The organism is Plantactinospora sp. GCM10030261 (genome assembly GCF_042666615.1).
In the GTDB taxonomy this organism is placed as follows: domain Bacteria; phylum Actinomycetota; class Actinomycetes; order Mycobacteriales; family Micromonosporaceae; genus KBS50.
In genome coordinates, this window is sequence record NZ_JBHTDD010000001.1 from 508576 (window position 1) to 562832 (window position 54257).

At 71.4% G+C, this 54257-nt stretch carries 60 protein-coding genes and 1 pseudogene (2 of these 61 only partly in view); 34 read left to right on the forward strand and 27 right to left on the reverse strand.

What is annotated here, in order from left to right; translation table 11 throughout:
* Both ACFQUZ_RS02505 and ACFQUZ_RS02510 read left to right on the forward strand, forming a co-directional pair.
* Positions 1-132 carry the end of a futalosine hydrolase gene (locus ACFQUZ_RS02505; protein ID WP_377437174.1) on the forward strand. The gene continues 528 nt to the left of window position 1, outside the view, so the window shows 132 of its 660 coding nt (coding positions 529-660); its start codon lies beyond the left edge, outside the window; the stop codon is at positions 130-132.
* Positions 133-391: 259 nt separating this feature from the next.
* Positions 392-1204 (forward strand): 1,4-dihydroxy-6-naphthoate synthase, encoded by an 813-nt coding sequence (locus ACFQUZ_RS02510; RefSeq protein WP_377437176.1) that lies wholly within the window; start codon positions 392-394, stop codon positions 1202-1204.
* Positions 1205-1293: 89 nt separating this feature from the next.
* On the opposite strand, the gene ACFQUZ_RS02515 is transcribed toward ACFQUZ_RS02510, so the two are convergent.
* Complete coding sequence (locus ACFQUZ_RS02515) at positions 1294-1680, reverse strand: cold-shock protein (protein WP_377437178.1); 387 nt, start codon at positions 1678-1680, stop codon at positions 1294-1296.
* Positions 1681-1683: 3 nt separating this feature from the next.
* Positions 1684-2331 (reverse strand): HAD family hydrolase, encoded by a 648-nt coding sequence (locus ACFQUZ_RS02520; protein WP_377437179.1) that lies wholly within the window; start codon positions 2329-2331, stop codon positions 1684-1686.
* Positions 2332-2420: 89 nt separating this feature from the next.
* Here ACFQUZ_RS02520 and ACFQUZ_RS02525 point away from each other — a divergent pair, with 89 nt between their 5' ends.
* Complete coding sequence (locus ACFQUZ_RS02525; RefSeq protein WP_377437181.1) at positions 2421-4889, forward strand: helicase-associated domain-containing protein; 2469 nt, start codon at positions 2421-2423, stop codon at positions 4887-4889.
* On the opposite strand, the gene ACFQUZ_RS02530 is transcribed toward ACFQUZ_RS02525, so the two are convergent.
* A complete protein-coding gene (locus ACFQUZ_RS02530) occupies positions 4864-5790 on the reverse strand; it encodes an NAD(P)-dependent oxidoreductase (protein WP_377437183.1) in 927 nt (308 codons plus the stop codon). The two genes, ACFQUZ_RS02525 and ACFQUZ_RS02530, sit on opposite strands and share 26 nt — an antisense overlap.
* A gap of 59 nt (positions 5791-5849) precedes the next feature.
* Here ACFQUZ_RS02530 and ACFQUZ_RS02535 point away from each other — a divergent pair, with 59 nt between their 5' ends.
* Entirely contained in the window at positions 5850-6242 is a 393-nt protein-coding gene (locus ACFQUZ_RS02535) for a MerR family transcriptional regulator (protein ID WP_377437184.1), read from the forward strand.
* Here the strand turns inward: ACFQUZ_RS02535 and ACFQUZ_RS02540 are convergent.
* Entirely contained in the window at positions 6236-6490 is a 255-nt protein-coding gene (locus tag ACFQUZ_RS02540; protein ID WP_377437186.1) for a hypothetical protein, read from the reverse strand. The genes ACFQUZ_RS02535 and ACFQUZ_RS02540 overlap by 7 nt on opposite strands.
* A gap of 266 nt (positions 6491-6756) precedes the next feature.
* On the opposite strand from ACFQUZ_RS02540, the gene ACFQUZ_RS02545 reads away from it, so the two are divergent.
* Positions 6757-8436 (forward strand): DNA repair helicase XPB, encoded by a 1680-nt coding sequence (locus tag ACFQUZ_RS02545; RefSeq protein WP_377437187.1) that lies wholly within the window; start codon positions 6757-6759, stop codon positions 8434-8436.
* Between the two features lie 106 nt (positions 8437-8542).
* Here the strand turns inward: ACFQUZ_RS02545 and ACFQUZ_RS02550 are convergent, their stop codons facing one another.
* The 7 genes from ACFQUZ_RS02550 to ligD (ACFQUZ_RS02580) form a co-directional block, all read right to left on the reverse strand.
* Entirely contained in the window at positions 8543-8887 is a 345-nt protein-coding gene (locus tag ACFQUZ_RS02550; RefSeq protein ID WP_377437189.1) for a type II toxin-antitoxin system HicB family antitoxin, read from the reverse strand.
* Positions 8887-9132: a toxin HicA gene (locus tag ACFQUZ_RS02555; protein ID WP_377437191.1), complete on the reverse strand. Its 246-nt coding sequence runs from the start codon at positions 9130-9132 to the stop codon at positions 8887-8889. The genes ACFQUZ_RS02550 and ACFQUZ_RS02555 overlap by 1 nt, the downstream gene beginning before the upstream one ends.
* A 426-nt stretch (positions 9133-9558) precedes the next feature.
* Complete coding sequence (locus ACFQUZ_RS02560) at positions 9559-10122, reverse strand: DUF3105 domain-containing protein (RefSeq protein WP_377437192.1); 564 nt, start codon at positions 10120-10122, stop codon at positions 9559-9561.
* Positions 10119-11363 (reverse strand): hypothetical protein, encoded by a 1245-nt coding sequence (locus tag ACFQUZ_RS02565; RefSeq protein ID WP_377437194.1) that lies wholly within the window; start codon positions 11361-11363, stop codon positions 10119-10121. The genes ACFQUZ_RS02560 and ACFQUZ_RS02565 overlap by 4 nt, the downstream gene beginning before the upstream one ends.
* Before the next feature lie 185 nt (positions 11364-11548).
* Entirely contained in the window at positions 11549-12739 is a 1191-nt protein-coding gene (locus ACFQUZ_RS02570) for a HesA/MoeB/ThiF family protein (RefSeq protein ID WP_377437196.1), read from the reverse strand.
* A 213-nt stretch (positions 12740-12952) separates the two neighbouring features.
* Positions 12953-13864, reverse strand: a complete 912-nt coding sequence (gene ligD, locus ACFQUZ_RS02575; protein ID WP_377437198.1) for a non-homologous end-joining DNA ligase — start codon at positions 13862-13864, stop codon at positions 12953-12955.
* Positions 13854-14813: a non-homologous end-joining DNA ligase gene (gene ligD, locus ACFQUZ_RS02580; RefSeq protein WP_377437199.1), complete on the reverse strand. Its 960-nt coding sequence runs from the start codon at positions 14811-14813 to the stop codon at positions 13854-13856. The genes ligD (ACFQUZ_RS02575) and ligD (ACFQUZ_RS02580) overlap by 11 nt, the downstream gene beginning before the upstream one ends.
* Before the next feature lie 226 nt (positions 14814-15039).
* Between ligD (ACFQUZ_RS02580) and ACFQUZ_RS02585 the strand changes: the two genes are divergently transcribed.
* The 3 genes from ACFQUZ_RS02585 to ACFQUZ_RS02595 all read left to right on the forward strand — a co-directional run bounded on the left by ACFQUZ_RS02585 (position 15040) and on the right by ACFQUZ_RS02595 (position 17705).
* Positions 15040-16050, forward strand: a complete 1011-nt coding sequence (locus ACFQUZ_RS02585) for a Ku protein (protein WP_377437201.1) — start codon at positions 15040-15042, stop codon at positions 16048-16050.
* An 83-nt stretch (positions 16051-16133) separates the two neighbouring features.
* Entirely contained in the window at positions 16134-16688 is a 555-nt protein-coding gene (locus ACFQUZ_RS02590; RefSeq protein ID WP_377437202.1) for a GrpB family protein, read from the forward strand.
* A gap of 21 nt (positions 16689-16709) precedes the next feature.
* Entirely contained in the window at positions 16710-17705 is a 996-nt protein-coding gene (locus ACFQUZ_RS02595; protein ID WP_377437203.1) for a GNAT family N-acetyltransferase, read from the forward strand.
* Here ACFQUZ_RS02595 and ACFQUZ_RS02600 read toward each other — a convergent pair.
* Entirely contained in the window at positions 17692-17958 is a 267-nt protein-coding gene (locus tag ACFQUZ_RS02600) for an SCO4848 family membrane protein (protein ID WP_377437205.1), read from the reverse strand. The genes ACFQUZ_RS02595 and ACFQUZ_RS02600 overlap by 14 nt on opposite strands.
* Before the next feature lie 70 nt (positions 17959-18028).
* Here ACFQUZ_RS02600 and ACFQUZ_RS02605 point away from each other — a divergent pair, with 70 nt between their 5' ends.
* The 4 genes from ACFQUZ_RS02605 to ACFQUZ_RS02620 all read left to right on the forward strand — a co-directional run bounded on the left by ACFQUZ_RS02605 (position 18029) and on the right by ACFQUZ_RS02620 (position 20588).
* Complete coding sequence (locus ACFQUZ_RS02605; RefSeq protein WP_377437206.1) at positions 18029-18355, forward strand: ArsR/SmtB family transcription factor; 327 nt, start codon at positions 18029-18031, stop codon at positions 18353-18355.
* A complete protein-coding gene (locus tag ACFQUZ_RS02610) occupies positions 18348-18833 on the forward strand; it encodes an SRPBCC domain-containing protein (RefSeq protein ID WP_377437208.1) in 486 nt (161 codons plus the stop codon). The genes ACFQUZ_RS02605 and ACFQUZ_RS02610 overlap by 8 nt, the downstream gene beginning before the upstream one ends.
* A gap of 27 nt (positions 18834-18860) precedes the next feature.
* Positions 18861-19508, forward strand: coding sequence for an HAD family hydrolase (locus tag ACFQUZ_RS02615; protein WP_377437210.1), 648 nt, complete (start codon positions 18861-18863; stop codon positions 19506-19508).
* A gap of 72 nt (positions 19509-19580) precedes the next feature.
* Entirely contained in the window at positions 19581-20588 is a 1008-nt protein-coding gene (locus ACFQUZ_RS02620) for a hypothetical protein (RefSeq protein ID WP_377437212.1), read from the forward strand.
* 64 nt (positions 20589-20652) lie between these two features.
* On the opposite strand, the gene ACFQUZ_RS02625 is transcribed toward ACFQUZ_RS02620, so the two are convergent.
* Together ACFQUZ_RS02625 and ACFQUZ_RS02630 are read right to left on the reverse strand one after the other, a co-directional pair.
* A complete protein-coding gene (locus ACFQUZ_RS02625) occupies positions 20653-21504 on the reverse strand; it encodes an SRPBCC family protein (protein ID WP_377437214.1) in 852 nt (283 codons plus the stop codon).
* A 5-nt stretch (positions 21505-21509) separates the two neighbouring features.
* Positions 21510-21833, reverse strand: coding sequence for a hypothetical protein (locus tag ACFQUZ_RS02630; protein WP_377437215.1), 324 nt, complete (start codon positions 21831-21833; stop codon positions 21510-21512).
* Positions 21834-22048: 215 nt separating this feature from the next.
* Here ACFQUZ_RS02630 and ACFQUZ_RS02635 point away from each other — a divergent pair, with 215 nt between their 5' ends.
* Together ACFQUZ_RS02635 and ACFQUZ_RS02640 are read left to right on the forward strand one after the other, a co-directional pair.
* On the forward strand, positions 22049-22408 hold the full coding sequence (locus tag ACFQUZ_RS02635; RefSeq protein ID WP_377437216.1) for a hypothetical protein: 360 nt from the start codon (positions 22049-22051) through the stop codon (positions 22406-22408).
* A complete protein-coding gene (locus ACFQUZ_RS02640) occupies positions 22395-23465 on the forward strand; it encodes a hypothetical protein (RefSeq protein WP_377437217.1) in 1071 nt (356 codons plus the stop codon). The genes ACFQUZ_RS02635 and ACFQUZ_RS02640 overlap by 14 nt, the downstream gene beginning before the upstream one ends.
* A gap of 96 nt (positions 23466-23561) precedes the next feature.
* Here ACFQUZ_RS02640 and ACFQUZ_RS02645 read toward each other — a convergent pair whose 3' ends face one another.
* Positions 23562-25001, reverse strand: a complete 1440-nt coding sequence (locus ACFQUZ_RS02645; RefSeq protein WP_377437218.1) for an aldehyde dehydrogenase family protein — start codon at positions 24999-25001, stop codon at positions 23562-23564.
* A gap of 132 nt (positions 25002-25133) precedes the next feature.
* On the opposite strand from ACFQUZ_RS02645, the gene ACFQUZ_RS02650 reads away from it, so the two are divergent.
* Positions 25134-26741: a phytoene desaturase family protein gene (locus tag ACFQUZ_RS02650; RefSeq protein WP_377437220.1), complete on the forward strand. Its 1608-nt coding sequence runs from the start codon at positions 25134-25136 to the stop codon at positions 26739-26741.
* Between the two features lie 50 nt (positions 26742-26791).
* On the opposite strand, the gene ACFQUZ_RS02655 is transcribed toward ACFQUZ_RS02650, so the two are convergent.
* Positions 26792-27559, reverse strand: a complete 768-nt coding sequence (locus tag ACFQUZ_RS02655; protein ID WP_377437221.1) for a polyprenol monophosphomannose synthase — start codon at positions 27557-27559, stop codon at positions 26792-26794.
* A 350-nt stretch (positions 27560-27909) separates the two neighbouring features.
* Here ACFQUZ_RS02655 and ACFQUZ_RS02660 point away from each other — a divergent pair, with 350 nt between their 5' ends.
* The 6 genes from ACFQUZ_RS02660 (at position 27910) to ACFQUZ_RS02685 (ending at position 33909) form a co-directional block, all read left to right on the forward strand.
* Positions 27910-29121: a glycosyltransferase gene (locus ACFQUZ_RS02660; RefSeq protein ID WP_377437223.1), complete on the forward strand. Its 1212-nt coding sequence runs from the start codon at positions 27910-27912 to the stop codon at positions 29119-29121.
* Positions 29121-29834, forward strand: coding sequence for an SIS domain-containing protein (locus tag ACFQUZ_RS02665; RefSeq protein WP_377437225.1), 714 nt, complete (start codon positions 29121-29123; stop codon positions 29832-29834). The genes ACFQUZ_RS02660 and ACFQUZ_RS02665 overlap by 1 nt, the downstream gene beginning before the upstream one ends.
* Entirely contained in the window at positions 29831-31297 is a 1467-nt protein-coding gene (locus tag ACFQUZ_RS02670) for a PfkB family carbohydrate kinase (RefSeq protein ID WP_377437227.1), read from the forward strand. Before ACFQUZ_RS02665 ends, ACFQUZ_RS02670 begins: the two co-directional genes overlap by 4 nt.
* Positions 31294-31995 (forward strand): SDR family oxidoreductase, encoded by a 702-nt coding sequence (locus ACFQUZ_RS02675; protein ID WP_377437229.1) that lies wholly within the window; start codon positions 31294-31296, stop codon positions 31993-31995. The genes ACFQUZ_RS02670 and ACFQUZ_RS02675 overlap by 4 nt, the downstream gene beginning before the upstream one ends.
* Positions 31992-32972 carry a glycosyltransferase family 9 protein gene (locus tag ACFQUZ_RS02680; protein WP_377437231.1) on the forward strand — a complete coding sequence of 327 codons (981 nt, stop codon included), beginning with the start codon at positions 31992-31994 and terminating at the stop codon, positions 32970-32972. Before ACFQUZ_RS02675 ends, ACFQUZ_RS02680 begins: the two co-directional genes overlap by 4 nt.
* 253 nt (positions 32973-33225) lie before the next feature.
* Complete coding sequence (locus ACFQUZ_RS02685; RefSeq protein WP_377437233.1) at positions 33226-33909, forward strand: RICIN domain-containing protein; 684 nt, start codon at positions 33226-33228, stop codon at positions 33907-33909.
* Between the two features lie 245 nt (positions 33910-34154).
* Here the strand turns inward: ACFQUZ_RS02685 and ACFQUZ_RS02690 are convergent, their stop codons facing one another.
* Positions 34155-34934, reverse strand: a complete 780-nt coding sequence (locus ACFQUZ_RS02690; protein WP_377437235.1) for a TetR/AcrR family transcriptional regulator — start codon at positions 34932-34934, stop codon at positions 34155-34157.
* Between the two features lie 91 nt (positions 34935-35025).
* Between ACFQUZ_RS02690 and ACFQUZ_RS02695 the strand changes: the two genes are divergently transcribed.
* The gene (locus ACFQUZ_RS02695) at positions 35026-35991 is read left to right on the forward strand and encodes an ATP-binding cassette domain-containing protein (protein ID WP_377437237.1); all 966 of its coding nucleotides are present in this window, start codon (positions 35026-35028) and stop codon (positions 35989-35991) included.
* Positions 35984-36787, forward strand: a complete 804-nt coding sequence (locus ACFQUZ_RS02700; RefSeq protein ID WP_377437239.1) for an ABC transporter permease — start codon at positions 35984-35986, stop codon at positions 36785-36787. The genes ACFQUZ_RS02695 and ACFQUZ_RS02700 overlap by 8 nt, the downstream gene beginning before the upstream one ends.
* A gap of 40 nt (positions 36788-36827) precedes the next feature.
* Here ACFQUZ_RS02700 and ACFQUZ_RS02705 read toward each other — a convergent pair whose 3' ends face one another.
* From ACFQUZ_RS02705 to ACFQUZ_RS02720, 4 genes are all read right to left on the reverse strand, one after another.
* Positions 36828-37331 carry a hypothetical protein gene (locus ACFQUZ_RS02705; protein WP_377437241.1) on the reverse strand — a complete coding sequence of 168 codons (504 nt, stop codon included), beginning with the start codon at positions 37329-37331 and terminating at the stop codon, positions 36828-36830.
* A 46-nt stretch (positions 37332-37377) separates the two neighbouring features.
* A complete protein-coding gene (locus ACFQUZ_RS02710) occupies positions 37378-39015 on the reverse strand; it encodes a RecQ family ATP-dependent DNA helicase (RefSeq protein ID WP_377437243.1) in 1638 nt (545 codons plus the stop codon).
* 106 nt (positions 39016-39121) lie between these two features.
* On the reverse strand, positions 39122-40075 hold the full coding sequence (locus tag ACFQUZ_RS02715) for a TIGR03557 family F420-dependent LLM class oxidoreductase (protein ID WP_377437245.1): 954 nt from the start codon (positions 40073-40075) through the stop codon (positions 39122-39124).
* A gap of 149 nt (positions 40076-40224) precedes the next feature.
* Positions 40225-41361, reverse strand: a complete 1137-nt coding sequence (locus ACFQUZ_RS02720; RefSeq protein ID WP_377437247.1) for a DICT sensory domain-containing protein — start codon at positions 41359-41361, stop codon at positions 40225-40227.
* Between the two features lie 156 nt (positions 41362-41517).
* Here ACFQUZ_RS02720 and eis point away from each other — a divergent pair, with 156 nt between their 5' ends.
* Positions 41518-42711: an enhanced intracellular survival protein Eis gene (eis, locus tag ACFQUZ_RS02725; protein ID WP_377437249.1), complete on the forward strand. Its 1194-nt coding sequence runs from the start codon at positions 41518-41520 to the stop codon at positions 42709-42711.
* 31 nt (positions 42712-42742) lie between these two features.
* Here eis and ACFQUZ_RS02730 read toward each other — a convergent pair whose 3' ends face one another.
* The 3 genes from ACFQUZ_RS02730 to ACFQUZ_RS02740 are packed head-to-tail and all read right to left on the reverse strand — an operon-like array spanning position 42743 to position 44443.
* Positions 42743-42871, reverse strand: a complete 129-nt coding sequence (locus ACFQUZ_RS02730) for a hypothetical protein (RefSeq protein ID WP_377437251.1) — start codon at positions 42869-42871, stop codon at positions 42743-42745.
* 47 nt (positions 42872-42918) lie between these two features.
* Entirely contained in the window at positions 42919-43206 is a 288-nt protein-coding gene (locus ACFQUZ_RS02735; protein WP_377437253.1) for a GNAT family N-acetyltransferase, read from the reverse strand.
* A gap of 28 nt (positions 43207-43234) precedes the next feature.
* Positions 43235-44443, reverse strand: a complete 1209-nt coding sequence (locus ACFQUZ_RS02740) for a cysteine desulfurase-like protein (protein WP_377437255.1) — start codon at positions 44441-44443, stop codon at positions 43235-43237.
* 110 nt (positions 44444-44553) lie between these two features.
* On the opposite strand from ACFQUZ_RS02740, the gene ACFQUZ_RS02745 reads away from it, so the two are divergent.
* From ACFQUZ_RS02745 to ACFQUZ_RS02775, 7 genes are all read left to right on the forward strand, one after another.
* Positions 44554-44970 (forward strand): hypothetical protein, encoded by a 417-nt coding sequence (locus ACFQUZ_RS02745; RefSeq protein ID WP_377437257.1) that lies wholly within the window; start codon positions 44554-44556, stop codon positions 44968-44970.
* Positions 44971-45023: 53 nt separating this feature from the next.
* On the forward strand, positions 45024-45845 hold the full coding sequence (locus tag ACFQUZ_RS02750; RefSeq protein ID WP_377437259.1) for a DUF1206 domain-containing protein: 822 nt from the start codon (positions 45024-45026) through the stop codon (positions 45843-45845).
* A 110-nt stretch (positions 45846-45955) separates the two neighbouring features.
* Positions 45956-47215, forward strand: coding sequence for a mechanosensitive ion channel family protein (locus ACFQUZ_RS02755; protein WP_377437261.1), 1260 nt, complete (start codon positions 45956-45958; stop codon positions 47213-47215).
* A 164-nt stretch (positions 47216-47379) separates the two neighbouring features.
* On the forward strand, positions 47380-47814 hold the full coding sequence (locus tag ACFQUZ_RS02760) for a phage holin family protein (protein ID WP_377437262.1): 435 nt from the start codon (positions 47380-47382) through the stop codon (positions 47812-47814).
* Complete coding sequence (locus tag ACFQUZ_RS02765; RefSeq protein ID WP_377437264.1) at positions 47811-48158, forward strand: DUF3618 domain-containing protein; 348 nt, start codon at positions 47811-47813, stop codon at positions 48156-48158. The genes ACFQUZ_RS02760 and ACFQUZ_RS02765 overlap by 4 nt, the downstream gene beginning before the upstream one ends.
* Positions 48155-48427 (forward strand): DUF4235 domain-containing protein, encoded by a 273-nt coding sequence (locus ACFQUZ_RS02770; protein ID WP_377437265.1) that lies wholly within the window; start codon positions 48155-48157, stop codon positions 48425-48427. Before ACFQUZ_RS02765 ends, ACFQUZ_RS02770 begins: the two co-directional genes overlap by 4 nt.
* A 319-nt stretch (positions 48428-48746) precedes the next feature.
* A complete protein-coding gene (locus ACFQUZ_RS02775; RefSeq protein WP_013732668.1) occupies positions 48747-48950 on the forward strand; it encodes a cold-shock protein in 204 nt (67 codons plus the stop codon).
* Between the two features lie 239 nt (positions 48951-49189).
* Here ACFQUZ_RS02775 and ACFQUZ_RS02780 read toward each other — a convergent pair.
* A pseudogene (locus tag ACFQUZ_RS02780) lies at positions 49190-49372 on the reverse strand (hypothetical protein); the annotation flags it as partial.
* Positions 49373-49529: 157 nt separating this feature from the next.
* On the opposite strand from ACFQUZ_RS02780, the gene ACFQUZ_RS02785 reads away from it, so the two are divergent.
* Together ACFQUZ_RS02785 and ACFQUZ_RS02790 are read left to right on the forward strand one after the other, a co-directional pair.
* Positions 49530-50366 carry a trans-aconitate 2-methyltransferase gene (locus tag ACFQUZ_RS02785; protein ID WP_377437267.1) on the forward strand — a complete coding sequence of 279 codons (837 nt, stop codon included), beginning with the start codon at positions 49530-49532 and terminating at the stop codon, positions 50364-50366.
* A 19-nt stretch (positions 50367-50385) separates the two neighbouring features.
* Positions 50386-51414, forward strand: coding sequence for an adenosine deaminase (locus ACFQUZ_RS02790; RefSeq protein WP_377437268.1), 1029 nt, complete (start codon positions 50386-50388; stop codon positions 51412-51414).
* A 416-nt stretch (positions 51415-51830) separates the two neighbouring features.
* Here ACFQUZ_RS02790 and ACFQUZ_RS02795 read toward each other — a convergent pair whose 3' ends face one another.
* On the reverse strand, positions 51831-53225 hold the full coding sequence (locus tag ACFQUZ_RS02795; protein ID WP_377437492.1) for an ATP-binding protein: 1395 nt from the start codon (positions 53223-53225) through the stop codon (positions 51831-51833).
* Positions 53226-53254: 29 nt separating this feature from the next.
* Positions 53255-53944: a response regulator transcription factor gene (locus ACFQUZ_RS02800; protein WP_377437270.1), complete on the reverse strand. Its 690-nt coding sequence runs from the start codon at positions 53942-53944 to the stop codon at positions 53255-53257.
* Between the two features lie 176 nt (positions 53945-54120).
* On the opposite strand from ACFQUZ_RS02800, the gene ACFQUZ_RS02805 reads away from it, so the two are divergent.
* On the forward strand, positions 54121-54257 hold the start of the coding sequence (locus tag ACFQUZ_RS02805; RefSeq protein ID WP_377437271.1) for a hypothetical protein. Its footprint extends 598 nt past the window's final position; 137 of the gene's 735 nt are visible here — the first part of the coding sequence; the start codon lies at positions 54121-54123; its stop codon lies beyond the right edge, outside the window.

Genomic DNA, 54257 nt, shown 5'->3' on the forward strand with positions numbered 1-54257 from the left:
TTCGCCGAACTCCGCGCCATCTCCAACCCGGTGGGGCCGCGTGACCGGGCGGCCTGGCGGATCGGTGACGCCCTCGCGGCCCTGCGCGCGGCCGCCCCGGCACTGGCCGACCTCGCGATGGTCACCGGGTGAGCCCAGCCGATCCAGATCGACTCGATATCGGCGAAACAGGGGTGTTCCGACCCGCGTGACCCCGCTACATCGCCGACATTGTGTGACCTTGGTCGGGGCGGACCGGCGGGACCGGGTCGTGGGGGCCGGGGCCGGGTCGTGGGGCCGGGGCCGGGTCGTGGGGGGCGGGGCCGGGTCGTGGGGGGCGGGGCGAGGGATCGAGGGGGGCGGGGGCTGTCGGGCGTGGGCTGTCGACTCCGCCGCCGACTACGGTGGGATCGTGCCGCTGTCTCTCGCGATCTCACCCTGCCCCAACGACACGTTCGTGTTCCACGCGCTGGTGCACGGCCTGGTGCCGGACGCGCCGCCGGTGACGGTGACGTACGCCGACGTGGACGTCACCAACACGGCCGCCGAGCGGGGCGCCTTCGACCTGGTGAAGGTGAGTTATGCCGCACTGCCCTGGCTGCTCGACGACTACCACCTGCTGCCCTGCGGTGGTGCGCTCGGTCGGGGCTGCGGGCCGCTGGTGCTCACCCGGGACGACCGGACCGACCTGAGCGGTGCCACCGTCGCGGTGCCGGGCGACCGGACCACGGCGTACCTGCTGTTCCGGCTCTGGTCGGCGGACCGGCCGCCGGCCTCGGTCGAGATCGTGCCGTTCCACGAGATCATGCCCGCGGTCGCCGCCGGCCGGTACGACGCCGGCCTGGTGATCCACGAGGCGCGCTTCACGTACCACCGGCACGGCCTGAGCGCCCTGGTCGACCTCGGCGAGTGGTGGGAGGGCGACACGGGGCTGCCGATCCCGCTCGGCGCGATCCTGGCCCGGAAGGCGACGGTCGACCCGGTGGCCGCGGCCGACTGGATCCGGACGTCGGTGCGCCGGGCTTGGGCCGACCCGGCGGCCAGCCGGGACTACGTGCTGGCCCACGCGCAGGAGATGGAGCCGGACGTGGTCGACCGGCACATCGCCCTCTACGTCAACGAGTTCACCGCGGACCTGGGCGAAGCCGGCCGGGCCGCGGTGGACGCCCTGCTCACCAGAGCAGCCACCGCCGCCCTGACCCCACCCCTCCCGACCCGCCGCTGATCCCGGCATGGTCGATCATGAAGTTACCCGCCAAGACGATCTTCAAATTGGCGGGTAACTTCATGATCGACTGACGGTGGCGCGGCGGCTCAGGTTTCCAGTTCGCGGGCTACGGCGTGGACGAGCTGAGCGATCTTCTGGGCGGTGCGCTTGTCCGGGAACCGGCCCCGGCGCAGATCCGGCTGCACTTTGGCCTCCAGCACCTTGATCATGTCCTCGACGAGGCCATGCAGTTCCTCGGCCGGCCGGCGCCGCAACTCGGCGACGGACGGCGGCGCGTCCAGCAGCTTCACGCCCAGCGCCTGGGCGCCGCGCCGGCTGTCCACCACGCCGAACTCGATCCGTTGGCCGCCCTTGAGTTCGGTGACACCAGCGGGCAACGCGCCCTTCGGAAGGAAGACGTCGCCCCCTTCATCGCTTGTGACGAAACCGTAGCCCTTGGCCGCGTCGTACCACTTCACTCGACCGGTCGGCACCTGTTAACCCCTGCTTCGCTCGGATTGCTGATCTCTCAAGGCTAGCCGCAACGTGCCGGCGAGCGCCGCCGGGAATCCCGTGAGGTCCGCCAGCACCACCGTCGCCCCGGCCTTACGCAGTTCCTCCGGGGTGCACGGACCCGTGGCGACCCCGAACCCGGGGACGCCGGCGGCCACCGCGGCCACCATGTCGGCAGTGTGGTCGCCGACATAGGCGAGCGCCTGGCGGCTGGTCAACGCCCCCGCCTTGGCCTCGGCGAACAGGTCGCCCACCACGTCGTCCACGGCGAACCCGAGGTGTTCCAGGTGCAGCCGGGCCAGCCGGCCCAGCTTGGAGGTGACGACCACCACCCGGCCACCGAGTCCACGCACGGCCTCGACCGCGGCCAACGCGCCGGGCAGCGGGCGGGACGGCTCGATGGCGTACGCGGGGTAGAGCTCCCGGTAGGCCAGCACGGCGTCCTCGACCTGGTCCGCCGGGAACCACCGCGCGATCTCCTGCCGCAGCGGGGGCCCGAGCCGTGCCACGGCCGCGTCGGCGTCGATCGGCACCCCGGTCCGGGCAGTCAACTCGCGGAAGGCGGCGGCGATGCCGGGGCGGGAGTCGACCAGGGTCATGTCGAGGTCGAACCCGACGGTGAGGGGGGTCATGGCGGCAATGATCACACGGGACCGGACGCCGACCGAAACCCTCGCCTGGGAGGCGGGATGCCGGTCCGGCCGGCTAGCGTGGAACGACGATGGCCACCTCACTCGTCGATCATCTGCGATCGTTGCCGGACGACGCGCTCGCGGGGCTGCTCCAGTCACGTCCCGATCTCGTCGTGCCGGTGCCGGCCGACCTGTCCGCGCTGGCCCTGCGCGCCGCGTCGCGGGTCTCCGTGGCGCGGGCGTTGGACGGGCTGGACCAGTTCGTCCTGCGGGTCCTCGACGGGGCCCGGTTGGCCCGGGACTCCGACGGACTCACCTCGATCGACGCCGTGCTGGCCATGGCGGTTCCGGTGGGCGCAGTCCGGGGCCCGGACCGGACCGCGCTCCGCACCGCCGTCCGGAGCGCAGTGGACCGGCTGCGCGCGCTCTACCTGTTGTACGGCCCGGCCGAGGAACTGCGAGTGGTCGACGCGGTGGACGAGGTCTGCTCGCCGTACCCGGCCGGGCTGGGCCGCCCCGCCGCCGACCTGGACCCACAGGCGGGAGCGCTGTGCGCCGACCCGTCCCGGTTGCGGCGCACCGTGCTGGCCGCCCCACCCGCGGCTCGCAAGATCCTCGACCGGCTGGCCGCCGGGCCGCCGGTGGGCACCCTGCCCGCCGCTGGCGTCGGCCCGGATCCTGCCGCGATCGAATCCGGGGCCGGCGGGTCGCCGGTGCGGTGGCTGATCGACAACGCCCTGCTGGTGCCGATCTCCGATCCCGGCTCCGCACCCGGCGACACGGCGGTGGAACTGCCCCGGGAGGTGGGGTTGCTGCTCCGCCGCGACACCGGACCGCTGGGTCCCCTGCGCCCGACGCCGCCGGTGCCCGCCGCGGCCGTCCGGGAGCCGAAGGCCGTCGACTCGGCCGGCACCGGCCAGGCCATGGAGGCGGTCCGGCACACGGAGGCGTTGCTGGACGCCCTGGCCGCCGAGCCGGCGCCGGTGCTGCGCTCCGGCGGCATCGGAGTGCGCGACCTTCGTCGGCTGGCCCGCGGCACCGGACTCGACGAGCCGGTGGCGGCGTTGCTGCTGGAGGTGGGCTACGCGGCCGGGCTGGCTGGCGAGGCGGATCTCCCCGGGGCCAGCACCGTCCGGGCCGGTGCCGACCAGCAGGTTCTGCCCAGTACCGGGTACGAGGCGTGGCGCGGCGCGCCGCTGGCCCGACGGTGGGAACAGCTCGCCACGGCTTGGCTTTCGTTGACCCGCCAGGTGGGCATGGTGGGGCAGCGGGACGAGCGGGACCGGCCGATCACCGCGCTCTCCGCCGAGGCGGAACGGGCCGGCGCCCCGGCCATCCGCCGGGCCGTCCTCGACCAGCTCGCCGGCCTGGAGCCGGGGTCCGCGCCCGCGGTGGAGGAGGTCCTGGACCTGTTGGCGTGGCACGCGCCGCGCCGCAGTGCGGGTCGCGAGCGGGCACACCGGGAGGTGCTCGCCGAGGCGGCCACGCTCGGGTTCACCGGGCTCGGCGCGCTCACCACGTACGGGCGGCTGCTGCTGGCCACGACGGACCGCGACTCGGACCCGGCGGCCGACGACCCGCTGGGGCTGCGGTCCGAGGCCGACCTGCCGGGCGACCTGTCACCGGCCGCCCGCGCGCTGGACGCGCTACTCCCGTCCCCGGTGGACCATGTGCTGGTGCAGGCCGACCTCACTGTCATCGTGCCGGGCCCCCCGGAACCCACGCTCGCCGCCGAACTCGATGTTGTGGCCGAGCACGAGTCGGCGGGCGGCGCGAGCGTGCACCGGGTCACCGCGGCGAGCCTGCGCCGGGCCCTGGACCTCGGCTACGCGGCCGAGGATCTGCACGCGCTGTTCGCCCGCCGATCCCGCACCCCCGTGCCGCAGTCCCTCACCTACCTGGTGGACGACGTGGCCCGAAGGCACGGCGGGCTGCGGGTCGGTTCCGCTGGGGCGTACGTGCGCAGCGACGACGAGGCGCTGCTGGCCGAGGTGCTGACCGACCGCCGGTTGACCATGCTGTCGCTGCGCCGGCTCGCCCCGACGGTGCTGGCCACCCCGTACCAGGTGAACCGGATGCTCACCGCGCTGCGGGAGGCGGGCTACGCCCCGGTGCCCGAGGACGCGACCGGAGCGACCGTGCTGGCCCGCCCCAAGCCACCGCGGGCACCGGCCCGGATGTCAACGCCCAGGATCACGGCGCTGACCACCCCGAAGCTGAGCCGGCCCCGGGTGCTCGGCATCGTCGAGCAGATCCGGCGGGGCGAGGCTGCCGCGCGGGCTGCCCGGCGGGCACCGGCCACCGTGCGGACCGGTGCCGGTGCGGGCCGACCGGCGCCGGCGCACACCCACACCGACGCGCTGGCCGTGTTGCAGCAGGCCGTCCGGGACAAGGCGCTGGTCTGGGTCGGGTACGTCGACGCGCACGGCAGCACGATGTCGCGGCTGGTCCGGCCGGTGTCCATCGGGGCGGGCTACCTGCGGGCCGAGGACGAACGCACCGACATGCTGCACACGTTCGCCCTGCACCGGATCACGGCCGCCGTTCTGGATGGCTGACGACCGATGCGAGGACCTCGACGATGCTGGCGAAGCTGTCCGTCGGGTGACCGTCGGCGATGCGTCGTTCCAGCAGGTCGAGTAGCGGTCCGTGTACCCGGGCGTCGACACCGCGTTCGGTGCTGATCCGGATCAGGTTGTCCACGGCGGCGCGGTTCATGTCGACAGGTGAGACGGGAGTCGAGTAGTCGCTCTTCTCGATCTCGTCGGCGAGTTCGGGCATGAAGTGCGCCATCCCGTCGAGCCATTGAACGGCGAGGGGCAGGAACCGGGTGGGCGGCACGTCCAGGGTGCGCAGCAGCGCGACGCCGTGCAGGAAGCCGGTAAGCGCGGCGTAGCCGGTACTGAGCAGTGCCATGTCCCACAACTCGGCGGCGGCCGGGTCCCGCCCGACGTAGTGGCTGGTCGCGAGGCGATCCAGGGTCCGTCGGTGCGTCTGGAAGGCGGACTCGGATCCGCTGTACAGGAAGAACGCGCCGGGTGTACCGACGGTCTGCGGCACCGCCATCATGGCGCCGTCGAGGTAGTCGATTCCGGCGGCGGTGGCCCAGTCAGCGACGGCGGCGGCGTCGTCGGGTGTGCCGGTGGTGAGGTTGACGAGGGTACGGCCAGCCAGGGCATCGGAGTTCGGCTCGAGTACCGCGCGGACGTTGTCGTAGCTGAGAAGGCAGGTGATGATCAATGGGGCCGACTGGACGGCGTCGCCGACCGTGCCGGCCGGAACAGCGCCGCGGGCGGCGAGAGCGCTGCCCTTCGCCGCGGTGCGGTTCCACACGGTCGTCTGGTGTCCGGCGTCCAGCAGTGCGGTGGCCAGCGCGGTGCCCATCCTGCCCAGGCCCAGCACGCTGACCGCGCCGCTGATCATGTCGGGCTGCGCTGGTGTCGTGGCGTTCGATGTCATGGCGGCTAAGGTAAACGTTGACGTTGACGTCAGAGTCAATACGCGGTGATGGAGGCGACATGCGGATCGGTGAGCTCGCCCGACGAACCGACACCACCGAACGTTCGTTGCGGTACTACGAGGAGCAGGACCTTCTCCGACCGGCACGCCGCGCCAGCGGATACCGGGAGTACGCGGAGGACGACGTGCGAGTGGTACGCGCGATCCGGATGCTCCTCGCCGCCGGATTGAACACCGCCACGATCGCCGAGGTGCTGACGTGCATGACCGACGATGGCGAGGTACTGGTGCCGGCCTGCGTCGGGCTGGCACCGGTCCTGGTGAGGGAACGTCGCCGCATCGACGCCACAATCGACGAGCTACTCGCGGCACGCCGGCTGCTCGACGACATCATCGAGGTCGCCGCGCAGGCCCCGCCAACTCCCCCGGCGTGTGACGAGCGCGTTCAGTGACGGCGGCTCTGCCGGACGGTGCCGACGATCGAGACGAGCAGCAGCAGCGCGAAGGCGGTGCCGGCGGATTCCCCCACCGAGTCGACGAACCCCTGCCCGGTGACCAGCCAACCCCACAGGAACCAGCCGAACAGGATCGTCGCGAACACCAGGTACCAGAAGACGGTGGTCCGGGAGACAGGGACCGGTACGGGCGCGTCGCAGCCGGATCTGGTGTCGCCGCCTCGAATGTCCCGGTCGACCGTCATGCGCGCCTCCCCACCGCGGTGCCTACCGTCAAGAGTTGCATCTCGACAGCCCAGGTGACAGGCGCCGCACCCCCGGTGATGCCCTGAATTCGGGTAGGGGGTGTCCCCGTCAGGTGCCGGCCCGCGTGGCGAACGGAGACGCGTGGGTCGCCGGTGCCGGTGCGGTCGACGGGAACGTGTCCGGTCGTTATCGCCGTGCAACACTTGTAGGTCTGCCCGGAGCACTTCTGGGCTGCTCGGACGATTTCGGCGAAAGGAACGGCGGCGTGACCGGTGGCCCGTTGATCGTGCAGTCGGACAAGACCCTGCTGCTCGAAGTCGATCACCCCGACGCCGTCGGCTGCCGGATGGCCATCGCACCCTTCGCCGAGCTGGAACGCTCACCAGAGCACGTGCACACCTACCGGCTCACGCCACTGGGGCTGTGGAACGCCCGGGCCGCCGGTCACGATGCCGAGGGCGTTGTCGACGCCCTGATCAAGTACTCCCGTTATCCGGTGCCGCACGCGCTGCTGGTGGACGTCGCCGAGACGATGGACCGGTACGGCCGGCTGCAACTGGCCAACCACCCGACCCACGGCCTGGTGCTGCGCGCGCTGGACCGGATGGTGCTCATCGAGGTCGCCAAGAGCAAGAAGCTGGCCGGCATGCTGGGCGCGAAGATCGACGACGACACCATCGCCGTCCACCCGTCCGAGCGTGGGCGACTCAAGCAGGGGCTGCTCAAGCTGGGCTGGCCGGCGGAGGACCTCGCCGGTTACGTCGACGGCGAGGCGCACCAGATCGACCTGGCCGAGGACGGTGGCGACGGCGGCCGGCCCTGGACGCTGCGGTCGTACCAGCGGGAGGCCGTGGAACAGTTCTGGGCCGGCGGCTCCGGGGTGGTGGTGCTGCCCTGCGGTGCCGGGAAGACCCTTGTCGGTGCGGCTGCCATGGCGCAGGCGAAGGCCACCACGTTGATCCTGGTCACCAACACCGTGGCCGGCCGGCAGTGGAAGCGGGAACTGGTCGCGCGGACCTCGCTGACCGAGGACGAGATCGGCGAGTACTCGGGCGAGCGCAAGGAGATCCGGCCGGTCACCATCGCCACGTACCAGGTGCTGACGTCGCGGCGCGGTGGCGCCTTCACCCACCTCGACCTGTTCGGCGCCCGGGACTGGGGTCTGGTCATCTACGACGAGGTGCATCTGCTGCCGGCACCGATCTTCCGGTTCACCGCGGACCTCCAGGCCCGTCGCCGACTCGGCCTGACCGCCACCCTGGTACGCGAGGACGGCCGGGAGGGCGACGTCTTCTCGCTGATCGGCCCCAAGCGGTACGACGCGCCGTGGAAGGACATCGAGTCGCAGGGCTGGATCGCCCCGGCCAACTGCACCGAGGTACGGGTGACGCTGACCGACGCGGAGCGGATGGCGTACGCGACAGCGGAGTCCGAGGAGCGCTACCGGATGGCGGCGACGGCCCGGACCAAGCTGCCGGTGGTGCGCGCGCTCGTGGAACGGCACGCCGACGACCAGGTGTTGGTCATCGGCGGCTACATCGACCAGTTGCACCAGTTGGGCGAGTTCCTGGACGCGCCGATCGTGCAGGGGTCCACCACCAACAAGGAGCGGGAACGGCTGTTCGACGCGTTCCGCTCGGGCGAGGTCCGGACGCTTGTGATTTCCAAGGTGGGCAACTTCTCGATCGACCTGCCGGAGGCGGCGGTGGCGATCCAGGTGTCCGGCACCTTCGGCTCCCGGCAGGAGGAGGCGCAACGACTGGGTCGGGTGCTGCGACCGAAGGCCGACGGCCGGCAGGCGCACTTCTACACGGTGGTGTCCCGGGACACCATCGACACCGAGTACGCCGCCCACCGGCAGCGCTTCCTGGCCGAGCAGGGGTACGCGTACACCATCGTGGACGCCGACGACGTGCTCGGCCCGCCGCTGCCGTCGGTCGACTGAGGCAGGGGGTCGCGATGACATACCCGGCGACATGCGTACGCTCGGGCGGTTGGTGGGCGATTCCGTGCCGGAGATCAGCGAGCTCGGTCCGGTGTGAATGCCTCCGTCAGGCCGCCCGAAGCTTACTCAGGACGTACTGATTGAGGCTCAGTCCGTCCTCGGCCGCCTGGATCGCCAGTTCGCGGTGCAGGCTCTCCCCGACCCGCAGGTTGAACTTGCCGGAGTAGCTGCGATCGGCGAACGGTTGCGGGATCCACTCGCCCTGCTCCGCCATGTCTGCGATCACGTCCTGCACCAGGCCCTCCAGACCTAGCAGGGCTTCGACCTGGGAAGGAGCCAGCCAGGAGAGCGAGGGAAACTCGGCACAGGTAGCGACGAACTCCTGATCATCGGCGGACCAGGTGACGCGGTAGGTGTAGTGCGTGATTTCTGGACGGGCGTCGGGCTGCATCACATGGCCTCCTTCTTGTCGATCGCCTTGAGCACCTGCCGTACCTGGTATGCCTTGGCCTTGCCCTTGTCGTTCTGGATGGTGACGCGCGGATCGCCGGCCCACGGCATCTTGAATACCGCGTGCGATGTGCCGGCTTGCCGCGGCTTCCCAAAGTAGTGCTCGCACACTCGGTAAAGATCGTTGTAGGCAATGTTCTGTTGATGCTCTCGCATCGCTTCGAGAATCTTGGCGACGGACGGCACGAGAACCATGGTACTACTAGCAGTACCATGATGCACAGAGTCGGCCCGTCCCTCTGACGAGCGATCTGACCGTGGCAGCGCGGTCAGCACCGGGCCACTGGCCGCCGCCGCGGACCAGCCCGAACACCACCCCGAACAGGCCGGCCGTGACGAGCAGGACGCCAACCGGGTCGAGCGTCCGGCGCCACCCCGGATCTTCCGCAGGGTGTACGCGAGCGGCACGAGCAGCAGTCCGAGCGGTACGTCGATCCAGAAGATCCACTGCCAGGACGGGTACTCGACGACGGCACCGCCGATGACCGGCCGAGCGCGATGCCGAGTCCTTTCACCGCCCCCCGGATGCCGATCGCCGCACCTCGGCGGTGTGCCGGGACGGACTCGGCCATCCGGCTGCGACACGCGCGCCGAGCCGCCAGCTCCGCGTCCTCAGCTCCGCCGCCAACCGTGTTCGTACCGGCCGCTCGTCTGCTCGATGAAGCGCAGCACCTCCGGCTCGTCCAACGTCTCGAGAACCTGTTTACAGCCCCACGATGTCAGCGCGATCCCGTTGGGCAGTTGGGCGTACGGAGTGAGCACCACACTGTCGGAGTGGCTGATGGCCAGCCGCTCCAGCTCTTTCACGACAGCCGGTGGAGTGTTCGGGGCATACCCGACCACTACATTGCCATGCTCCAGGGCGTGCAACGCGAGACCATCCGGTACCTGGTCGGCGTAGATTCCCGGGGCGAGGACGAAGGCGAAGTGCGGACCGGACGTGGGCGGCAGGGAGTTGTAACGGACCTTCTCCGCCTCCGCTGACGAGATGTGCGGGCTGTCCATGATCGGGATGGTTTCGCCCTGCGGACAGGCGGGCTGGTCGCCCGCGGCGGAGGATCCACTCACCGCGCCGACGAGGAACCGCCATGGGCCGGAGGCGAGAAGGGCGATCACGGTCGCGACCACGACCACCGCACCGATCCGCCACAGCCAGCGCTGTGGATGAAGAGTCATCGGAGCACACCCTCTCGACGCAGGCGTCGCCCCCGCAGAGCGAGGAGAGGTGCGGCCAACCGTCCCGCGACCACGTACGCCAGTAGCAGCAGTGACTCCCAGAAGGCGAGGCCGCGGACGTCGAAGTAGGCGATGTTTCCGGCGGCCCACGTCGCCATGGATACCACGAACGGAATGGCGAAGCGCAGGTAGAACCAGGCGACGACACACAGTCCAACCAGGTAGAGCACGCCGAACCAGTTGGCGACAGCGCGATCTCTGCTGCTCGCACCGGTGAGTTCCGTGTTCTCCGCCTCGGTCAGCCGCCACAGTCGCCGCTTGTTGGTAAGCCAGGTGACCCGGTACAGGTCGTGACACTTCAACGCATTGGCCACCACCGCGTAGACGTCGCTACGCAGGAAGACGGCGCCCACCTGCCAACTGATGCTGAAGATCTCGAACAGCACCACGACACCGAGGAGCCGGTCGAGAACGAACGGCAGGCGGAAAAGGTCCTCTCGGTGCGCGAGGCGCAGGAGCAACGCCACGGCGAGCACGGTGACGTCGAACGCCATGCCAGCCAGGAACGGGCCATAGCGGCGTCGGCGAGGCACGGTAACGATCTGGGTGAGGTCGGTTTCGAAGACCAGGAACGGGCCCCGGTTGCTGAACCGGAAGGTTGCCGGTATGCCGATCGCCCGCCCCGCCAACCAGTGCCACGCCTCATGTGTCGCCAGGAGCAGCGTGGCAACCGGAAGGAACATCAACATGGACAGGACCGGATCAGGGAGGAACCACATCTGGTCGAAGCTCGGTCGCAGATCCGGACGAAGGGCCAGGAGAGCTATCGCGGTGCCCGCCGCGGTCAGATACGCCGACCACGCCAGCCGACCGAAGAGCCTGCGGGCGGTCGCGGGACTCACGCCTTCGATCCATCGGATCTGCCGCCCCCGAGGTTTGGCACCGGGTTCCGCCGCCTCGCTGTCCGACGCGGCACCCGGTTCGTCCAGCAGCCCCGATGCGACGAGCGCGTCGAGGAAATCCGCTCCGTCGACATCCTCGCCGGCTACCGCACTTGCCCGCGCCGTCGCCTCGGTCAGCGAACATCCCTCCTGAAGCGCGGTGATCAGAATAGCGCCGGGCTCAGGTACCGCGATGTAAGCGCCCAGATCACCACGCCCGATGACGAATTCGCCGTCGGCGCTTGTGACGGACAGCAGCCGTACTGTGGCCGGCACGTCCGAGGCCATGCCCGTCGCCATTCGCGTGCCTTTCGATTGGTGTCGAGGGGCCGGATGGCAGAGAGACCGAGCGTCTCTCTGCCATCCGGAATAGCAGCCTCAGCTACCGGAGCAGTCGGAGAACTCGCAGTGCACGGTCAACCGGGCCGACTCGATACGACGGATCTGGATCTTCATCGATATCTCCTTTGCTATCATGGGCGACGTTACGTCGCCAACGCCACAGCCTGTGGCGAGCTTTGCGATACCGATTCGCACGCTGCACAGCCCGGCATCTTCTGCCAGGCGTGGGACTGCATTGAGCAGGCCGCGGCGAAGTCGATATACGTTGGTTTCCCGGCATACACGGGTGGTTCGAGGCCGGTCAGATACCGCAGGATCTCGAACGCCGCGAGCGAGCCGAGCAATCCGACCACCGGTCCGATCGCGCGATTGACCCTGGTGTTCCTGTTGAACAGTTCGAGGCCCGCGATGAACGCGGCGTCATCGCCGGTCACGGAGTCCCGTGCCGAGACCGGCGCCGCCCGATAACAGGTACGACACGCGCTGCGACCCGGATCGACGGACCAGATGATGCCCTGGGTGACCGAGACGCCCGCCCGCACATAGGGAACGCCTCGGGCGAGACACGCGTCGTTCAACCAGTGGTCGATCTCGGCGGGACTGTCCATCCCCGACATGACGATGTCGGGCGCCGTTCGGTCGATCAGCGCCTCAAGGTCCTCCGGCCCGTCCACGCTGGCCTCGATGCCCGTAACGTCCACTCCTGGATCGAAGGCGCGTACCCAGTCCTCGGCCACCTTCACCTTGCTGGCGCCGATGTCGGACCAGCGGTAGAGATACTGTCGAGCGAAGTTGCGTGGTTCCACCAGGTCTCGGTCCACCAGAGTGAGCCGGCCGATGCCGAGTCCACACAGGTGCGGAACCGTGTTCGAGTTCAGCCCTCCGGTGCCGAGGACGAGAACGTGCGCCCGACGAAGGCGGTCCTGGAAGTCGGCGCGACCCTGGGCGAGGGTGGCGAAGGACTCGAAGAACGCCAGATTCGAATCGAACCGTCCACCGTCACCGGACGTACCGAGACGATCACCGTCCTCCACGAGCCGGTACTCGTCGAACAGGGCCACCGCAGCCGCGATGTCATCCGCGGACACCGGTTCCGTTCGTTTCGCGGATAAATCCGCGGCAACTTCCTCTATGGTCCGACCGCCCTGACGCAGGAGTTTCAGCAACGCTTCGACGGACTGGTCCGGATCGGTTATCACCAAGCATTCTCGCCGGTCATAGATAACGCGCAGATCATCACCGTGCCGTTCCCAGGCAAGGTGCTTGAGCTGTGGTCGCAATTCGCACCCCCTCACAGCCGATTCGGGCGCCGGGAGGACGTCCTTACGGTTCATGTGCGACCTCCCCCTCCGAGCCTGAAATGCGGCAGTCAAAATCCGTCACGGCTACCCCCGCGCTCGCAACGGCGAGCAGGGCGCTCGACACAGAATGACCACCGCGTGTCCAGAGATCAAGTATTGACAGCCGAGGCGAGATCAGCTACTACGCCTGTTGTATGGGCGCGTCCCGCTCGGCACGCCAACGAACCATCATGACTTTTGTCACTGTCAGATGGGCACCCGTGGTCCGCCATCGAGAAGCGGTGCCAGCAGGTCCCCCGACTTCTCCACCCGCTTGAGCACCTCGCCCGCCGCGTACGGCTTCGTGGCGGGCCGTTTCCCGGCCGCGCCAGCCTCGACCTCGTCCCAGGTCAGCGGGGTGGACACGGCGGGCATCGACTGGGCCCGCAGCGAGTACGGCGCCACCGTCGTCTTCGCCGCGTTGTTCTGACTCCAGTCGATGAACACCTTTCCGGGCCGCAGGTTTTTGGCCATCTTCGACACGATCAGCTTCGGATGCTCCCGTTCCAACTCCTGCGCGATCCGCCGGGCGTACCCGGAAACGAGGTCGGCGTCCTGGCTGCCGGCGATCGGGCAGCACAGCTGCATGCCCTTCTTGCCGGAGGTCTTCGGATAGCTGGCCAGGCCGTCGTCGGCGAGCCGGTCCCGCATCAGCAGCGCCACCTCGCAGCACTGCTTCAGGGCGGCCGGCGCCCCGGGATCCAGGTCGACCACCAGCATGTCCGGGTGGTGGCCCACCTTCCACTGCGGGGTGTGCAGTTCCAGGGCGGCGAGGTTGGCCAGCCAGACCAGGGTGGGCAGGTCGTCCGCCACGACGTAGTCGAGCATCTCCCGTCCCTTGGTGGAGCCCGGCGCGGGCAGCGTCTCCACCCGTACCCAGTCGGGCGTGGCGGCCGGCTTGTTCTTCTCGAAGAAAAACTTGTCAGCCACCCCGTTCGGATAGCGGATCCGGGTCAGCGGCCGGTCCCGCAGGTGCGGCAGCAGCACCGGCGCGATCCGGGTGTAGTAGTCGATGATCTCGCCCTTGGTGAAGCCCGCCTCGGGATAGAGCACCTTGTCCAGGTTGGACAGCTCCAGCGCACGCCCGGCCACCTGCACCCGGACCTTGTCATCCGGCATCGTCTACTTCCTCCACCGTCTTGTCGGGACGCAACCGAAGCAGGCGCGGGAAGCGCAGCCGACCGTCCGGCGTCCGCTGCCCGTACTTGACCTCCACGACCACCTCAGGTGTTACCCAGATCGCTCCCCGCGCATCCTCGCGCGGCACGCCGCCCGCGACGAACGGCGACGCGCCGGTGCGCAGCGGCTCCAGCGCGGCGAGCAGGTCCCGTTCGGCGGCCATCCCGATGCCGCCGCCGACGCGGCCGCGGAACACCAGCCGGCCGTCCGGTCGCGGCACGCCGACCAGCAGACCCCCGATCTTGCGGGCGCCGGCCCGCCAGCCGCCCACCACGAAGTCCGCGGTCGTCTCCAGCTTGACCTTGACCCAGTCCGGGGACCGTACGCCCGGGTGGTAGGCCGCGTCCCATCGCTTGGCGACGACCCCCTCCAGGCCGTGCTCGCCGGCCGCCTGCCAGGTGGCCGGGCCGTCCGGAAAGACCGGTGGGACCGCCCAGCGCGGCCCGCCGAGGCCGAGGCCCTCCAGCGCCCGCCGCCGGTCGCGGTACGACCACCGGGTCAGGTCCGCGCCCCGCAGTCGCAGGACATCGAAGATCATGTAGGTGATGGGCATGCTCGCCGCGAGTCGAGCCGCCCGGCCCGCCTCCCGGACATGCATCCGCTCGGCCAGCATGGTGAACGACGGCACCCCGTCAGGGCCGAGGACCACCACCTCGCCGTCCAACAGGGTGTCGTCCGCCCGTACCTCGGTCAACTGCCGGGACAGCCCGGCCAGCTCGGGATAGGCCGCGGTGATCTCCACCCCCGACCTGGCCCACACGCTGAATCCGGCGGCGCTGAGGGCGGCGACGGCCCGTACGCCGTCCCACTTGAACTCGTACCCCCAGCCCGGAGTGGTCGGCAGTTCGCCGGTTACCGCGAGCATCGGTCTGACCGGCGCGCCTGGCACATTCCCAGCGTAGGGCCTGCGGGCGGGGCCCATGGCCCGAGTCGGCGACGCACCCCGGCCATGGCCGTCGGGCGCGCCCGGCCCTCCGCCGCGGATGATCTGCGAGGAAATCCTCGCGCCGGGTTGCCCCGGATGGAATCCTGGTCAATGGTCGGATCACCGCCGGGTCGGGCGGCCCGACGGCGGCCGGTGGCCGGCCGGGGACGACGGGGCGAGGAGTGGGGCGATGCGGGCTATCTGGAAGGGCGCCGTCTCGTTCGGCCTCGTCTCGATCGGGGTACGGGTGTTCTCCGCCACGGAGGAAAAGGACATTCGGTTCCACCAGGTCCACCGGGAGGACGGCGGGCGAATCCGGTACAAGCGCACCTGCTCCGTCTGCGGCGAGGAGGTGAGCTACGACGACATCGCCAAGGGATACGACCTCGGCGGCGGCGAGATGGTCATCCTGACCGACGAGGACTTCGCCGAACTGCCGCTGTCCACCTCCCGCGCGATCGACGTGCTGGAGTTCGTCCCGGCCGAGCAGGTCGACCCGATTCTCTACAACAAGGCGTACTTCCTGGAACCCGACGGCAACGCGACCAAGCCGTACGTGCTGCTGCGGGACGCCCTCACCGACTCCGACCGGGTCGCCATTGTCAAGATCGCGCTGCGCCAGCGGGAGCAGTTGGCCACGCTGCGGGTCCGCGAGGGCGTACTGCTGCTGAACACGATGCTGTGGCCGGACGAGATCCGCACCCCGGACTTCGGGTTCCTCGACGAGGACATCAGCGTCCGCCCGCCCGAGTTGGCGATGGCCACCTCGTTGATCGACTCGATGGCGGGCGACTTCGAACCGGACGCCTTCACCGACGACTACCGGGCGGCCCTCCAGGAGGTCATCGACGCGAAGGTGGAGGGCCGCGAGATCGTCGCCCCCGAGGAGGAGGAAGCCGCACCGGCGGCCGCGGTCGATCTGATGGCAGCCCTGCGCGCGTCGGTCGACCGCGCGCGGGCGGCGCGCGGCGAGGAGCCGGCGGATGGCGGGCGGGAACCCACGCCGATCACCTCCGCGCGTTCCGCGAAGAAGGCCGCCGAGAAGAAGGCCCCGGCGAAGAAGGCGCCAGCCAAGAAGGCCGGCGGCAAGGAAGCCGGTGGCGCGAAGAAGACCGCCGCCAAGAAGACCACGAAGAAGGCCGCCGAGAAGAAGGCACCGGCGAAACAGGCCAAGAAGGCCGCTCCCCGCAAGACCGCCTGACCTGCGAGGAAGCCCATCTCATCGTCGTGAAACCCGAAACATGATCTTGTCGGTCGCGGACCGACGATGGCAGGGTAGGCGACATGGCAGCACAGGACGAGCCGATCCACGTGGTCCCCTACGACGACCGGTGGCCGGTTGAGTTCGCCACCGAGGCACAGGCGATCCGAGCTGCCATCGGGCCGTGGATCACCGGTGGCATTCACCATGTGGGAAGTACGGCCATCCCGGGGCTCAGCGCTAAACCGGTGATCGACATTCAGGTGGGCGTAGCGGATCTGGCCTCATCGGAGCCGTGTATCGAGCGTCTGACCCAGCTCGACTATTGCTACGCGCCGCACCGGCGGGACGTGATGCATTGGTTCTGCAAGCCGGACCCGAGTCGTCGGACCCACCACCTACACCTGGTGCCGACCGGATCGGCCCGATTCGCCGACGTACTAACGTTCCGCGACTACCTTCGCGTCCATCCGTCCGCCCGGGACGCGTACGAGAACCGAAAGCGCGAGCTGGCGACCGCCCATCCGCACGACCGACAGGCGTATACCGACGGCAAGGGCGACCTGGTCGCCGAGCTGACGCGCGCGGCGCACGCCTGGCAGACGGCGGAGACCGGGAGCAACTCCGCAGGCACTTAACCACCCAGCATCGGAGTACGCATGACGATCGTCCTCACCCCGATGTCCCAGGACGAGCTGGACCGGCGGCTGCCCGAAATGATCGAAAACTACGCCCAGTTCAACACGACCAGCGACGGTCTGTCCATCGAGGACGCCCGCCGCGCTTCCGTGGAGCAGCACCTGGCGATCCTTCCCGACGGCGTACGGACCGGCGGGATGATGCTGCTCACGGCCCGCGACGACCGGGCCGGGGCGGTCGGCTGGATCTGGCTCGCGCTGCCCGGCAATCCCGCCGGCGGGCCGGGCCTGGCCTGGGTCTATGACGTCGAGGTCGACGCGGCACACCGGGGGCGGGGACACGGCCGGGCCATCATGCTGGCCGCCGAGCGGGAGCTGGCCGAACGCGGGATCGGTGCTGTCGGACTGAACGTGCACGGCTCCAACCCCACCGCCGTCCGGCTGTACGACAGCCTCGGATTCACCGCGTACCGCCGGCAACTGGTCAAGCCACTCACCCGTGCCGAGCGGACCGACACGCCCGAGGGCGGGGCGGATGTCGCGCTTCGCGCGATGAGCCAGGACGACCTGGAAGCCCGGCTGCCGGCCATCGTCGCCGGGTTCACCGAGGAGTACGCCGGGACGCCCCGCGGAGTATCGCTGCCCGATGCCCGCGAGCAGGCGGAGCGGATGGTCGCGAAGCGACTGCCCGACGGCGTACACAGCACGGAAACGCTGCTGCGGACGGCGCACGCGCCGGACGGCACCGAGGTCGGTTGGTGCTGGGTGAGTCTGCCGGGCGGATTCGGCGGTCCTGGGCGGGCCTGGGTGATGAATCTTGTGGTCGGTCCGGCATGCCGGGGGCGGGGGTACGGCCGGGCGATGGTGCTCGCCGTGGAGCGCGAGCTGGCCGAGCGGGGCGTTCCGGTGGTGGGCGCACAGGTGGCCGGTGGGAACGTCGCGGCGAACCGGTTGGCTGACCGCCTCGGTTACGCGCTGGCCAGCCAGCAGATGGCGAAGCGGCTCACCGCTGGCTGACCCGGGCGGCCGGGCGCCGGGCGGCCCGCCAGCCGCGTACGCCGAGCCAGCCGGCGGTCGTCCCGATGGCCAGCGAGGCGGCGATGAGAAGGGCGTGCACCCAGAGGAAGCTGGTCGGGCTCCCCTGCCCGACCGAGCCATCGGCCCATGCTCGCGGATCGTTCCAGATCGCCACCGCGAACCGGGGCCAGATCGCCCAGGTCCACAGGCCGACGCCCACCAGAAACCAGGACCAACCCCGCGACAGCACCATGACCAGCGAGTATGCCAGGATTGACGATCACCGTTGACAGGCAACCTAATGGTTGCCTATTCTCGGCGGCATGGAGGATGACGACGCGGCGTTCCGGGCGCTGGCCGACCGCACGCGTCGCCGTCTCCTCGACAGCCTGCACGCCAACAACGGGCAGACCCTGCGTGAACTCTGCGCCCAAGTGGGAACGACCCGGCAGGCGGTGAGCAAGCACCTGGCCATCCTCGAAGAGGCCCGGCTGGTTGTCACCCTGCGACGCGGTCGGGAGAAGAAGCACTACCTCAACCCGGCACCGATCCTGGACCTCGTGGGGCGGTGGATCGGCAAGTACGAGAGCCGGCGCCTGTTCGCGCTGGCCGAACTCAAACGCGAACTGGAGGAGGAGTCTCATGAGTGAGGCTGCGTTCGTCTACGAGACCGAGATCGCGACCACGCCGCAGCGACTCTGGACCGCTCTCACCACCGGCACTCTGACCCGAATGTACTGGTTTGATCGGAGAATCGAGTCAGACTGGCTTGTCGGTTCGGCGGTCACCTTCTACGACGGGGACAGCGACCGGATCACCGACACCGGCGTCGTCCTGGAGAGCGTTCCGCCGCGCAAGCTGGTCTACAGCTTCCGGTACGAGGACGGCCCGGTCACCGAGTTGGACCGCCCTTACACCCGGGTCACCTTCGAACTGGAACCGACTGACAGTGGCAAGGTCCGGCTGCGGCTGGTGCACGACCAGTTGGCCAGTCCGGATGACGTGGCGGGCTGGCGGGACGGCTGGACCCCGATCCTGGCCAACCTCCAGGCGTTCCTCGAGGGCGACCGGATGCCGGTGGCCGAGCCGCCGCGGCCGTCGGCGAAACCCGCCCCCACCACGGCGTGATGCCACCCGTTCGGGCAGGATGGTGCCGTGGTGGACGCGGTGATATTCGACCTGGACGGCGTGATCGTCGACTCGGAGCCCATCTGGGAGGAGGTGCGCCGCGGCTACGTCGCCCGGCATGGTGGCCACTGGCAACCGGACAGTCAGCGCCGCCTGATGGGCATGAGCACCGGCGAGTGGGCGCGTTACCTCAGTGAGGAACTCGGCGTGGACCGCTCCCCGGAGCAGGTGGCCACCGAGGTCATCGACGAGATGGCCGCCCGATACGCCGAACACGTACCGCTGATCCCCGGATCGATCGACGCGGTCAACCGGATCGCCGAGCGCTGGCCGCTCGGACTTGCCAGTTCCTCGCCGCCGCGCCTGATCGAGGCCGCGCTGGCCGCCGCGGGCCTCGCGGATCGGTTCCGGGTGACCCTCTCCACCGAGCAGGTCGACCGCGGCAAGCCGGCTCCGGACGTCTATCTCGCGGTCGCCGACCGGCTCCGCGTCGAGCCGGCCCGGTGCGCCGCGGTGGAAGACTCCGCCAACGGGGTACGGTCAGCCGCGGCGGCCGGGATGCGCGTGATCGCCGCGCCACACGGCGCGTACCCTCTCGATGACGACGCCGCGGCACAGGCCACGGTCGTGCTGTCCGGGATCGGCGAGCTGGCCGAGGCCCACATACGGCCCTGATCGGCCGTCTCGCCGGCCGCCAGCCCCGGCGAATTCAGGACGCCGGACGGCGCACCCTGCAATCCTGACCAAATGGGGCAAGATACTGCACCGGACCGTGAGTACGGCCGGCACGCCGCCGGCACGCCACCGGCGGAGCCGGAGGACGTCCTACTGGACATCCCGACCCTGCACGTCGACTCGATCGAGTTGGAGGTCGACGATCTGCGGGCCCGGGTGTCGTTGCAGGCCGAGGTGCTCAACCTGCTCCGGTTGAATGTCGGGGTCGACGCGGTGCTCGGCCGGGTCCGGCTGGACATCCGCAACGTCGACGCCCAGGCACTGCTCAAGGTACGGCTGGATCGGGTAGCCGAGATCATCGGCAAGGTGCTGGAAACTGTGGACAATCACCCAGAGATCATCGATCCGCTCGCCCGGGCGGCGACCGCCGCCGTGGAGCAGACAGGGACGTCGGTAAGCCAGGTGGTCGACGAGGCCGCTGCCGGGGTCGGCCAGGCCGTCGGGCGGGTCGGGGGCGGCCTCGGCGAAACCGTCAGTCACGTCGGGGGCGGCGTCGGCGAAACCGTCAGTCACGTCGGAGGCGGCGCCGACAGAACCGTCGGACGAGCGGGGACCGCGGTAGGCGAGACCGTCGGCCAGGTCGGGAACGGCGTCGGCGAAACCGTCAGACAGGCGGGAACCGCGGCGGGCGGGGCCGCGGCGGCGGCGGGCGGGGCTGCCGGGGCGGCGGGCGGGGCTGCCGGGGCGGCGACCACCGGTGCCGGTGGCCGGTCCGGGTCCGGTCCGACCCAGCCGGGGCGGGCCCGGGGTGAGCGGGAAACCCGCACCTGGGCGACCGAGGCCAGCCCGGAGTCGACAAATCCCCCACAGCGAACCGATGTCGGCCCAGGCGGGCAGCCGACCGTCGAGGCCGGCGCCACCGTCGATGCCGAGGGCTGGCCACCCCGAAAGCCCAGCGCCGCGGACCAGGCCGGAAAGCCCAGCGCCGCGGCCCAGGCCGGGGAACCCGGGCAACGGGAGCCGCGGGGGGAACGGCGACGCTACCGGGGGCTGCCGCGACGAACCCAACGACGATGGTGACCGCCGGCCCGCCTTCGGCCCGCCTCCGTAACCGATCGTCCGCGGCCCGGTCGCCTCGCACCCGTCAGCCGGGGTGCCCTTCCTGACGGCGCGCGGTCTCGTCGTCCATGACGACCTCGCCCTCCCGGATCTCGCCGCGCCAGCCCTGCAACTCGTCCGGATCCAGGATGGTCCGGGTCATGACGTGCCGGACGAAGTGCTTGAGTTCCAGGCGCACCCGGCGACCCTGGGCCCGCCACAGGTTGCCGGTCCGCTCGAAGAAGCCCTGCGGGTGATATTCCAGCACGACCAGGATCCGGGTGAGGTCTTCGGCCAGCTCGTGAAAGCTGACCGTGCCGTCCACCGAGCCCTTCTGCCCCTTGGAGCGCCAGACGATCCGCTCGTCCGGCACCTGCTCGATGATTGTGGACTCCCAGGTCCGGTGGGACCAGAGCACCTGCGCCTTCCAGGTCAGCTTCTCGTCGGCGTCCTGCTCGATGTTCTCGACCTTCTTCATGAAGCTCGGAAAGTCGGTGAACTGGGTCCACTGGTCGTACGCGATCCGGACCGGCACCCCGACGTCGATCGACTCGACGATGTTGGTGACCTTGAGATCCGTCTGGTCCTTCCGGCCGCCTCCCTTGCCGACGGGCTGCTTGACCTGTTCCTTACCGCCGGCGGCACCGGCGCTGAGCATCGCGCCGATCGGTGAGCCGCCCTCCCGCAGCTTCTCGGCGCCCTTGGCCGCCGCCACCCGCGTCGGGCTGGCGCCCTGCTGGCCGTACCCGGTCAACCGGTCGGTCAGCTTGTCGATCCGGTCGGTGACCGCACCCACAGCGCGGTCGCCCAGGGCTCCGGCGAGGTTCGCCAGACCGGCAAGCAGCTTGCCGCCGACTCCGCCCTGGCCACCGCCGGAGGACCGTGACTCCTGGCTCATGCCATTCACCTGTCCCCGCCCGATCCGATGCCCCGTCGCAGCGCTTCGGCCTTCTCGTTGAGCCGTTCGGCGAACGCGTCCACCGGTCGGCTCAACGCCGACCGGGCCGCTGTCCGACCCGCACTGCCCAACCTGGCCACGGCGCCACCGGGCGACCCCTCGCCGGCCGGTTCGGTGTGCGCCCCACCCAGTAGCCGGCCGCCCGGGACCCGCCCCAACTGCCCGGTGGCCGCGGCGGCCCCCAGCAACAGCGCGGCTCGCAGCTTCCGCCGTCGCCCCAGTACGTAGCCGACTCCCACCGCCACCGCGATGTGCCCCGCGCGCTTCATGCTGACTTCTTCCGTCCGCCCCCGCTGACGCCCTGAGTATCCGCAACCGGTCGCCGTCGTGGAGGCGGAACGAGGGGATCGACTTGCCGGCCGCGGCTACCGTCCAGACATGTCCCCGCGGTCTCGGCCGAGCCAAGGCATCGTGCCGGTCCTCGTCACCGGGCTGCCCACGGTCAGCGGTTCGGACAGCTGGGCACGATCAGTACAGTAGGGATGTGTCTCTATGGATTGCCGCGATGTGGGGATTGGTCGGCAGCGCCGTCGCCGAGGCGCTCAACCTGTACGGGATGATGCGCCCGACAACAGAGTCCAAGGGACGCTGGCAGTGGCCATGGCGGGACCGGGGCGACGTGCCGATCATGCTCCTCGCGATGGCGCTGCGCGCCGGCGCCGGCATCGGTCTGGCGGCGGCCGCCTCGGCCGGCGACCTGGCCCCCAACGGATTCGCCGCCTTCACCCTCGGCGTCACCGCACCGCTGGTGATCGCCAAGATGTTCGACCAGGTACGGGTGCTGGAGCAACCCTCTATTCAGGGTCAGCCACAGCTAGGGGGCAATGACGATGACGCCGCGTGACGGATTCCTGAGCCGACTGACAAACGCACTCGCCGCGCGCCCGTCGGCCACCACCGCGTCGGCTCCGCTGCCGACCAGCACCCGGTTGGCGGCCGCCCTCGCCGCACGGCCCATCACCCGGTCCGCTCAGTCGACCGGCCGCATCGACTCGGCGATCACCGAGCGGGCCCGGGAGCATGACGACCTCGGCGTCAAGCTCGTGGAGCGGGTCAAGCGGGTGGTGGCCGAGATTCTGGGCACCACCGCCGACCAGTTGCGGGTCGATGCCGACGGTGATCTGGCGATCCGCGCCGGTTCCGCCATGATCTTCGTACGGGCCCAGGAGGACCCGCCGATGATCGACGTCTTCTCGCCGCTGCTCAGCGGTGTGCAGCCCACCGAGAGCCTCTACCAGCGGCTGTGCGACCTCACCAGCGGCATGCCGATCGGCCGGATCTACTGCACGGGCGACACCGTGTGGGCGTCGATCCCGGTGTTCGGGCACGAATTCCAACCGACCCACCTGCTGCTCGCGGTCAAGGCCATGGTGGAGATCGCCGACGATCTGGACGACCAACTGCGGCACGAGTTCGGCGGCAGCCGCTTCTTCGGCCCCGAGGCGTCCGGTCTCGAACCGGTCCCCGATCCCACCGGTTACCTGCGCGATCTGGCCGACTCCGGCGAGGTGCTGGCTGGCAGCGTCCTCGTCGATCTGCTGGCCGACCGGGGCCGCACCGATGAGCTGCGGGCCCGGGCCGATCTGGGTGACCGGCACGCCGCCGCTCGGCTCGCCGCGCTGCTGCGCGACCGGGGAGACGACGCGGAGGCGGAGCGGTTCTGGCGGCTGGCCGCCGATCACGGTGAGCCGGTGGCCCGGACCGAGCTGGCGACCCTGCTTGTCGATCGGGGCCGCATCCACGAGGCGATCGACGTGCTGCGGTCCGGAGCGCTCGACGACTGGCGCCCCGCGGGCCTGCTGGTCACCGTGCTCACCGAGCAAGGCCGGATCGAGGAGGCGACGCAACTGCTCCGCGACTGGGCCACCCGCTCCCGCCCTGGTCGAGACGCCTCGATCTAGGGCAGATGGTCGTGATTGGAGATCAACTCACGACCATCTGCCCTAGATCGGCGGCTGGGAGGGTGGGGGGCGGGGGCGACGGGGTGGGTGGGGGGGTCACCAATGGTGGGCTGATCCGCCGGGCGGTTCCAGGTGCACCACCTTGGTCACCGTCATCTCGTCTAGCAGCTCCGGGCCGTACCCGAAGCCCTGGCCGCTGCCCCGGCGTGGCTGCGCGGCACCGCCCGGCGCTCCGCCGAACACCGCGTTGACCTTGACCGTGCCGACGGGCAGCTCCCGCCACGCCCGCTGGGCGTGCGACATGGATCCGGTGAGCACGGTGGCGGCGAGGCCGTACGGTGACGCGGCCGCCCGGGACAGCGCCTCGTCGAACGAGTCCACCACCATGACCGGTGCCACCGGACCGAAGGTCTCCTCGCGCAGCACGGCCATCTGGTCCGTGCAGTCGGCCAGCACGGTGGCCGGGTAGAAGGCGCCCGGCCCGTCCGGCACCCACCCGCCCAGCAGCAGCCGGGCGCCGTCCGCGACGGCCTCCGTGACCTGCCCGTGTACGTGGTCCCGTTGCCGCCGGTCCACCAACGGTCCCAACTCGGTCATCGGGTCGCGACCCGGGCCCATGCGCAACGCGTCGGCGCGCTCGACAAGCGCGGTGAGGAACTGCGGCGCGACGTCGCGCAGGACGTAGATCCGTTCCACCGCGACGCAGAGTTGGCCCGAGTTGGTGAACGCCCCGAGCGCCGCCTGCTCCGCCGCCCAGCGCGGGTCCACGTCGGCGTCGACGATCAGCGGGTCGCTGCCGCCGTTCTCCAACAGCGGCTTGGCGTACGTGTGTGCGCAGCCCACCGCGATCGACCGCCCGGTCGCGGTCGAACCCACGTGCGCCACCAGATCGACGTCCGCGCCAGCGAGCACGGCGCCCACCGAGCCGTCCCCGGTGAGCAGCGACAACACCCCGGTCGGCAGGTGTTCGTCGAGCAGCCTCGCGAGCAGCCAGCCGGTGGCCGGCGCGCGTTCGCTCGGCTTCCAGACCACCGTGTTGCCGGTTACCAGGGCGGCGCCGAGCAGACCGCAGGACACCGCCACCGGGTCGTTCCAGGGAGTGAGTACGGCCACCACACCGCGCGGCTGCACCGCCATGAGGTCGATGGCGTCCGGGTCCCCGTGCAGCGTCGCGCCGCGGTGCAGCGGCCCCAACTCGGCGTATTGCCGCAGCGTGCCGACGCCGGCCGCCACCCCGCCCCGGGCTACCCCGATAGGCCGGCCCATCTCCGCGGTCTGGGCCATCGCGAGTTCGTCGGCCGCCGCCTCGACGGCGTCCGCGGCCCGATGCAGCGCCGCCGCCCGTTCGGCCGCCGGGGTACGCGCCCAGCCGGCGCCCACCTGGCGGGCGGCCTTGACCGCCGCCGCCACCTCGGCCGTACCGGCTGTAGGGGCCCTCGACACCGGGGTATCGTCGGCCGGATCGTGGACCACGAACTGGCCGGCCTCGCCTCCGGCCCCCCAACTGCCCGCGATCAACTGCCGCACGTCGTACATGCCGGCCTGGGTGCCCCGGTCCGGCCGGAACAAACGCCGGGTGAACGCCCGCGAGCCACGAGGGAGACGCGCCGGTGATCGCGATCGCGGGGGAGACACCTCGGTGACCGGGACGGTGGGGGAGACGCGCCGGTGACCGGAACCGTGGTGGACGCGGTGGTGATCGGGGCGGGGCACAACGGGCTGGTCGCCGCGAACCTGCTCGCCGACGCCGGCTGGGACGTGGCGGTGCTGGAGGCGACCGGGGCCGCCGGTGGGGCGGTCCGCTCCGCTGAGGTGACCGCTCCCGGCTACCTCAGCGACCTGTACAGCTCGTTCTATCCACTCGCGGTCGCCTCGCCGGTCCTGCGCGGCCTGCGTCTCGACCGGTACGGGTTGACCTGGCGGCACGCGCCGGCGGTGCTGGCTCACCTGCTGCCCGACGACCGGGCCGCGATGCTGTACCGGGATCCGGCGGCCACCGCCGCGTCGCTGGCCGAGTTCCACCCGGACGACGGGCCGCGCTGGCTGGCCGCGTACGACGAATGGTGCCGGATCTCCGGCCCGCTGCTGGACGCCCTGTTCACGCCCTTCCCGCCGGTGCGGTCCGGGCTGGCGCTGCTGCGCCGGGCCGGCACCGCGGACGCGCTGCGGTTGGCCCGCCGACTGGTGCTGCCGGTCCGCCGGCTGGGTGCCGAACTCTTCGCCGGGGAGGGCGCCGCCCTGCTGCTGGAGGGTGGCGCCCTGCACACCGACCTGGCACCCGAGGACGCCGGCTCCGGCGTGTACGGCTGGCTGCTCACCATGCTCGGCCAGCAGCTCGGCTGGCCGGTCGCCGCCGGTGGCGCCGGCCGGATCACCGACGCGCTGGTGGCCCGGCTCACCGACCGGGGCGGCCGGGTCTTCACCGGCGAGCCGGTGGACCGGGTGCTGGTGGCCCGCGGGCGGGCGATGGGGGTCCGGTCCGCCGGCGGCACCTGGCGGGCCCGGCGGGCGGTGCTGGCCGACGTGCCGGCCCCCGCGCTGCTGCTCGACCTGGTCGGCCCCCGGTGGTTACCCTCCCGGCTACTCGCTGACCTGGACAACTTCCGCTGGGACGGGTCCACCCTCAAGGTCGACTGGGCGCTGTCCGGGCCCGTCCCGTGGACCAACCGGGAGGTGGCCGACGCCGGCACCGTCCATCTCGGCGGGGACCGTGCCGGGCTGTCCCGCTACGCCGCCCATCTGTCCGCGGGGGAGCTGCCCACCGAGCCGTTCCTGCTGGTCGGCCAGTACGCGGCGGCCGACCCGGGGCGGGCGCCGGCCGGCGGCGAGACGCTGTGGGCGTACACCCATCTGCCGTTCCGCCGGCACTGGTCGGCCGGGCAGGTCGCCGAGCAGGTGGACCGGATGGAGACGGCGCTGGAGCGGCACGCGCCGGGTTTCGGGGCGCGGGTCGTCGGCCGGTACGTGGCCGGCCCCGGCGATCTCGAACGGGCCGAACCCAGCCTGGTCGGTGGCGCGGTGGGCGGGGGCAGTTCGGCGGCGTACCAGCAGCTGTTCCTGCGGCCGGTGCCCGGCCTCGGCCGGGCGGACACCCCGGTGGACCGGCTCTTCCTGGCCGGTTCGTCGGCGCATCCGGGTGGTGGCGTGCACGGCGGGCCGGGCGCTAACGCGGCCCGGGCCGCGCTGGCCAGGGACCGGGCGGTAACTGGTGCGCTGTACGCGGCCACGATCGGCGCCGGGCATCGGGCGGTGTACGGCCCCTCGCCCCATCGATGAGCCGGTCGGGTGGGCGCGGGGGGCCGGGGTGGGGTGGTGGGCGGGGGTGGTCAGCTCGTGATGCGGCGGTGGCGGGTGCGCAGCTTGAACGGCATGAGCGCGCTTTCGATCTTGGTGGCGGTGGTCATCTTGGAGGCGCCGTCGCGCCGTTCCTCGAACCGGATCGGCACCTCCAGGATGGTGTGCCCCAACCTGGTGGCCAGGTAGTGCATCTCCACCTGGAAGCTGTAGCCGTTGGACTGCACCCGGTGCAGACCGATGTCCCGCAGCGCGTCCGCCCGCCAGATCTTGAAACCGGCGGTGAGGTCCCGGATCCGGACGCGCAACAGCGTGTGCACGTACAGGTTCGCCCACCCGCTCAGCGCCCGGCGGTACAGCGGCCACGCCTCGTCGAGTTGGCCGCCCGGCACGTACCGCGACCCGATGACCACGCCGGCCTGGGTGGACAGCAGCGCACCCAGCATGCCGGGCAGCGCCTCCGGCGGGTGCGACAGGTCGGCGTCCATCTGGGCCACGTAGTCGGCACCGCCATCCAGGGCGCGCCCGATCCCGTCGATGTACGCCCGGCCCAGCCCTTCCTTGCCGGCGCGGTGCACCACCTGGACGCGGTCCGGGTGCTCGGCGGCGAGCTTGTCGGCCACCTCGCCGGTGCCGTCCGGCGAGTTGTCGTCGGCGACCAGGATGCTCATCCCGGGCAGCGGCAGCGCCAGCAACCGCTCGACCAGCATCGGCAGGTTGCCGGCCTCGTTGTAGGTCGGCACGACGACGGTAAGGCGCGCGTCCCGCCACGGGGAGGGAAGCTGCACGGGTTCGGTCATTCGGATCATCCTAGGTTCGCCGAGTTCGTGTAACCGGAAGGGTACCGAGTCGGTCGGAGAACGGCCGGGCAGGGACGCCGCGCACAGCCGGGCGGGGGAGCCCTCGGCGGGGCCGACCGAGGGTTAGCTTGTCCGAAACGCCGGGTACGCGCGCACTACGGACCGAACGCTGGCGCGGCCTCGGTCATCGGGCCTTCGCCGGTGGGTGGGCGCGTCGCGATGATGTTTACTCCCGGTCCGCCCGGGAACGCGCCGCCCGTGCGTAGCGACCGGGTTGGCCCGCATCGGTGCAGGTCAGACGCCACAGGCGTCGATCCTGCCGGCCCGGATCGTGGCCTTCAGGAGGACCCATGCGCATCGCGATGATCTCGGAGCATGCCAGCCCGCTCGCGGTGCTCGGCGGCGAGGACGCCGGCGGCCAGAACACCCACGTCGCGGAGCTGTCCACCGCGCTCGCCGACGCCGGCCACGACGTCCACGTCTACACCCGCCGCGACGACGGCACGCTGCCCCTGCACGTGCCGGTACGCCCCGGAGTGACGGTGGTGCACGTGCCGGCCGGGCCGCCCGACACCGTGCCCAAGGACCAGTTACTGCCGTACATGCCGGAGTTCAGCCGATGGCTTGTCGAAGCCTGGGAGGGTGACGGGTGGCTACCCGAGGTGGTGCACGCGCACTTCTGGATGAGCGGGCTCGCCGGGCTGACCGCCGGCCGCAAGCTGGGCCTGCCGGTCGTGCTGACGTACCACGCGCTGGGCACCGTGAAACGCCGGTATCAGGGTGCCCGGGACACTAGCCCGCCGCGCCGGGTCGACTACGAACGCGCGCTGGGCCGGTCGGTGGACCGGGTCATCGCGCAGAGCGGAGACGAGGTGCGTGAGCTGGCGCGGATGGGGATACCTCGGTCGCGGATGAGCGTGATCCCGTCCGGGGTCGACCTGACCGCGTTCGCCCCGACCGGTCCGGTGGTCCCCGGCGATCGTCGCCGGGTGCTCTCCGTCGGCCGGTTGGTGGAACGCAAGGGCTTCGGGGACGTCATCCGCGCGATGCGGCTGGTGCCGGATGCCGAGTGCGTGGTGGTCGGCGGCCCGCCGCACCGTCAACTCGACACCGATCCGGAGGCTCGCCGGCTGACCGACCTGATCGCCGAGTGCGGGCTGACCGATCGGGTACGGCTGGCTGGCGCGGTGCCCCGCGAGGAGATGCCGGCCTGGTACCGGTCGGCCGACGTGCTGGTCGCCGCGCCGTGGTACGAACCGTTCGGGCTGACGCCGTTGGAGGCGATGGCGTGCGGGGTGCCGGTGGTCGGCACGGCGGTCGGCGGATTGACCGATACCGTCGTGCCGGGGCTCACCGGGGACCTGGTGCCGGCGCGGGATCCGCGCTCGCTCGGCGCCGCCGTGCAGCGGCTGTTGACCGATCGGGTACGCCGGACCGCGTACGCCACGGCGGCTCTCGACCGGGCCCGCACCCGGTACTCCTGGCAGCGCACCGCCGACCAGATGGCGGACGTCTACGCGGCGGTAAGCCGGGTGACCGAACCGAGCCGGGTGGTGGCGTGATGTCGGACTCGGCGGGGCTCCTCGACGGGCACCTCGCCGCCCTGGCCACCGCGCTGCTGCCGTTCCGAGGCGCCGCGACCCGGCTCGGCCGGTGGGGCGGGGAACTGGCCTGGCGGCTCGCGCACGGCGGTCGGCTGCTGGTCGCCGGCAACGGCGGCAGCGCGGCCGAGGCTCAGCACCTGTCCGCCGAACTGGTGGGCAAGCTGCACGGCGATCGGGTGCCGCTGTCGGCGATCGCGCTGTCCGCCGAGACGTCATCGCTTACCGCGATCGGCAACGACTACGGCTATCCGGAGGTCTTCGCCCGGCAGGTGCGGGCGCACGGGCGGCCCGATGACATCCTGCTGCTGCTGTCCACCAGCGGGCGGAGCGCGAACCTGCTCACCGCCGCCCGCGCCGGAACGGAACTGGGCCTGCATTGCTGGGCGTTCACCGGCCCGGCGCCCAATCCGCTCGCCGAGATCTGCTCCGACGTGCTCGCCGTACCCTCGGCGGACCCGCAGGTGGTGCAGGAACTGCACCTGGTCGCGGCGCATGTGCTGTGCGAGTACGTGGAGGCGGCCCTGCCGACGGTGCTCGGATCCGGGTCGGGCGCCGCCGGGCCGTCCCGGCCGGCGGACGCGGTGGCGGTTCCGGCGGACGCTCCGGCGGTGCCGCCCGCCGGGGTGGAGGTCGTGATCGACTCCGCCGACGATCCCGGGGCGAACCGGTGACCGGGCCGCTCGTCGTCCTCGGCGACACGCTGCTCGACCGGGACGTCGAGGGCGTGGTCAGCCGGCTGTGCCCGGACTCGCCGGTGCCCGTGCTGGACGAGTCCGACGCGGCCGACCGGCCCGGCGGCGCCGGCCTCGCGGCGCAGTTCGCCGCCGGCCAGGGCATCGAGGTAGCCCTCGTGACAGGGCTCGCCGACGACCTCGGCGGCGCCCGGCTGGCCGGCCTGCTGACCGCTGCCGGCGTCCAGGTGTACGCGTTGCCGATGCCGGGAGCCACCCCTGAGAAGATCCGATTTCGGACCCGGGGGAGGGTGCTGCTGCGCCACGATCGGGGCGGTTCGATCGCGTCCCCGGGCGACCCCGCGGAAGCCGTGCTCGACCTGCTGAACGACGCGGTGGCCGTCCTCGTCGCCGACTACGGCCGGGGAGTCGCCCGGCATCCGGCGTTGCGGGCCGCGCTGTCGGCCACCACGGCGCCGGTGGTGTGGGATCCACATCCGCGCGGACCGGCGGCGGTGCCCGGAACGCGGCTCGTCACCCCCAACGAGATCGAGGCGCGGGAACTGACCGGGGCAGGCGCGAGCGGATCCCGGTTGGCAACGGCCGCCCGGGGGGCCGAAGGGCTGCGACACCGGTGGCGGGCCGCCGCGGTCGCGGTGACCCTCGGCGGCGACGGTGCCCTGCTCAGCCACGTCGGCTCCACCCCGATGGTGGTTCGAGCCCCGATCATCGCCGACGGCGACACCTGCGGCGCGGGGGACCGGTTCGCCGCCGCCGCCACGGTGGCGCTGGCTAGGGGGGCGCTGGTCTCCGAGGCGGTGGAGGCGGCGGTCGCCGAGGCGTCCGCGTACGTGGCGGAAGGTGGTGTGTCGACCGCCGTACCCGCGGCGCCGGCATCGGGCGCGACGGCGCTCGGCCCGCCGAGCACGCCCGGTGCGGCCGGCGCTCGGATCGGCGCGGCGGCGGCCGGTGCGGTGGTCGCCGCGGTCCGCGCCCGCGGCGGCACGGTGGTCGCCACCGGCGGTTGCTTCGACCTGCTGCACGCGGGGCATCTCGCGACCCTGGAGGCGGCCCGCCGGCTCGGCGACTGCCTGGTGGTGTGCGTGAACTCCGACGCCAGCGTGGCCGGCCTCAAGGGCCCGGACCGGCCGGTGGTGCCGCAGGCGGACCGGAGCCGGCTGCTGGCGGCACTCGGCTGCGTGGACGCGGTGGTGGTCTTCGACGAGTCGACGCCGCACGCCGTGCTGTCCTGGCTGCGGCCCGACATCTGGGTCAAGGGCGGCGACTACGCCACCGGGGCTGGCGGAGCCGGGGCGGATGACGAGCCGCAACTGCCCGAGGCCGGAATCGTGCGGCGGTGGGGCGGGCAGACCGTCGTCGTGCCCTACCTGGACGGCCGGTCCACCACCGGCATGATCTCCGCAGCCAGGTCCGAGGACACCCGCCGGCGGGTGACCCGGTGACCGGCCGGCCCGTCCCGACGGGCCCGGCGGTGCTGGTCACCGGCGGTTCGAGCGGCCTGGGCGCGGCCGTCGTCGAGGCCATCGCCAGAGCCGGCGGACGGCCGTGCGTGCTGGACCGGCGCCCGCCGGTGGACGGCGTGCCGTACCTGTCCTGCGATCTCGCCGACACCCGGGCCGCCGAGGCGGCCACCCGGCAACTCGCCGACCAGGTGGGCGGACTGGACGGAGTCGTCACCGCCGCCGGTACGGACACCCCGGGGCGGCTGGCCGACCTGCCGGCCGAGACGTGGGAACGGGTGGTGGCGGTGGACCTGCTGGCCACCGCGGCGGTCATCCGGGCCGCGCTGCCGTACCTCGAGCGCTCCCGGGGTCGAGTGGTCACCGTCGCGTCGACGCTCGGCGTCAAAGCCGTCTCCGACGCCACCGCGTACTGCGCCGCGAAGTTCGGGGTGGTCGGCTTCACCAGGGCCCTCGCGGCCGAACTGGCCGGCTCGGTCGGCGTCACGCTGCTCGTCCCCGGTGGGATGCGGACCGCGTTCTTCGACGAGCGGGACGAGCAGTACCGGCCGGCACCGGACGCCGCGCTCAGCGATCCGCGCAACGTGGCCGCCGCAGTGCTGTTCGCGCTCGGACAACCACCCGGCTGCTCGGTCAGGGAACTGGTGGTCTGCGCAGACGAGGAATCTTCGTACCCGTGATCCTGGTGCTGCGCGCCCTCGGCGTCGGCGACCTGGCGACCGCGGTGCCGGCGCTGCGTGGGCTGCGCCGGGCGTTCCCCGACCAGCCGCTGGCGCTGGCGGCGCCGCGCTGGCTGGCGCCACTGGTCGAGCTGACCGGCTGCGTGGACGAACTGGTGCCGGTCGCCGGGCTGGCGCCGGTGGACTGGCCGGTCGCGTGGCCGTACTGGGCGGTCAACCTGCACGGCCGGGGGCCGGAGTCGCACCGCCTGCTGCGGGTCGCGGAGCCGGTGCTGCTGCGGGCGTTCGCCTGCCCGGCGGCCGACCATGACGACGGACCGGCCTGGCGGCCGGACGAGCACGAGGTCCGCCGGTGGTGCCGGCTGCTCGACTGGTACGGCGTCGAAACCGACCCCGACGACCTGGACCTGCGCCGGCCGGACCCGTCCCGGCTGCCGGTCGGCGCCACGGTGCTGCACCCTGGCGGCAAGGACCCGGCGCGGCGCTGGTCTCCGGCCCGGTTCGCGGCCGTCGCCCGGGAGCTTGACCGGCGTGGGCACCGGGTGGTGGTGACCGGATCGGCGGACGAGCGCGAGCTGGCCCGGTGGGTGGCCGAGCGGGCCGGGTTGCCGGGCACCGCCGTGCTGGCCGGGGCATTCGACCTGGCCGGGCTGGCGGCGCTTGTCGCGCACGGCCGGTTGGTGGTCAGCGCGGACACCGGGGTGGCCCATCTGGCGACCGCGTACCGGACGCCGTCGGTGGTGCTGTTCGGTCCGGTACGCCCGGAGCACTGGGGGCCGCCGCCGGACCGCCCCTGGCACCGGGTGCTCGGTGGCGCCCCGACGGCTGCTGATGACTCCGGCGACGCTGACGGCGCCCGAGGTCGTGTCCTCGGTGGCACCGCCGCCGGCGATCAGAGGCAGCACCCGGCGCTCGCGGCGGTCGGCCCGCTCGACGTGATCGAGGCGGCCGACGCGGCCGAGATCGCGCGGGTGTGACCGGCACCGTCTCCGCGCTGGAACGATCCGGTGAGCGGGACTGAGCGGGTGCTGGCTGGGTCAGCTGCCCTTGCAATTGCGCAGATCAAACGACAGAGCATCACTCTTCTCTCACCCGTCGATCAGTCCGCGCCGGTGCCCGGGCAGCCCACGCCGGCCGCGTGGGTCTCGATATCGAGGCATCGAGGGGTTGACGGCTGTCGCTGGACATGAGACTGTCACTAAAGTAAAGCTCTAGAGTTCTACTATATGGATGGCGACTGGTTGTACCTGGCTAGATGCCGGGTTTTCGAGTGCCTGTTATGCGTGCCATCGACTTCGGTGTCTCCTGGTAGGCACGAAGCGGTCCATCCTCCAGAAGAGAAAGAAAAGGACATTGAAAGGTCCAATAGGACGTGCGGTGCTGTTTCTTGCCGCCTTGGTGGTAGGGCTATTCTCGGCAGCTCCGGCCGCACTTGCGAGTAGCTGGGAGGAAGCATTTCCTCCCTTGGGTAGGCAGTACCTACTGGTTGGTGAGGCACATAAAAAATGCTTGACTGCCAGTGGTACCGCCGGTGTCAACCACTGGTCGTGCGATTTCGATGCGGCCTCTCAGCAATGGGAGTTCGTTTGGAAAGTGGGTCCATCCTTCGAAAATTACTACCAAATCATCAATCGGAGCACAAATAGGTGCATGTACTCTCCCAGCTTCGGCGACTATGCACATCGAGTGCTGCAAACCTCCTGCGACAACAGGTCGGATGAGCAGATTTACAAAGACCAACTATGGTACGTGCGCTATGACCCGGCTTACGGTGGAGCCGAATGGGCTCTGGCGAACCTCAACAGCCGGCGATGCGTCGTGGTAAGAGCCTCAGCCAACGGCACCGCCGCGGTGACCGCGACATGCGACATGCGCTACAGCGACCAGCGGTGGCGTTACCGGCAGTATCCCTAAAAAAGCAATAGGTGTCCTATGAACATATGTGGCACTTCAACATGAAGCTGATCTGTAAAGACGCCTTTATGTTGAAGTGCCACGTCCTGCTTGCCCGGCCCGGCGCCCAGCGCGGCCACCGGGTGGCGGTCACCGGTCGGTGGGCGAGCGGGAATTGGCCGAGCGGGTCGCCGAGCGCGCGGGGTTGCCGCATTCCGGGCGGGTCGTCGGGCGAACTGCCGTCTGCGGCATGTGGTGAGCCCGAGCTAGGCGGCGACACGGTTGGTCGTCCGGGAGCGGATCAGCGCCTCGATGCCGTCCAGGATGCGCTCCAGGCCGAAGTCGAGGTCGAAGTCGGGGTCGGTCTCGCTCGGGTCGACCGGCTGCTCGCTGGCGAACAGCTCGGTGAGTGCCGGGAACCGCTCGGCGTCGATGAGGCCGGACAGCATCTTCTCGTACCCGTCGATCACGTCGGCCCCGGTGCCCGGCTCGGCCTGGGCGGTCTCCGCCATGTCCAGGCTGATGATCGCCCAGTTCCGGACCAGGCCGCTCAGCGCCAGCAGGGTGGCGATCTTCTCGGCGCCGGTGAGGCCGGTGCCGCGCAGCAGCCGGATCGCGTACTCCATCCAGCGCACCTGGTTGGGCAGCATCGGCGGGCCGCTGATCGGGACGTGCCGCACCCACGGATGTTGCCGGTATCCGGCGAGCAGGGCGTGCGACCAGGTGGTCAGCCCGTCCCGCCAGTTCTGGTCGGCGGGCGGTCCGGGCGGAGGAGGGCCGAAACCCGCGTCGAGCATGAGCGCGAGCAGTTCGTTCTTGGCGGCCACGTACCGGTAGAGCGACATGGTGGACGCGCCGAGTTCCTTGGCCACCCGCCCCATGGAGACCGCGTCCAAACCCTCGGCCCGGGCCACCGCGATCGCCGCTTGGACGATCTGGTCGAGGCTCAGTCCGGGTTTCGGCCCCTTGGCCGGTCGGCCGCGCAGTCCCCAAGCCAGTTCCAGACTCGCGGGCAGGGCAGGGCCGGTGTTGTCGTCGTCGGTCATCGCTCCGCTTCCAATGGGGTTGACCACCATCCTAGTACTGCGTATAACTTACGCAATGAAGCGTATGGGATACGCAGTAAAGGGGATGGCGATGAGCCGACAACTGGCGATCGAGGCGGTGGGGCTCGAGAAGTCGTACGGCACCACCCGGGTGCTGGACGGCATGGACCTGCGCGTCCCGGCGGGCGGCGTGTACGCGTTGCTCGGGCCGAACGGTGCCGGCAAGACCACAACCGTGCGGATCCTGGCCACCCTGACCCGGGCCGACAGCGGCACCGCGCGGGTGGCGGGTTTCGACGTCCAGCGGGACCGGCGCCGGGTTCGCCGCGCGATAAGCCTCACCGGGCAGTACGCCGCGGTCGACGAGGCGCAGACCGGCGCGGAGAACCTGCGGATGATGGCCCGGCTGGTCGGGCTGCCGACCCGGGCCGCCCGGACGCGGGCCGCCGAACTGCTCGCCCGGTTCGATCTCGCCGACGCCGCCGACCGACGGGTCGTCACCTACTCCGGGGGGATGCGCCGCCGGCTCGACCTCGCCGCGAGCCTGGTCGGCCAGCCTTCGGTGATCTTCCTGGACGAGCCGACCACCGGCCTCGACCCGCGCAGCCGGCAGGAGATGTGGCGGATCGTCGGTGAGCTGGTCGGCTCGGGGGTGACGGTCTTCCTGACCACGCAGTATCTGGAGGAGGCGGACCAGCTCGCCGACCGGATCGGGGTGATCGACGGCGGCCGGATGGTGGCCGAGGGCACGGCGGCGGACCTCAAGCGCCGGTTCGGCGCCCAGCGGCTCGACCTGGAACTGGCCGGTGGCAAGGCGTTCGCCGAGCTGTCCCACCACCTCGGCGACCGGGTGATCGACGCCGACGCGCACCGGTTCACCCTCGGCGTGGCGACCGACGGCAGCGCGTCCCACATCCGCGCCCTGCTCGACGAGATCGACCCGGACCGGACCCGGGTCCGCCGGTTCGGCGTGCACAGCGCCACCCTCGACGACGTGTTCCTCGCCCTCACCGGTCGCGCGGCCGGACGTACCGACAAGGAGACCGCCGGTGTCTGACCTCGCCCTGCCCCGACTGGCCGCGCCCGCCGCGGCCCGGCCGGCCACGCCACTCACCCACGCGGTGGTGATGGTGGGCCGCTGCGTACGGCTGTCCCGGCGCAACATCGACGCGCTGCTCACCGGGCTGATGCTGCCGATCATGCTGATGCTGCTGTTCGTCTACCTGTTCGGCGGCGCGATCGACACCGGTACGGCGTACGTCACCTACGTGGTGCCCGGCGTGCTGCTGCTCTGCGCCGGGTTCGGCGCGTCCACCACCGCGATCACGGTGACCACCGACATGACGAACGGCGTCATCGACCGGTTCCGGTCGCTCGACATCGGCGGCGCGGCCATCCTGGCCGGGCATGTCGCGGCCAGCGTGGTGCGCAACCTGGTCTCCATCTCGCTGGTCTTCGGGGTGGCCTTCCTGATCGGCTTCCGGCCGTCCGCGACCGCGCTGGACTGGCTGGCCGTCGCCGGAACGCTGTTGCTGTTCATCCTGGCCATCTCGTGGATCTCAGCGGCGGTGGGACTGCTGGCCCGCAGCCCAGAGGCGGCCGGCGGGTTCAGCTTCTTCGTGATGTTCCTGCCCTATCCGAGCAGCGCGTTCGTGCCGGTCGACACGATGCCGGAGTGGATCCACGGCTTTGCCCGCAACCAGCCGATCACGCCGGTCATCGAGACCGTACGGGGGTTGCTGCTGGGCACGCCGGTCGGTGCCAGCCCGTGGCGCGCGGTGGCCTGGTGTGTGGGCATCCTGGCAATCGCGATCGTGGCGTCCGGCCTGCTGTTCCGCCGCCGCACCGCCTGAACGCGGGGAGGGGCCCTGGCGTTGCCAGGGGCCCCTCCCGTCAGTCGTTCAGGACGTGCGACAGCTCGTCGCGGAACCGCCGCTCCGACTCGCTTACCACCTCGCCGCCGAGACCCAGGAAGCCGCCGCTGGGGGCCGCCGTCACCACCTGCTCCGCGATCTCCACGAGCCACAGCTTGTACGCCCCGGCGTCGCCCTCGTCGACCTTGCCGGTGAGCATGCCGGCGGCCGTCCGGGCCCGGTGCAGCACATCGTCGATCATCGCCTGCGGATCGGCCGGCTGGATGACCGGCAGTTCCTCGCCGGCCTCCGGATCCCCGGTGCGCTGGACCACCTCGTTGGCCACGGCCGCGACCAGCGGGCTCGCCGACTCCCGGCCGACGCTGACGGCGTCCAGGCCGGCCGCGTTCTCGGCCATGGTCTTCTTGGTGGAGTCAGACTCGGCGGCGCTGGCCGCGGTCAACACCGCCTGCGGCAGGCCGACGAGGAGATTCCACTCGTCGTCGGTGAACCCGAACTCGCTGAAGGACGGCTGTTCGATCACGACTTCCCCCCAAAGATGTATCCGCATAAATCGTGGAAATACTAGTTCAGCTGGCGTCCGCGGTGAGCAGCCCCTGCTCACTTACCACCGGAACCGACAGCGTCTTGTACCCCACATCGTCGAAGAGCACGGTCATCTTGTCGGCCTCGTAGCCGAGCACCAGACCGGTGCCCCACTCGTTGTGCCGCACCTGGCTGTGCACCGGGAACGGTCCGCTCGCACCGTCGTCCGCGGCGCTGGTGCCGGCATAACAGTTGTCGCAGTGCCCGCAAACCTGGGTCATCTGCTCCCCGAAGTAGGCCAGCAGCGTCTGCCCGCGGCAGGCCTGCGTCTCCGCGTACGCCCGCATCATGTCGATCCGCGAGCGCTGCACGGCCTGCTGCCGTTCCGCCTCGGCCAGCGCCGCCCGGGCCGCGTCCACCGGCTTCGGGGCGTACCGGGGACTGGTGAGTAGGTGGTTGCCGGTTGGCGCGACGGCACCCACGTGCTCCAGCAGGGCCAGGTACTGGCCCAGCTTTCGCGGACCCAGCCCCGAGGCCTCGCGCAGCGCCGACTTGCTTGCCGGTTCCTTGCGCAGCAGCGCGGCCAGGTCGCGCAGTTCCGTCTCGTCCGGCGTGCCGCCGGAGAAGAAGCGTTGCAGCCCGATGTCCTCGGCCTGCCAGAGCAGCAGCGCCCGGGCCGGCTCACCGTCCCGCCCGCACCGGCCGATCTCCTGCAGGTAGCTGTCCGGAGAGTCCGGCAGCGCCATGTGGACGACCCAGGCGATGTTCGGCTTGTCGATGCCCATGCCGAAGGCCGAGGTGGCCACCATGATGGGCACCCGGTCGTCGAGAAACGCCTCGTGCAGTTCGTGTCGGGCGCCGGCGGCCATCCCGCCGTGGTAGAACTCGGCCGGGAACCCAGCGGTGGTCAGCTTGGCCGCCAGTTCCTCGGCCGCCCGCCGGGTCGGCACGTACACGATCCCCGGTCGCGTCTCGTCACGCAGCAGGGCGATCAGCCGGCGCCAGCGGTAGTCCTCGGTGGGACACTGGGCCACCTCGACGAAGATGTTGGGCCGGTCCAGTCCGGACACCACGATCGTCGGGTCGTTGAGACCGAGTCGCTCGATGATGTCGTCCCGCACCGGCGGCGACGCGGTCGCCGTCAACGCCACCACCGGCGGTCGGCCCAGGCCGCGGATCAGGTGGCCGAGGGCCAGGTAGTCGGGCCGGAAGTCGTGCCCCCAGGCCGAGATGCAGTGCGCCTCGTCGACGGCGACAAGCGCCGGTCGAAGCGCCCGGACCTCGGCCATCCGGTCCGGATTGGACAGTTGCTCCGGCGTGATGAACAGGAACTCGGCGGAGCCGTCCCGAATCGCCTCCAACGCCTCCGCCTGCTGTTTCGCGGACTCGGACGAGCTGATCCGGACCGCCCGTAGCTCCGGACGCTCCCGCTCGTTGAGGGAGGCGATCTGGTCCTGCTGGAGGGCCAGCAGCGGGGAGATGACCACCGTGGGACCGGGGATCAGGCTCGCCGGGATCTGGTAGATAGCCGACTTGCCGGCACCGGTGGGCAGCACCACCAGGGTGTCCCGCCGCTTCATCACCGACCGCATGGCGGCCAACTGGTTGGGCCGCAGCGTGCGCCAACCGAACAGGTTCTTCGCGGCGCGGCGCAGCCGGCTCGCGTGCAGAGGCAGCTTCATCGAAGGCGGGTGGTACCCCGGTGTGATCCCCACCAAACGGTACGGCTCGGCCGCCGGCCGAGCCGTACCACATCGACGGCTGACGGCCGACGGGAGCGGCCGGGCGTCAGCGGCGCAGCCGGGGCAGGACCTCGTCGGCGTACAGGTCGAACAGGCCCTGCCAGTGCGGCCCGGTGTTGGCCACATAGACCTCGTCGAACCCGGCCTGTGCGTACCTGTCGATCATTTCCAGGTGGGCCTTCGGGTCGTTGCCGCAGACGAATGCCGACCGGACCTGATCCTTTGTCACGTTCTGCGCCGCCTGCTCGAAGTGCCGGGGCGACGGAAGCACCTGGGACAACTCACCCGGCACACCGGCGTTCGGCCACTTCTCGTACGCGATGTCGGCACCGGCGTCCTCGTCCGCCGCGAACGCCGCCTTGAAACCGGCCTGGCACGGCTTGTCGCCGCCCCCACCCTCGCGGAACCGCCGGACCAGGTCGCCGTCGGGCATCGTGCTGACATAGCCGTCCCCGATGCGGGCGGCCAGGTCGGTGGCCTTGGGACCGAACCCGGAGACGTACACCGGAGGCGGCGTTTCCGGCCGGGTGTAGATCCGCGCGTTCTCCACGGTGTAGTGCCGGCCGCGGTGTTCCACGAAGCCGCCCCGCCACAACTCGCGCATGACCTCGACGGCCTCCTCCAACATCTCCAGTCGGACGTCGGCGCTGGGCCAGGCGTCGCCGAAGATGTGCTCGTTGAGCGCCTCCCCGGTGCCGACGCCGAGCACGAACCGACCGTCGAGCAACACCGCGCTGGTCGCCGCCGCCTGGGCGATCACCGCAGGGTGGATCCGTACCGTCGGGCAGGTCACGGCGGTGGTCACCGGGAGCGAACAGACCTGGCTGAGCGCCCCGATGGTGGACCACACGAACGGGCTCTCCCCCTGCGCGTCCACCCAAGGGTGGTAGTGGTCGGAGATCCACAGCCCCTCGAAGCCCGCCTTCTCGGCGCCGCGCGCCTGCGCCAACAGTTCGTCCGGGGTGTACTCCTCGCTGGACAGGAAGTATCCGATGCGCATGTTCTCTCCCTCGCGATGCGTGGCGTATGCGCACAGCGGTACCCCGTCGCGGGATCGTCATGCCGGTGGCCTTCGCCGCGGCGCCGAGCCAGACTCGCGGGCAGTTGTCCGTTTCGGCGATGTCACCCGGTGGCGTGCGGGGAGAGGGTTCAGGCGGGGGAGGGGGTGTCCTCCCGGGGCAGGGTGGCCACCGGAACGCCCTGCTCGACCGCCCAGTCCAACGCCCGCCGGATCTCATCGACCGGCAGCGGCCGGCGTCGGGTCACGGTGACAACCGCGGTTCCGGAGAACGGCACGAACGGGTACGTCGACGAGAGGTTGCCCAGGTCCGTGCCGATCCGGTAGGCCACGGCCAGGGCGTCGTCGGCCGACAGGGTCGGCATGACGAGCAGGAACTCGTTGTCAGCCAGCCGGGTCACCCGGTCGACGGGGCGCAGTCCGGCACTGATGGCCGCCACCATCGCCTGCAACTCCCGTGCCGCGCTGCGTCGAGCCAGCCGCTCTGGCGTGCTGGGCGGCTCGGCGATCCGGACCCCGATGAGGGCCACTGGCAGCGTGCCGGAGGCCGTGGTCCCCTCGAAGCCGGCCCACCTGCGGACCACTGCCTCGTCGGCGAGGCCCGCCGCCAAGCCGGCCTCGGCGGCCGGTCGGCGCGCCGCCTCCAGGTGGTGACGCAACTCGTCGTCCCGCGCGTTGGCCCGGTCCAGGCGCTCGACCAGGAGCCGCATCGCCGCCTCGGTGCGGGTTTCGCCGGGGGTGGCCGGCAGGTCCCGCACCCGGCCCAGCACCGAATCGAGGGCGGCGACGGCCGCTGGTGGCAGCCGGTCGGCCAGCCGCTCGCGCAGCCGGATCGTCTCGTGCAGGGCGTCGTCCCGACGGAACCGCCACCAACCGTCGAACAGCCGGCCCGACTCCAGCGTCCGCGCCGTCGGGGTTACCTCCTCCCGGTCGTACGCCACCAGGGCCGCTCCGAAGCGCGGCGTGAGCGCCACCACGGTCCACTCCCGAGCCAGGTCCTCGCCGCCATCCAGCGTCACCGCGCACGCGCCGTCGGGCAACGCCGGTGAGTGGTCGTCCACCAGCCCGATGACCGTCAGCGCCGCCCGGCCGGCGATCCGCTCGTAGACCGCCCGCTCCCGTTCGAAGTAGGGCAACCGCTGGAACAGGGCGAGCACCACCAGGGGCCCGTCCTCGGCGGCCGCCAGCGCCGCCCGTTCGATCGCGTGCGACACCCCCACCAGGGTTCGCTTGGTGAGCCGCTCGATGTCGTGTCCGCTGTCCTGCACCCGCCGAAGCCTAGCCCTCACCGGTACCGGTGGCCCGACTGTCCCACCGTGGGATGATCCACACGGCGGGGCCGCGCCTTCGCCGCCCCGGCAGGCGGAAACGCGGAGCCGGTAAAGCCGGTGGCGGGGCTCGCCGGCCGCACTACGATCGCGCCAATGCATGATGCGATCGAGGTACGGGAAATGGCCGAGGACGACCTGCCGGCCGGCTGGCAACTGGGTCGGCTGGCGTTCGGTGGGCCGCCCGAGCCGCCCCCGTACGCCCTCAAGCTGTGGCCGCGGATGACCCGCTACGGCGCCTTCGACGCCGCCGGCACGCTGCTCGGCAAGGCCGTGGACCTGCACGACGAGCAGTGGTGGTCCGGTCACCGGGTGCCCGCCGCGGACATCGCCGGGGTGGCGGTGCTGCCGGAGGCGCGCGGCCGGGGCCTCGCCCGCACGTTGCTCACCGCGGTGCTGCGCGGGGCGCGCGACCGGGGCGCCGCGATCAGCGCCCTGTTCCCCACCGTGGCGGCGCCGTACCGCGCCGCCGGCTGGGAGGTGTGCGGCACGCTGCGTACCGTCAACGTGGCCACCGCGGCGCTGCCCCGCCACCGGCCGGCGGCGACGCTGACGGTGCGGCCCGGCACCACGGCCGACCTGCCGGCGGCGGCGGCCCTCTACCGGGACTATGCCCAGCACCGGTGTGGGCTGCTCAGCCGCGAGGGTGGCCGCTTCGATGACCACTGGGCCGGCGAGGAACTGCCGGCCGACGGCCTCACCCTGGTGGAGGACGACGGCCGGTTGCTGGGCTACGCGCTCTGGGACCGGGGCTCCGGTTACGACGCGAACGCCGTACTGACCATCGAGGACCTGGTGACAGTCACCCCTGCGGCCGCGGCCGAACTGATCGGCGGCCTGGCGAGCTGGCAGAGCGTCGCTCCCACGGTGCGGCTACCGGAACCGGACTTCGACGCCGTCACCGCCAGGTTGCCGCTGTCCGCCGTCCGGGAACACGCCCGGCAGCCGTGGATGCACCGGCCGGTGGACGTCGTCCGCGCGGTCGAGTCGCGGGGCTGGCCGGGATCGGTGCGAGGGCGGGTGGACTTCGTCCTGGACGACCCGCACGCGCCGTGGAACTCCGGCACCTGGCGGCTGGAGGTGGCCGATGGGCGGGCCGTGCTGACGCGCGGCGGTGACGACGCCGACCTGCGGCTGACGGTACGCGGGTTCGCCGCGCTCTACACGGCGGCGGCCGGCGCGCCGGCGCTGGTGGAGGCGGGCCTGCTGGACACCCGTGGCGGTGCCGACCCGACGGCCCTGGACCTGCTGGCCAGTGGCGGCCGGGCGCAACTGCTCGACTACTTCTGAGCACGAACACGTCGACGCGCGGGCGGCCCGCCTACTTCCCCTTGCCGAACATCGACCGGATCGCCGCGACCAGGAACAACGCGCCCGCGATCGCGCCGACCACCCGGACCCCGGGGATGTCGTACCAACTGGTGTCCGCGGCGAGCCGGGTCGGGTCCATGTCCGCACTCTGCCACGGACCGGCGCCGGGAGCACGCACCACCGGCGTCACTCGGGTTCGACAAGCAGGTCCCGGTATTCCGGGTGGCGCTCGACGTATCCGGCGATGAACGGGCAGCGCGCCACCACCCGATCACCTCGCGTCCGGACCTGGTCGAGGGCGCTCCTGGCCAGCGCGCTGCCCACTCCCTTGCCCTCGTACGCGGAATCCACCTCGGTGTGCGTGAAGATCACCACGCCTGGGCGTTGCCGGTAGGCGGCGAAGCCGGCCAGCCCGCCGTCCACCAGGATCTCGAACCGGTTGCGGGCGGGGTTGTCCTCGACCATCACGCTCATCCGGCCAAGTGTAGGGAAGCGCCGGGGATCACCCGGCCAGTCGGTCCAGTTCGGTTAGCAGCAGGTCGACCTCGTCCACCGTGTTGTAGTGGTAGACGCTGGCCCGCACCGCGCCGCCACTGTCCCGCAGCCCCATCGCCGCGAAGTACTCGTACGCGTAGTAGTCGCCGGCGGACAGGCAGATCCCGCGGTCGCCGAGGGCCGCGGCGGTGCGCGCGGGTGCCTGCCCGTCGATCCGGAACGACACGGTGGGGCAGCGGCCCGGCGGCGCGGCGAGGACCCGGACCGCGGGCAGCTTCTCCAGCCCGGTCAGCAGCCGGTCGAGCAGGGCCTCCTCGTGTGCCGCGGCCGCGGCGAGGCCGACCCGTAGCCGTTCCCGCCGGTCACCGTCTGCGTCCTCGCCGGTGAGGCTCGCGAGGTGGTCGACGGCCGCCGTGACGCCCGCCAGCGACGCGAAACTTGGCGTACCGGCCTCGAACCGGTCCGGTACGTCGTCCGGCGCCGGGATAAGTTTCGCGGGGCGTAGCGGGGCCCAGCGCGCCGGGTCGGCGGCCACGGCGGCCAGGTGCGGCCCGGACCACTTGTACGCGCTGGTGACGTAGAAGTCGGCACCCAGCGCCGTCATGTCGGTGACCCCGTGCGGGGTGGCGTGCACCCCGTCGACGTACACCAGGGCGTCGGCGGCGTGCGCGGTCGCGGCGATCGCGGGAAGGTCGGGGCGCGTGCCGATCGCGTTGCTGGCGGCGGTCACGGCGACCAGCCGGGTCCGCTCGCCCACCAGGTCGCGGTACTGCGCCGTCGGCAGTTCGCCGGTGTCCGGGTCGAACTCGGCCCAGCGCACGGTGGCGCCGACCTCGGCCGCGAGGCGCACCCACGGCCGCACGTTTGCGTCGTGGTCCAGCCGGGAGACCACCACCTCGTCGCCGGCCCGCCAGTCCTGGGCGAGGGCGCGGGCAACGGTCCAGGTGAGCGCGGTGGCGCTGGGTCCCAGCACCACCCCGGTCGGGGCGGCGCCGACCAGGTCGGCCACCGCCGCGCGGGCGGCGTCGACGATCCGGTACGCCCGTCGGCCCGGCTCGAACGCTCCGCTGCGGTTGGCGACGGCGGTACGCATGGTGGTCGCGACGGCGTCGGCTACCGACGCGGCCACCTGGGTCCCGGCGGCGCCGTCGAAGTGGACGAAGCCCTCGGCGAGGGCGGGATAGCCGGCCCGCACCCGGGCGATGTCGAAGGTCATCATGGCACCCTACGGTGCCTCCGCTGATCGCCGCTCCGCCGTCTCGTTGATCGTCGGCTCAGCCGCCGCTCTTGATTTTCGATGTGGCGTGGCCCGCGTACTCTTGGCCGATGATCCGACGCCTCCACCCCCCGGTGCCCGGCCGTCAGCCCTCCGGTTCCGTCACCCCCGGTCGCGGAACTGCCGCCGCCCGCCGCCCCCGTCGCCTCGCCACCGTGTTCGTCGTCGCCGCTCTCGGCCTCACCGCGCTCGTCGGATGCGGCGGCCAGAACACCGAGACCGACTGCGGGCTCGACCACTGTCTCGTCACCTTCGACCGCGGCGTGGAGGCCGAGACCAGCGTCCTCGGCGTGGACGCCAAGCTGGTCGGTGCCGACGCCGACACGGTCACCGTGGAGGTGGCCGGTGAACAGCTCAGCCTCTCGGTGGACCAGCAGGCGGTCGAGGTGGGCGGCATGTTCGTCTCGCTGGAGGCGGTAAACGACCAGCAGGCCGTGGTACGGATCGGGCGTACCCGCAGTTCGTGACAGTCCCGGCCCGGGACGTTTAGAGATCACCACAATCGGAGACTGACGGAACCATGTCAGTCACCCACGGTGCGCAATCCACCGCTTCCCGGGCCGCGGACAGCAAGCCGCTGGAGGCCCTCGCCCGCGCCGGTTTCATCGGCTACGGGCTCGTTCATCTGTTGCTCGCCTGGTTGGCTCTGCAGATCGCGTTCGGCAACGCCAACCAGGAGGGCGACCAGTCCGGGGCGATGCAGACCCTGGCCAAGCAACCGCTCGGCAAGACGCTGCTGGTCGCGGTCGCCATCGGACTCGCCGCCATGGCGCTGTGGCAGGCGCTGGAGGCCGCCTTCGGGCACCGGCAGGAGCGCGGCAGGTCCCGCACCCTGGAGCGGCTCGCCTCGGTCGGTCGCACGGTCATGTACTCCTACTTCGCCTACACGGCGTACAAGGTCTTCAGCGACGCCAACTCCTCCTCGGCCGACAGCCAGCAGCAGTGGTCCGAGCAGATGATGTCGTCGACGGGCGGCCGGTGGCTGGTCGGGCTGGCCGGCGTGGGCCTGGCCGCGCTCGGCATCGGCATGGTCGTCTACGGAATCAAGAAGAAGTTCCTGAAGCACCTGCACACGGGACGGATGTCGGCGAAGACCCGGCAGCTCAGCCAGCGACTCGGCATGGCCGGCTACACCGCCAAGGGCTCCGTGTACGGGGTCGCCGGGCTGCTCGTCGTCGTCGCCGCCGTGACGTACGACCCGAACAAGGCACGGGGCCTGGACGCCGCGCTGCGGACGCTGCGGGACCAGCCGTACGGGCAGGTCATCCTCGTGCTGATGGCGCTGGGCCTGGCCGCCTTCGCGGCGTACTGCATCATCCAGTCCCGCTACCGGAAGGTGTGACGGGGCCAACCTGGACGCTACGGGTGATGTCGGGCAACCTTGGGGTTTTGCCCGACCGCCCGTAGCGCTTCTGTGTTTGCAGCGCTTTTGTGTGAGGAGTCGCCAGCGCCGTGCACCCCATCGTTTGGACCCTCGTGGCCGCGGCCGGCGCCGCGGTCATCGCCCTCGCCGTAGTCCAGGTCACGCACCGGGTGACCCGCCGCCTCGGCCACCGGTCGTTGCTGCTGCGGGAACTCGCCGACCACGCCCACCGCCCGTTCCAGGTGGTGGCCACCGTGTTCGCGGTGCAGCTCGCGGTGCGGATCGCCACGGCCCAGTACGCCACGGGCACCGGCTGGCGGCAGAATCTCCTGCACGTCCTGGTGTTGTTCGTGATCGGCACGTTCGCCTGGCTGGTCGCCGCCCTGCTGCTGGTCGTCGAGGACATGGCGCTGGCCAGGTTCCGGATGGACGTACCGGACAACCGCCACGCCCGGCGGATCCGGACGCAGGTCAACCTGCTGCGCCGGCTCACCATCGCGGTCATCGTGGTGCTCGCCATCGGCGTGATGCTGATGACCTTCCCATCGGTGCGCGGGATCGGGGCGAGCGTGCTGGCCTCCGCCGGTGTCATCGGTGCGGTCGCCGCCCTGGCCGCGCAGAGCGTGCTCGGCAACGTGTTCGCCGGGTTGCAGCTCGCGTTCAGCGACGCGGTGCGCCTGGACGACGTGGTGGTGGTCGACGGCGAGTGGGGCCGGATCGAGGAACTCACCCTGAGCTACGTGGTCGTGCACATCTGGGACGACCGCCGGCTGGTGCTGCCGACCTCGTACTTCACCACCACCCCGTTCCAGAACTGGACCCGGACCCAGTCGGCGGTGCTGGGCACCGCCGAGTTCGACGTCGACTGGGCCGTTCCGGTGCAGGCGATGCGGGAGGAACTGCGCCGCCTGGTGGAGGGCACCGAGTTGTGGGACGGCCGGGTCTGCGTGCTCCAGGTGACCGACGCCACCGGAGGCAGCGTCCGGGTCCGGGCATTGGTCAGCGCCGCCAACTCCGGCAGCCTGTGGGACCTGCGCTGCCTGGTCCGCGAGCACCTGGTGGCCTGGATCCGCGACCAGCGGCCGGTCGCGATGCCCCGCGTACGTACCGAACTCGGCGACGCCGCCGGCCAACTGCCCTGGCAGTGGGTGCACCCCCGACGTCCGGCCAGCCGCCGCCCGGCGACCGCCCCGGTCGACGGCGACATGCCCGACGACGCCCGGGTGTTCGGGGGCAGCGACGACGGCGACGCTCGGAGCAACGTCTTCGTCGGCCCGGACGAGCCGGTCAACCAGGAGGAACCGGTTGATCAGGAGGAGCCGGTCCGATCGGCGGCGGGCCGGCCGTAGGACCCGCGTCAGAGCCCTTCGGCCGTTTCGCCGCGACCGTCGGTCCCCGCCCCCGCCCGCTGGCTCAATTCCCGGGTTCCGGCTGTCCGGACCGGTCCCTCCGGTCAGGATTGACCGACACCAACCCGGGGCATACAGCCCGTGGACGTGGAAAGGAGGGCATCATGGCGGACGTCGTCGACGGTGGCCGAGCCCGCCCGGTCGCCGAACAGTCCACCGCCGAACTGGTGCAACGGGCGACCGAGCAGATCTCGACGCTGATCCGGGACGAACTGGCATTGGCGAAGGCGGAGCTGGCCGAGAAGGGCAAGCACGCGGGTATTGGTGTTGGCCTCTTCGGCGGGGGCGGGGTGCTCGCGCTGTACGGCCTGGGCGCTCTGGTCACCGCGGCGATCCTGGCGTTGGCGTTGGCGGTGCCGGCCTGGCTGGCCGCGTTGATCGTCGCCGTGATGCTGTTCGGAGTGGCAGGGATCCTGGCCCTGGCCGGAAAGAAGCAGGTCTCCCAGGCGGTGCCGCCGGTGCCGTCGGCGGCGGCGGACAGCCTGCGCGCGGACGTGAACGTGGTGGCCGCCGCGGTCAAGGACGGGAGGCGGTCGTGACCAGCAGCAACGGCAAGCAGCAGGACACCGAGGCGCTGCGCGCGGAGATCCAGCGGACCCGGGCCGACCTCGGTGAGACGGTCCAGGCCCTGACCGCGAAGGCTGACGTCAAGGCCCGCCTCAAGGAGTCGGCGGCGCAGACCAAGGCTCGGGTACGCGAACAGGCCGCCCAGCGTGCCGACCGGGTCCGTCGACAGGCGGGGCACACCGCCGGGACGGTACGCCTGCAGGCCGGGCAGACCGCGCAGCGGGTCCGCCGTGATCCGGTGCCGTGGGCGGCGGTGGCGGCCGGGGTGCTGACCGTGGTGGCGGTGATTCTGGTGGTGCGAGGGAGGCGCAGGTGAGCAAGTCGTTCAACAAGGCCGCGTACCGGCCGGTCGGTCTGCTGCTCGGGATGGCGGCCGGTGCCGTCGCGGGCGCGCTGTTCAAGCAGGCGTGGAAGATGGCCGCCGGGGAGGACGACGCGCCGGACCCTACCGACGAGCACCGTGGTTGGGGCGAGATCCTGGCCGCAGCCGCTCTCCAGGGGGCGATCTTCTCGGTGGTCAGGGCCGCGGTCGACCGGGGCGGCGCCGTCGGCGTTCGCCGGTTCACCGGCAACTGGCCGGGCTGACCGGCCGGGCGGCGGGAGCGGTCCACGAAGCGGGTAACCGGGGCGGGAAGGGCGCCGCCCCACCACAACGACGTGGTGGGGCGGCGCCCTTCCTCGTTCGAGGAGGATCCGACAGGTGATCGGTCAGGTCACATGTCGGAGAATTTCCTCCGGTAGGCTATGCGAAGTTTTGCGTACGTGGTTTGCTGTTCCACGCTGTAGCGAGACAGCGTGGTTGAGAGATGTCCTCCTTCGCGGGGGCCGCCTCAAGCGCCGCTTGCTCGAAACGGCCAACCGGCCGCACGGCGTGCTTGGCCGCCAGTTTCAGAAGGAGATACACATGGCGCAGGGAACCGTGAAGTGGTTCAACGCAGACAAGGGCTTCGGCTTCATCACCGTCGACGGCGGGGGTGCTGACGTGTTCGTCCACTTCTCGGCCATCCAGTCCAGCGGCTACCGCACGCTGGAGGAGAACCAGCGGGTGGAGTTCGAGATCGCCCAGGGTCAGAAGGGTCCGCAGGCCGAGCAGGTCCGCCCCCTCTGAGCCGAGGTTTCGGCAGCGCCCGCCGGGCGCCAGACACCGAGCGACCAGGCCCCACGTCCCACCCGGGACGCGGGGCCTGTTGCTTGTCCGGCCTCCCCATCCCCACCTTGTTGATCAAGAGATCCGCGTCATCCTTGGGCCGATTCATGACGCGAACCTCTTGATCAACGGGATTGGTCGGGGTCGGGCGCCGGCTCCGGAGTCGACGCCGTTCCGGCCGGCACGGGGCGGTTGTGGGCGCGCCGGCGGAGGCCGATCCGGAGCAGGACCAACCCGGCCAGGCCGACGACCGGTCCGACGTACGCCCAGAGCCGGTTCCCGGTCATCACGCTGCCGCCCACGTAGCCGAGTCCCTGTAAGGTCCACAGCGCGCCGCTGACCAGCGCCAGCAGTCCCAGGGCCAGGGTGAGCCACCCCTTCATCACGTCCTCCTCATGGCCTGCGGGCGCGGACCGGGACGCCGGTCCCGCACGGAAGGCCCCCTATTAACGCACAGCGTTCGTCAGTGTCCCGTCGTTGCGGGTGGGTGGGCGGGCCCTTAGTCTATACCAAGACGTACGTACGGTTTTTGGAGTTGCCATGTGGGATCCGAGCACCTATCTCCGGTATGACGACGAGCGGTCCCGCCCGTTTCACGACCTGATCGCACGGGTCGGCGCCGAGCGCCCCCGACAGGTGGTCGACCTGGGCTGCGGACCTGGCAACCAGACCGCCACCCTGGCCCGCCGCTGGCCGGACGCGCGAATCGTCGGGCTGGACAGCTCGCCCGAGATGATCGCGCGAGCGGGGCGGCTCGGCTCACCCGTGACCTTCGAGGTGGCCGACGCACGGTCCTGGCGGCCCGGCCCGGACACCGATGTCGTCGTGGCCAACGCCCTCTTGCAGTGGTTGCCCGGGCACGAGGAACTGCTCCGGACCTGGCTCAGGGACCTGCCGCCGGGCGCCTGGATCGCGGTGCAGGTGCCCGGCAACTTCGACGCGCCGTCGCACCGTGCGCTGCGCGAGGTGGCGGCCCGCCCTCGGTGGCGCGACCGGGTCGCTCCCCGGCTGAGGGCCGATCCGGTGTCCTCACCCGCCGGCTACGCGAGCGTGTTGACCGGTGCGGGGTGTGCGGTGGACGCCTGGGAGACTACCTATATGCACCTGTTGCCGGCCGGTGACGTCCACCCGGTACTCGCCTGGATGGAGGGCACCGCCCTGCGGCCGGTGCGGGCGGTGCTTGGCGATGGGTCCGACTGGGCGGCATTCCATACCGAACTGGGCCATGCGCTGGCGGCGGCCTATCCGGTCCGGTCCGGCCGGGTGCAGTTCCCGTTCCGCCGCATCTTCTTCGTCGCCCGCACCGGTGCCGCGACGGCGGCACCCGCCGGTTCGGTCCCGCGCGGGTCGGACCCGCACCAGCCGCGGCAGCCGTGACCAACCGAGAGGAGAATCCGTGATCGACCTGTCGGCCTTCATCGCCGGCCTGCCCAAGGTGGAACTGCACGTGCACCACGTGGGCTCCGCCTCACCGCGCATCGTCGCCGAACTGGCGGCCCGGCACGAAGGCCGGACACCGGTGCCGGCCGACCCGGCCGCGCTTGTGGACTACTTCGCGTTCCGGGACTTCGCCCACTTCATCGAGATCTACCTGAGCGTGGTGGATCTGATCCGCGACGCCGAGGACGTCCGGCTGCTGACCTACGAAGTGGCCCGCGACCTGGCCCGGCAGCAGGTCCGCTACGCCGAGTTGACCGTCACCCCGTACTCGCACGTGAGCCGGGGCATCGCCGCCGAGGAGTTCTGCGCCGCGATCGAGGACGCCCGCCGGAGTGCCGCCACCGACTTCGGCATCCAGGTGCGCTGGTGCTTCGACATCCCCGGCGAGGCGGGACTGCCGGCGGCCGAGGAGACCCTGCGCGTCGCGCTGGAGCACCGGCCCGACGGCCTGGTCAGCTTCGGGCTGGGCGGGCCCGAGTTGGGCGTGCCCCGGCCGCAGTTCAAGCCGTACTTCGACAAGGCGCGAGCCGCGGGGCTGCGGTCGGTGCCCCACGCCGGCGAGACGACCGGTCCCGAAACCATCTGGGACGCGCTGCGGGAGTTGGGCGCGGAACGGATCGGGCACGGCATCTCGGCCGCCCTCGACGACCGGTTGATGGCGCACCTGGCCGAGCACCAGATCCCGCTGGAGGTCTGCCCGACCTCCAACGTCCGCACCCGCGCGGTCGCTCGGATCGAGGACCATCCGCTGCCGGTGCTGATGGCGGCGGGCGTACCCGTCACGGTGAACTCGGATGACCCGCCGATGTTCGGCACCACCCTCAACGACGAGTACGCCGTCGCCGCCCGGCTGCTCGGGCATGGTGCCCGTGACGTGGTGGAGTTGGCCCGCGCCGCCGTGCGGGCCTCGTTCCTGCCCGCCACGGAGCAGGCTGGAATCGAGGCCGAGATAGACACGTACGCGGCGGAGCGGCTGACTGACTGACCGGCCGGCGTGGCTGGCCCGGCGCGGGGTGCTGCGGGCGGCCGCGCCGGGCCAGCGCCGGGGGGCGGTGTGTCGGCTCCACCGCTGCTGGTGGTGGAGCGGGTGACCGCCGGAACCGAGGCTGGATGGCCGCCCGTCGCGTCCCACCGGGCTGCCGCCCCACCCGGAGGTGGGGGTGCGCGCGGCGGGACCCGTGTGGGGGACCGGTCCCGCCGCGCGCACTGAACTCCACCGAACCGGTCCGGGACGCGAATTCAGGGGCGTTTGGCCCGGTGGAGCGGGGTTGGGATCTGCTGATCATCTTGCCATCGCGGCGGGCCGGCTGACCCATCCCTAAGCCAGACCTAAGGAAGACTTGTGCCGAGCGAGAATCTCTGACCGTGGGCTCAGCGGTCGCGCCCTGTCTGGGCGACCTCTCAGTCGTGCTGCTCGGTATCGCGCCCGCGCGGCCACCGTCGGCGGTTGGCGTCACCGCGCTCCCGGGCCATCCGGCCGACCAGGCCGAAGCGGCTGATCTGGCGTGGGACGGCTTCCGCGTCGGACAACAGCATCACCACGCTGGCCCCACCCAGGCGGGCCCGGGCGATGCTGACCGAGCCGTTGGCCTGCCTGGCCACCCGCCGGGCGATGTCCAGGCCGAGCCCGGTGGAGCCCTGGTCGCTGGCGCCCCGGCGCAGCGCCCGGTCGGGATTCGCGATGCCCGGCCCGCCGTCGTCGATCCGGATCGCCACGTAGCCGTCCCGACGGGAGACGGCGACCTCGAACGGCGTGCCCTGCGGGGTGTACCGGAATACGTTGCCGAGCACCGCGTCCAGGGCCGCGGCCAGCTCCGCGCGCGGCACCGCGACCGGGATGCGAAGGTGGGCGCCGAACACCTGGTAGGTACGGTTCTGATCGCTGGCCAGCGCGGCCCAGAAGACCATCCGGTCCCGAACCACCTCGCTGACGTCACACATGCCCGGTTCGGTCTCCTGCGCCACGGTCTTGCGGGTCGTGTTGATCAGAACATCGATCTCGCCCTCCAGCGTGACGATCGCCTGCCGGATCCGCCGGATGGTGCGGCGCCGGTCCAGCTCCGCCTCGGAGAACGACCCCACGCTGGTGTCGTCCGAGTCCAGCGCGTCCGCGTCCAGTCGGAGCACGGTCAGCGGGGTACGCAGCCGGTGGGACAGATCGGCCACCAGTTCCCGTTCGTCGGTCCGCGATGCCACCAACCGGTCCGCCATCCGGTTGAACGCGTACCCGGCCTCGGCCAGTTCGCGCGGGCCACTGGGCTGCACGCGTACCCCCAGATCGCCGTCGCCGACGGCGAGGGCGGCGTCCACCAGACCCTTCGCCGACGCGACGGCCCGGGCGGCGATCCGGTCGACGACCACCACCGAGATCACCACCAGGCCCAGCGCGATGCCGACCAGGAGCAACCACCGGCCGCCGGCCCCCCGGTCCAGTTCGGCGGCCGGGACGAAGATCTCCACCACCGCGGTGGTGTCACCGATCGCGACGGGCTCCAGCCGGAGCGCCCCGCCGTCGATGTCGACGATCAACGGCGCGTCGCCGGCGCGTGCCTGGGCGACGTCGCTCGCGCTGGCCCGGCTGATCCCGCCGGTCTCCAGGCCGTGCACCACCGGACGGGTCGCGGGGTCGCCGTCCCCGAGCACCTGCTGGAACGCCTTCGGGTCTTGGCTGACCGACAGCGCGCCAGCGATGGCGGAGCTGCGTTGAGCCGCCTCGGCCAGCGCCCCCTCCCGGGCGTCACCCTGCCAGGTGAGGCCGAGCGGGATGAGGAAGACGAGGGCGACGATGCTTGTCATGCCCGCGCCGAGGTAGGCCAGCGCCAACCTCAGTCGGGTACCACCAACCGGAACCCGACCCCCCGCACGGTGCGCAGGTAGCGGGGCTTCGCTGCGGATTCGCCCATTTTGCGGCGCAACCAATATAGATGAACGTCGATTGTCTGGTCCTCGCCGACCGATGGCTGACGCCATACCTCCTCCAAGAGCTCCCGGCGGGAGACTACCCGGCCGGGGCGCGCGGCGAGATAGGCGAGCAGGTCGAACTCCTTGCGGGTCAGGGCCAACGGCTCCCCGTCCAGCGCGGCGCTCCGCTCGCCAACGTCCACCCGCAACCCGCCCACGGCGTGCACCGCCGGCTGAACCGATCGACTCGCCCGCCCAGCGCGGCGCAGCACAGTGGTGATCCGGGCATCCAGGTGGGCACCGGTGAACGGCTTCACCATGTAGTCGTCCGCCCCCGCCCGGAGCAACCGGACTATCGCCTGCTCGTCGTCGCGGGCGGTGGCGATGATGATCGGGATGTCCGTGATGCCCCGGAGCATCCGCAGCGCGTCCGCGCCGTCCAGATCGGGCAGTCCAAGGTCCAGCACCACCAGGTCCGGCGTCTCCGCGGCCACCCGGCGCAGGGCGTCCAGTGCCGTACCGACCGCGTGCACCGCATGGCCCCGGTCGGCCAGGGAACGCAACATCGCGCCGCGGACGACGTGGTCGTCCTCGACCAGCAGTACGGTGGCCACCCCCAGACGGTACTTGCCCTGGCAAGTGGCACGCCGACGCGGTGGGTCGGACACGCGGTGACTGGTCCGTGCGGCCTTGTCGCGCGCGTCTCACCGGTGCGGCGAGTCACCGGTGCCGCGCGCGCCGGCCGGAGCGACAGGCGTCACCGATCAGCGGTCGACTCGTGAACCCAGGTATGGGACGTACCCCCCGGAACTCCGCCGCCCGCCGGAGCCGCGACGCGACCGCGCGCGGACTATGGGCATTACCGCTGGCCGTCATCGGAGTGCTCGGCACGGCTCTGGCTGCCGCGGTGTATCCGGCTGGTGCGGC

Excerpts from the sequence above, each read along its gene's own strand:
- ACFQUZ_RS02520 (WP_377437179.1), bottom strand. The coding sequence starts at position 2,331 with ATGACCCCCCTCACCGTCGGGTTCGACCTCGACATGACCCTGGTCGAC.
- ACFQUZ_RS02525 (WP_377437181.1), top strand. The coding sequence starts at position 2,421 with ATGGCCACCTCACTCGTCGATCATCTGCGATCGTTGCCGGACGACGCG.
- ACFQUZ_RS02530 (WP_377437183.1), bottom strand. The coding sequence starts at position 5,790 with ATGACATCGAACGCCACGACACCAGCGCAGCCCGACATGATCAGCGGC.
- ACFQUZ_RS02535 (WP_377437184.1), top strand. The coding sequence starts at position 5,850 with ATGCGGATCGGTGAGCTCGCCCGACGAACCGACACCACCGAACGTTCG.
- ACFQUZ_RS02540 (WP_377437186.1), bottom strand. The coding sequence starts at position 6,490 with ATGACGGTCGACCGGGACATTCGAGGCGGCGACACCAGATCCGGCTGC.
- ACFQUZ_RS02550 (WP_377437189.1), bottom strand. The coding sequence starts at position 8,887 with ATGCAGCCCGACGCCCGTCCAGAAATCACGCACTACACCTACCGCGTC.
- ACFQUZ_RS02560 (WP_377437192.1), bottom strand. The coding sequence starts at position 10,122 with ATGACTCTTCATCCACAGCGCTGGCTGTGGCGGATCGGTGCGGTGGTC.
- ACFQUZ_RS02565 (WP_377437194.1), bottom strand. The coding sequence starts at position 11,363 with ATGGCGACGGGCATGGCCTCGGACGTGCCGGCCACAGTACGGCTGCTG.
- ACFQUZ_RS02570 (WP_377437196.1), bottom strand. The coding sequence starts at position 12,739 with ATGAACCGTAAGGACGTCCTCCCGGCGCCCGAATCGGCTGTGAGGGGG.
- ligD (WP_377437198.1), bottom strand. The coding sequence starts at position 13,864 with ATGCCGGATGACAAGGTCCGGGTGCAGGTGGCCGGGCGTGCGCTGGAG.
- ACFQUZ_RS02585 (WP_377437201.1), top strand. The coding sequence starts at position 15,040 with ATGCGGGCTATCTGGAAGGGCGCCGTCTCGTTCGGCCTCGTCTCGATC.
- ACFQUZ_RS02590 (WP_377437202.1), top strand. The coding sequence starts at position 16,134 with ATGGCAGCACAGGACGAGCCGATCCACGTGGTCCCCTACGACGACCGG.
- ACFQUZ_RS02595 (WP_377437203.1), top strand. The coding sequence starts at position 16,710 with ATGACGATCGTCCTCACCCCGATGTCCCAGGACGAGCTGGACCGGCGG.
- ACFQUZ_RS02600 (WP_377437205.1), bottom strand. The coding sequence starts at position 17,958 with ATGGTGCTGTCGCGGGGTTGGTCCTGGTTTCTGGTGGGCGTCGGCCTG.
- ACFQUZ_RS02605 (WP_377437206.1), top strand. The coding sequence starts at position 18,029 with ATGGAGGATGACGACGCGGCGTTCCGGGCGCTGGCCGACCGCACGCGT.
- ACFQUZ_RS02610 (WP_377437208.1), top strand. The coding sequence starts at position 18,348 with ATGAGTGAGGCTGCGTTCGTCTACGAGACCGAGATCGCGACCACGCCG.
- ACFQUZ_RS02620 (WP_377437212.1), top strand. The coding sequence starts at position 19,581 with ATGGGGCAAGATACTGCACCGGACCGTGAGTACGGCCGGCACGCCGCC.
- ACFQUZ_RS02625 (WP_377437214.1), bottom strand. The coding sequence starts at position 21,504 with ATGAGCCAGGAGTCACGGTCCTCCGGCGGTGGCCAGGGCGGAGTCGGC.
- ACFQUZ_RS02630 (WP_377437215.1), bottom strand. The coding sequence starts at position 21,833 with ATGAAGCGCGCGGGGCACATCGCGGTGGCGGTGGGAGTCGGCTACGTA.
- ACFQUZ_RS02640 (WP_377437217.1), top strand. The coding sequence starts at position 22,395 with ATGACGCCGCGTGACGGATTCCTGAGCCGACTGACAAACGCACTCGCC.
- ACFQUZ_RS02645 (WP_377437218.1), bottom strand. The coding sequence starts at position 25,001 with ATGTACGACGTGCGGCAGTTGATCGCGGGCAGTTGGGGGGCCGGAGGC.
- ACFQUZ_RS02655 (WP_377437221.1), bottom strand. The coding sequence starts at position 27,559 with ATGACCGAACCCGTGCAGCTTCCCTCCCCGTGGCGGGACGCGCGCCTT.
- ACFQUZ_RS02660 (WP_377437223.1), top strand. The coding sequence starts at position 27,910 with ATGCGCATCGCGATGATCTCGGAGCATGCCAGCCCGCTCGCGGTGCTC.
- ACFQUZ_RS02665 (WP_377437225.1), top strand. The coding sequence starts at position 29,121 with ATGTCGGACTCGGCGGGGCTCCTCGACGGGCACCTCGCCGCCCTGGCC.
- ACFQUZ_RS02685 (WP_377437233.1), top strand. The coding sequence starts at position 33,226 with ATGGCGACTGGTTGTACCTGGCTAGATGCCGGGTTTTCGAGTGCCTGT.
- ACFQUZ_RS02690 (WP_377437235.1), bottom strand. The coding sequence starts at position 34,934 with ATGACCGACGACGACAACACCGGCCCTGCCCTGCCCGCGAGTCTGGAA.
- ACFQUZ_RS02695 (WP_377437237.1), top strand. The coding sequence starts at position 35,026 with ATGAGCCGACAACTGGCGATCGAGGCGGTGGGGCTCGAGAAGTCGTAC.
- ACFQUZ_RS02710 (WP_377437243.1), bottom strand. The coding sequence starts at position 39,015 with ATGAAGCTGCCTCTGCACGCGAGCCGGCTGCGCCGCGCCGCGAAGAAC.
- ACFQUZ_RS02715 (WP_377437245.1), bottom strand. The coding sequence starts at position 40,075 with ATGCGCATCGGATACTTCCTGTCCAGCGAGGAGTACACCCCGGACGAA.
- eis (WP_377437249.1), top strand. The coding sequence starts at position 41,518 with ATGCATGATGCGATCGAGGTACGGGAAATGGCCGAGGACGACCTGCCG.
- ACFQUZ_RS02730 (WP_377437251.1), bottom strand. The coding sequence starts at position 42,871 with ATGGACCCGACCCGGCTCGCCGCGGACACCAGTTGGTACGACATCCCC.
- ACFQUZ_RS02735 (WP_377437253.1), bottom strand. The coding sequence starts at position 43,206 with ATGAGCGTGATGGTCGAGGACAACCCCGCCCGCAACCGGTTCGAGATC.
- ACFQUZ_RS02740 (WP_377437255.1), bottom strand. The coding sequence starts at position 44,443 with ATGACCTTCGACATCGCCCGGGTGCGGGCCGGCTATCCCGCCCTCGCC.
- ACFQUZ_RS02745 (WP_377437257.1), top strand. The coding sequence starts at position 44,554 with ATGATCCGACGCCTCCACCCCCCGGTGCCCGGCCGTCAGCCCTCCGGT.
- ACFQUZ_RS02750 (WP_377437259.1), top strand. The coding sequence starts at position 45,024 with ATGTCAGTCACCCACGGTGCGCAATCCACCGCTTCCCGGGCCGCGGAC.
- ACFQUZ_RS02760 (WP_377437262.1), top strand. The coding sequence starts at position 47,380 with ATGGCGGACGTCGTCGACGGTGGCCGAGCCCGCCCGGTCGCCGAACAG.
- ACFQUZ_RS02775 (WP_013732668.1), top strand. The coding sequence starts at position 48,747 with ATGGCGCAGGGAACCGTGAAGTGGTTCAACGCAGACAAGGGCTTCGGC.
- ACFQUZ_RS02785 (WP_377437267.1), top strand. The coding sequence starts at position 49,530 with ATGTGGGATCCGAGCACCTATCTCCGGTATGACGACGAGCGGTCCCGC.
- ACFQUZ_RS02795 (WP_377437492.1), bottom strand. The coding sequence starts at position 53,225 with ATGACAAGCATCGTCGCCCTCGTCTTCCTCATCCCGCTCGGCCTCACC.